General features: G+C 60.9%; 48 protein-coding genes and 3 tRNA genes (1 of these 51 running past the window's edge). 23 read left to right on the top strand and 28 right to left on the bottom strand.

Annotated features, from left to right (window positions below):
• The 3 genes in view from H4V95_RS00255 to H4V95_RS00245 are tightly spaced (each overlapping or abutting the next) and all read right to left on the bottom strand, a layout consistent with a single transcriptional unit that may run on beyond the window.
• On the bottom strand, positions 1–734 hold the 5' end (the start) of the coding sequence (locus H4V95_RS00255) for an NAD(P)/FAD-dependent oxidoreductase (protein WP_209728076.1). The gene continues 736 nt to the left of window position 1, outside the view; only the first 734 of its 1,470 coding nucleotides appear in the window; it begins with the start codon at positions 732–734; the stop codon falls past the left edge of the window.
• Positions 727–1,815, bottom strand: a complete 1,089-nt coding sequence (locus tag H4V95_RS00250; RefSeq protein ID WP_209728074.1) for a lipid II:glycine glycyltransferase FemX — start codon at positions 1,813–1,815, stop codon at positions 727–729. The genes H4V95_RS00255 and H4V95_RS00250 overlap by 8 nt, the downstream gene beginning before the upstream one ends.
• Entirely contained in the window at positions 1,812–3,257 is a 1,446-nt protein-coding gene (locus H4V95_RS00245) for a glycosyltransferase family 87 protein (protein WP_209728072.1), read from the bottom strand. The genes H4V95_RS00250 and H4V95_RS00245 overlap by 4 nt, the downstream gene beginning before the upstream one ends.
• Before the next feature lie 177 nt (positions 3,258–3,434).
• On the opposite strand from H4V95_RS00245, the gene H4V95_RS00240 reads away from it, so the two are divergent.
• Positions 3,435–4,520 carry an inositol-3-phosphate synthase gene (locus H4V95_RS00240; protein ID WP_209728070.1) on the top strand — a complete coding sequence of 362 codons (1,086 nt, stop codon included), beginning with the start codon at positions 3,435–3,437 and terminating at the stop codon, positions 4,518–4,520.
• Positions 4,521–4,684: 164 nt separating this feature from the next.
• Here the strand turns inward: H4V95_RS00240 and H4V95_RS00235 are convergent, their stop codons facing one another.
• The 4 genes from H4V95_RS00235 to H4V95_RS00220 form a co-directional block, all read right to left on the bottom strand.
• Entirely contained in the window at positions 4,685–6,376 is a 1,692-nt protein-coding gene (locus H4V95_RS00235) for a formate--tetrahydrofolate ligase (protein WP_209728068.1), read from the bottom strand.
• Between the two features lie 100 nt (positions 6,377–6,476).
• Positions 6,477–7,241 carry a phosphatase gene (locus H4V95_RS00230; RefSeq protein ID WP_196867374.1) on the bottom strand — a complete coding sequence of 255 codons (765 nt, stop codon included), beginning with the start codon at positions 7,239–7,241 and terminating at the stop codon, positions 6,477–6,479.
• Between the two features lie 29 nt (positions 7,242–7,270).
• On the bottom strand, positions 7,271–8,530 hold the full coding sequence (gene mshA, locus H4V95_RS00225; RefSeq protein WP_196867373.1) for a D-inositol-3-phosphate glycosyltransferase: 1,260 nt from the start codon (positions 8,528–8,530) through the stop codon (positions 7,271–7,273).
• Between the two features lie 273 nt (positions 8,531–8,803).
• Positions 8,804–9,118 carry a hypothetical protein gene (locus H4V95_RS00220; protein ID WP_209728066.1) on the bottom strand — a complete coding sequence of 105 codons (315 nt, stop codon included), beginning with the start codon at positions 9,116–9,118 and terminating at the stop codon, positions 8,804–8,806.
• Positions 9,119–9,624: 506 nt separating this feature from the next.
• Between H4V95_RS00220 and H4V95_RS18695 the strand changes: the two genes are divergently transcribed.
• On the top strand, positions 9,625–10,779 hold the full coding sequence (locus H4V95_RS18695; protein WP_209728064.1) for a DUF418 domain-containing protein: 1,155 nt from the start codon (positions 9,625–9,627) through the stop codon (positions 10,777–10,779).
• Positions 10,780–10,792: 13 nt separating this feature from the next.
• Here the strand turns inward: H4V95_RS18695 and H4V95_RS00210 are convergent, their stop codons facing one another.
• A complete protein-coding gene (locus H4V95_RS00210) occupies positions 10,793–11,440 on the bottom strand; it encodes a histidine phosphatase family protein (protein WP_196867370.1) in 648 nt (215 codons plus the stop codon).
• Complete coding sequence (locus H4V95_RS00205) at positions 11,437–12,876, bottom strand: CCA tRNA nucleotidyltransferase (RefSeq protein ID WP_209728062.1); 1,440 nt, start codon at positions 12,874–12,876, stop codon at positions 11,437–11,439. The genes H4V95_RS00210 and H4V95_RS00205 overlap by 4 nt, the downstream gene beginning before the upstream one ends.
• 149 nt (positions 12,877–13,025) lie before the next feature.
• On the opposite strand from H4V95_RS00205, the gene H4V95_RS00200 reads away from it, so the two are divergent.
• The 5 genes from H4V95_RS00200 (at position 13,026) to trxA (ending at position 18,663) form a co-directional block, all read left to right on the top strand.
• Positions 13,026–13,556: an NUDIX hydrolase gene (locus tag H4V95_RS00200; RefSeq protein ID WP_171584857.1), complete on the top strand. Its 531-nt coding sequence runs from the start codon at positions 13,026–13,028 to the stop codon at positions 13,554–13,556.
• A 169-nt stretch (positions 13,557–13,725) separates the two neighbouring features.
• Positions 13,726–15,456, top strand: a complete 1,731-nt coding sequence (gene murJ, locus H4V95_RS00195; protein WP_245345506.1) for a murein biosynthesis integral membrane protein MurJ — start codon at positions 13,726–13,728, stop codon at positions 15,454–15,456.
• A gap of 145 nt (positions 15,457–15,601) precedes the next feature.
• A complete protein-coding gene (locus tag H4V95_RS00190) occupies positions 15,602–17,140 on the top strand; it encodes an ABC transporter substrate-binding protein (protein WP_209728058.1) in 1,539 nt (512 codons plus the stop codon).
• 133 nt (positions 17,141–17,273) lie between these two features.
• Positions 17,274–18,314 carry a thioredoxin-disulfide reductase gene (gene trxB / locus H4V95_RS00185; protein WP_209728056.1) on the top strand — a complete coding sequence of 347 codons (1,041 nt, stop codon included), beginning with the start codon at positions 17,274–17,276 and terminating at the stop codon, positions 18,312–18,314.
• 25 nt (positions 18,315–18,339) lie between these two features.
• On the top strand, positions 18,340–18,663 hold the full coding sequence (trxA, locus tag H4V95_RS00180; protein ID WP_196867365.1) for a thioredoxin: 324 nt from the start codon (positions 18,340–18,342) through the stop codon (positions 18,661–18,663).
• A 1,858-nt stretch (positions 18,664–20,521) separates the two neighbouring features.
• On the opposite strand, the gene H4V95_RS00175 is transcribed toward trxA, so the two are convergent.
• The 8 genes from H4V95_RS00175 to rpmH all read right to left on the bottom strand — a co-directional run bounded on the left by H4V95_RS00175 (position 20,522) and on the right by rpmH (position 26,326).
• Positions 20,522–21,895 (bottom strand): ParB/RepB/Spo0J family partition protein, encoded by a 1,374-nt coding sequence (locus H4V95_RS00175; RefSeq protein WP_209728055.1) that lies wholly within the window; start codon positions 21,893–21,895, stop codon positions 20,522–20,524.
• A gap of 93 nt (positions 21,896–21,988) precedes the next feature.
• Positions 21,989–23,086 carry a ParA family protein gene (locus H4V95_RS00170; RefSeq protein WP_312883889.1) on the bottom strand — a complete coding sequence of 366 codons (1,098 nt, stop codon included), beginning with the start codon at positions 23,084–23,086 and terminating at the stop codon, positions 21,989–21,991.
• A gap of 122 nt (positions 23,087–23,208) precedes the next feature.
• Positions 23,209–23,841, bottom strand: a complete 633-nt coding sequence (rsmG, locus tag H4V95_RS00165; protein WP_209728054.1) for a 16S rRNA (guanine(527)-N(7))-methyltransferase RsmG — start codon at positions 23,839–23,841, stop codon at positions 23,209–23,211.
• 23 nt (positions 23,842–23,864) lie between these two features.
• Positions 23,865–24,434 (bottom strand): R3H domain-containing nucleic acid-binding protein, encoded by a 570-nt coding sequence (locus H4V95_RS00160; RefSeq protein WP_209728053.1) that lies wholly within the window; start codon positions 24,432–24,434, stop codon positions 23,865–23,867.
• Entirely contained in the window at positions 24,431–25,393 is a 963-nt protein-coding gene (gene yidC / locus H4V95_RS00155) for a membrane protein insertase YidC (protein WP_171584865.1), read from the bottom strand. Before yidC ends, H4V95_RS00160 begins: the two co-directional genes overlap by 4 nt.
• 13 nt (positions 25,394–25,406) lie before the next feature.
• On the bottom strand, positions 25,407–25,754 hold the full coding sequence (gene yidD, locus H4V95_RS00150; RefSeq protein ID WP_196867360.1) for a membrane protein insertion efficiency factor YidD: 348 nt from the start codon (positions 25,752–25,754) through the stop codon (positions 25,407–25,409).
• A complete protein-coding gene (rnpA, locus tag H4V95_RS00145; protein WP_196867359.1) occupies positions 25,751–26,104 on the bottom strand; it encodes a ribonuclease P protein component in 354 nt (117 codons plus the stop codon). Before rnpA ends, yidD begins: the two co-directional genes overlap by 4 nt.
• 84 nt (positions 26,105–26,188) lie before the next feature.
• Positions 26,189–26,326 carry a 50S ribosomal protein L34 gene (gene rpmH, locus H4V95_RS00140; protein WP_022892375.1) on the bottom strand — a complete coding sequence of 46 codons (138 nt, stop codon included), beginning with the start codon at positions 26,324–26,326 and terminating at the stop codon, positions 26,189–26,191.
• A gap of 446 nt (positions 26,327–26,772) precedes the next feature.
• On the opposite strand from rpmH, the gene dnaA reads away from it, so the two are divergent.
• From dnaA to H4V95_RS00080, 12 genes are all read left to right on the top strand, one after another.
• A complete protein-coding gene (gene dnaA / locus H4V95_RS00135; RefSeq protein WP_196867358.1) occupies positions 26,773–28,179 on the top strand; it encodes a chromosomal replication initiator protein DnaA in 1,407 nt (468 codons plus the stop codon).
• A 452-nt stretch (positions 28,180–28,631) separates the two neighbouring features.
• Entirely contained in the window at positions 28,632–29,756 is a 1,125-nt protein-coding gene (dnaN, locus tag H4V95_RS00130; protein ID WP_209728052.1) for a DNA polymerase III subunit beta, read from the top strand.
• A 57-nt stretch (positions 29,757–29,813) separates the two neighbouring features.
• Positions 29,814–30,707, top strand: coding sequence for a phosphogluconate dehydrogenase (NAD(+)-dependent, decarboxylating) (gene gnd, locus H4V95_RS00125; RefSeq protein WP_196867356.1), 894 nt, complete (start codon positions 29,814–29,816; stop codon positions 30,705–30,707).
• 10 nt (positions 30,708–30,717) lie between these two features.
• Positions 30,718–31,893, top strand: coding sequence for a DNA replication/repair protein RecF (recF, locus tag H4V95_RS00120; RefSeq protein ID WP_196867355.1), 1,176 nt, complete (start codon positions 30,718–30,720; stop codon positions 31,891–31,893).
• Positions 31,877–32,512, top strand: a complete 636-nt coding sequence (locus H4V95_RS00115) for a DUF721 domain-containing protein (RefSeq protein WP_245345505.1) — start codon at positions 31,877–31,879, stop codon at positions 32,510–32,512. Before recF ends, H4V95_RS00115 begins: the two co-directional genes overlap by 17 nt.
• A gap of 295 nt (positions 32,513–32,807) precedes the next feature.
• Positions 32,808–34,877 carry a DNA topoisomerase (ATP-hydrolyzing) subunit B gene (gyrB, locus tag H4V95_RS00110; protein ID WP_209728051.1) on the top strand — a complete coding sequence of 690 codons (2,070 nt, stop codon included), beginning with the start codon at positions 32,808–32,810 and terminating at the stop codon, positions 34,875–34,877.
• A gap of 77 nt (positions 34,878–34,954) precedes the next feature.
• Positions 34,955–37,576 (top strand): DNA gyrase subunit A, encoded by a 2,622-nt coding sequence (gene gyrA, locus H4V95_RS00105; protein ID WP_209728050.1) that lies wholly within the window; start codon positions 34,955–34,957, stop codon positions 37,574–37,576.
• On the top strand, positions 37,573–38,112 hold the full coding sequence (locus H4V95_RS00100; RefSeq protein WP_209728049.1) for a DUF3566 domain-containing protein: 540 nt from the start codon (positions 37,573–37,575) through the stop codon (positions 38,110–38,112). The genes gyrA and H4V95_RS00100 overlap by 4 nt, the downstream gene beginning before the upstream one ends.
• Positions 38,113–38,198: 86 nt before the next feature.
• A tRNA-Ile gene (locus tag H4V95_RS00095) sits at positions 38,199–38,272 on the top strand.
• 41 nt (positions 38,273–38,313) lie between these two features.
• Complete coding sequence (locus H4V95_RS00090; RefSeq protein ID WP_209728048.1) at positions 38,314–38,430, top strand: DLW-39 family protein; 117 nt, start codon at positions 38,314–38,316, stop codon at positions 38,428–38,430.
• A gap of 36 nt (positions 38,431–38,466) precedes the next feature.
• A tRNA-Ala gene (locus H4V95_RS00085) sits at positions 38,467–38,539 on the top strand.
• Between the two features lie 80 nt (positions 38,540–38,619).
• Entirely contained in the window at positions 38,620–39,522 is a 903-nt protein-coding gene (locus tag H4V95_RS00080; RefSeq protein ID WP_196867351.1) for a DMT family transporter, read from the top strand.
• Here H4V95_RS00080 and H4V95_RS00075 read toward each other — a convergent pair.
• Complete coding sequence (locus H4V95_RS00075) at positions 39,519–40,394, bottom strand: glycosyltransferase family 2 protein (protein WP_196867350.1); 876 nt, start codon at positions 40,392–40,394, stop codon at positions 39,519–39,521. The two genes, H4V95_RS00080 and H4V95_RS00075, sit on opposite strands and share 4 nt — an antisense overlap.
• Positions 40,395–40,498: 104 nt before the next feature.
• Entirely contained in the window at positions 40,499–41,347 is an 849-nt protein-coding gene (locus H4V95_RS00070) for a hypothetical protein (RefSeq protein WP_196867349.1), read from the bottom strand.
• Between the two features lie 171 nt (positions 41,348–41,518).
• On the opposite strand from H4V95_RS00070, the gene H4V95_RS00065 reads away from it, so the two are divergent.
• Positions 41,519–42,061, top strand: a complete 543-nt coding sequence (locus tag H4V95_RS00065; RefSeq protein WP_196867348.1) for a peptidylprolyl isomerase — start codon at positions 41,519–41,521, stop codon at positions 42,059–42,061.
• Between the two features lie 7 nt (positions 42,062–42,068).
• Positions 42,069–42,938, top strand: coding sequence for a rhomboid family intramembrane serine protease (locus H4V95_RS00060; protein ID WP_209728047.1), 870 nt, complete (start codon positions 42,069–42,071; stop codon positions 42,936–42,938).
• Positions 42,939–43,213: 275 nt separating this feature from the next.
• On the opposite strand, the gene H4V95_RS00055 is transcribed toward H4V95_RS00060, so the two are convergent.
• Positions 43,214–43,459 carry a cell division protein CrgA gene (locus H4V95_RS00055; RefSeq protein WP_196867346.1) on the bottom strand — a complete coding sequence of 82 codons (246 nt, stop codon included), beginning with the start codon at positions 43,457–43,459 and terminating at the stop codon, positions 43,214–43,216.
• Positions 43,460–43,729: 270 nt separating this feature from the next.
• Here H4V95_RS00055 and H4V95_RS00050 point away from each other — a divergent pair, with 270 nt between their 5' ends.
• Positions 43,730–44,374, top strand: a complete 645-nt coding sequence (locus H4V95_RS00050; protein WP_196867345.1) for an aminodeoxychorismate/anthranilate synthase component II — start codon at positions 43,730–43,732, stop codon at positions 44,372–44,374.
• A gap of 10 nt (positions 44,375–44,384) precedes the next feature.
• Here H4V95_RS00050 and pknB read toward each other — a convergent pair whose 3' ends face one another.
• The 7 genes from pknB to H4V95_RS00015 are packed head-to-tail and all read right to left on the bottom strand — an operon-like array spanning position 44,385 to position 53,674.
• Positions 44,385–46,256 carry a Stk1 family PASTA domain-containing Ser/Thr kinase gene (pknB, locus tag H4V95_RS00045; RefSeq protein ID WP_281064504.1) on the bottom strand — a complete coding sequence of 624 codons (1,872 nt, stop codon included), beginning with the start codon at positions 46,254–46,256 and terminating at the stop codon, positions 44,385–44,387.
• Positions 46,257–46,274: 18 nt separating this feature from the next.
• Complete coding sequence (locus H4V95_RS00040) at positions 46,275–48,062, bottom strand: protein kinase domain-containing protein (protein WP_209728045.1); 1,788 nt, start codon at positions 48,060–48,062, stop codon at positions 46,275–46,277.
• On the bottom strand, positions 48,059–49,501 hold the full coding sequence (locus H4V95_RS00035; protein WP_196867342.1) for a penicillin-binding protein 2: 1,443 nt from the start codon (positions 49,499–49,501) through the stop codon (positions 48,059–48,061). Before H4V95_RS00035 ends, H4V95_RS00040 begins: the two co-directional genes overlap by 4 nt.
• On the bottom strand, positions 49,498–50,901 hold the full coding sequence (locus tag H4V95_RS00030) for an FtsW/RodA/SpoVE family cell cycle protein (protein WP_196867341.1): 1,404 nt from the start codon (positions 50,899–50,901) through the stop codon (positions 49,498–49,500). The genes H4V95_RS00035 and H4V95_RS00030 overlap by 4 nt, the downstream gene beginning before the upstream one ends.
• The gene (locus tag H4V95_RS00025; protein ID WP_245345503.1) at positions 50,898–52,445 is read right to left on the bottom strand and encodes a PP2C family serine/threonine-protein phosphatase; all 1,548 of its coding nucleotides are present in this window, start codon (positions 52,443–52,445) and stop codon (positions 50,898–50,900) included. Before H4V95_RS00025 ends, H4V95_RS00030 begins: the two co-directional genes overlap by 4 nt.
• A 15-nt stretch (positions 52,446–52,460) precedes the next feature.
• Entirely contained in the window at positions 52,461–52,946 is a 486-nt protein-coding gene (locus H4V95_RS00020; protein WP_281064503.1) for an FHA domain-containing protein, read from the bottom strand.
• A 2-nt stretch (positions 52,947–52,948) separates the two neighbouring features.
• Positions 52,949–53,674, bottom strand: a complete 726-nt coding sequence (locus H4V95_RS00015; RefSeq protein ID WP_209728044.1) for a DUF3662 and FHA domain-containing protein — start codon at positions 53,672–53,674, stop codon at positions 52,949–52,951.
• Between the two features lie 322 nt (positions 53,675–53,996).
• Between H4V95_RS00015 and H4V95_RS00010 the strand changes: the two genes are divergently transcribed.
• Positions 53,997–54,079: transfer RNA gene (locus H4V95_RS00010), tRNA-Leu, on the top strand.
• Positions 54,080–54,165: 86 nt separating this feature from the next.
• Here the strand turns inward: H4V95_RS00010 and H4V95_RS00005 are convergent.
• Positions 54,166–57,585 (bottom strand): error-prone DNA polymerase, encoded by a 3,420-nt coding sequence (locus tag H4V95_RS00005; RefSeq protein ID WP_209728043.1) that lies wholly within the window; start codon positions 57,583–57,585, stop codon positions 54,166–54,168.
• Between the last annotated feature and the right edge of the window lie 86 nt (positions 57,586–57,671).

The following is a 57,671-nucleotide window of genomic DNA, read 5'->3' as shown; positions in this document are numbered from 1 at the left end:
CTGAGCTCGGAGAGCGAATCAATCGTGTGGTCGGTGACAATTTTCCCGCCGTGGGCCAGAAGGTCCTGGGCCATCGAATCGGCGATCGACTGCGACCCGCCGAGCGGGATGGGCCAGCCCCCCGCGTGCGCCAGCGCGCCCAGAGCCAGGCCGGCGCCGGCCGAGGGCAGGGAGGGCAGGGTACCCACCGGGTGGGCTGCCACTCCGGTGAAGAGTGCGGCAGCCACATCGGTGCTGAACCGCCGGTTCCACAGGTGGGTGCCCTGATCAAGGGCCGCCAGGCCGAACCGGGCTGTTGCGGCCGGGTGCCGTGGGATCCGGAGCAGGTGGTTGAGGGCGACGTCGAGGGTCCCCTCGATGTTGCGTACGAGCGGCTCCATCAGCCGGCGGTAGGCGCGACCGTCCTGGCCCAGTCCCTCGACGGTCCGGGTCAGGTCACGGAACGCCACCCCCGCCCTGCCGCCGTCGAGCGGGTGGGCGTAGGAGATTTCCGGGACAGCAAACTCGATGCGGCGCTGTAGCTGGAACTCCCTGAAGAAAGGGGAGGCGACCGCCATGGGGTGAACGGCGGAGCACAGGTCATGCAGATGGTCAGGGGCGAGCTCCTCGGTGCGGGCTCCGCCTCCGATGGTGGACGCGGCTTCATACAGCGTGACGCTTAGTCCTGCCCGGGCCAGGACCACGGCTGCCGCCAGCCCGTTGGGTCCTGAGCCAACGACCGCGGCGTCAGTCACTGCCGGTCCGACGGTGCAGCAGTGAGCCGGCCCGGGTCTTCACCGCAGCGAGGACGGAGCGTCCCTTGGCGGGGAGGGTGCGCCGCGCTTTGAAGGCGGTGGCGATGGCCCGGTATCGGACCGGGTTCAGCGGCACGTCGTAGGTGGTGGGAACCTCGACCACGTTCCGGGAGAAGTTCCGCTTGAAGGTGGTGACGTTGATGAGCTGCGGGTAGTTCTCGCTCACGATCCCGGTCAGGCCGCAACTGTGGTTTCCGGCCGCCTTCAGTTCCTTGAAAGCGTGCCAGAGCAGCAGATAGGGAGCGAAGATCTTCCGCGCCGCCTGCGTGCTTGCGGCGAAGTAGTACACCGAGTACCCCCGGTACTCGGTGGTGATGAGCCAGCTGATGGCCTCGCCGTCGAGATAGGCCACCATCAGGCGAAGGTGGTCACCGAGCTGATCGAGAAGTTCCTCGTAGTAGGCCGATTCGAAACTGGCAAAGCCGTCCCGCGCCGCCGTCTCCTCCAGGATGGGGAACAAGTCGTTACGGAAGACGGTGGACCAGTCGGCACGGTCAATGCTGCGCACATCCACGCCGGACCGTTCTGCACGGCGGATGCTGTTACGGGCGTTGGGCCGGAACGCCTTGTAGATATCCGCTTCGCTGGGTGTCAGGTCGACGACGATCTCCCGCTCGTACCAGCCGTGTTCCAGGGGACCGGTCGCTGGATCCTGCAGGTGTTGCACCTGCAGACGGACGTAGAGCGGAGCCGCTTCAGGGTCGGCGCGGAACTGCTCCTGGACCGTTCGCAAGAGTCGTGCCTCAGCCTGCGGGGTGCGTTCGGTGAACCAGACGGGACCATTGACAGCCACCAGAGAGTCCCTGAGCCGTCTGGTGCTCTTCAGGAAACTGGCGACGGCCACCAGGGCACCGTCGTCGTAATAGGCCCAGAGGCCGTGCGGCGCGCGGCCACGGCTGGCTTCGAAGGCTGCCCACTGCGGAGTCTGCTCAAGGGGGATCACCGCCGTGGGGTGCGCTGCCGCCAGGGCCCCGAATCCTTCCGTGGAGAGTTTCTCAAAGCGTAGGGCAGCTGCTGTCACGGGTGATCTTTCGGTTCTGGGGAGGGACGGGTCAAGCGTACCTGAGTGCCGTTGGGCGCAGCGTGGCGACGGTCAGGCTTTCGATAGTCGGCTGCGTGGTCGAATGGCCCACCCTGGGGGTCGTCGATGTCGAGCCGGCGCACCGGGTCCCGTGCGGGATCGATCATGCCTTCCATCACGCGGTACATGATATATGCCGTCGAAAGCATATGAGCGAAGGTGAAGAGCAAATAGTAGGGCAGGTCGATGTTGTTTTGGGCGTCACCTCCGCTGCTCTCCTTTCCGAGGTACATCATGAGGGTCCACCAGTGCGCTACTTCGAGGAACTGCCACACGAGGAAGGTCCGCCATTTGGGGTAGGCAAGTGCGACCAGAGGCACCAGCCAGATCGCATGCTGTGGGGAGTATCCTTTCCCCGCCAGGATGAGAACACCCACCAACAGGAACGCCACCTGCGCCAGCCGTGGACGGCGCTGCACCCGAAGGGTGAGGACAGCGATTCCTGCACACAAGAGCACAGTCAGCAGCCCGGACGCCACTGTCGTGAAAGTGGCCTCCAGTTCCCTCCCATCGGCACGGGCGGCCAGCGAGGTATAGGCAAACCAGACGGAGGAATAGTCAGCGTCGCGCGATAGCAGGCTGGTGAAGTGAGCCGACCAGGCGCGGGGGTCCAGGAGCCCGAAGGGAAGGTTGACTGCCAGCCAGGTCGCGGCCAGAACCGCCCCGGTCATGGCGGGCCCCCCAGCCAAGCGGGTGCGCCACGCAAGGAGTGCCACGGCACCGAAAATCAGCACCGGGTATCCAGCCACCGCCGTCCCCAGCCCCAGAAAAATTCCAGCCTCAGCGAAACGGCTCCGCGCGAAGGCAAGCATTCCCAGTGCGGCGAACATGGCAGCCCACAGATCCCAGCCCAGGAATCCGGTCACGATGATCACTGGTGCAACTGCCACCATCGCCGCATCCCACGGACGCCGGTTGGTCATGCGCACCGTCGCGTAGACAGTCAGCAGCCATGCTGCCACTGCCAGGATTGAGTGAAGGTCGTAATAGCGAAGGGTGCTACCCAGCGGCACCACTTGAGCCGTCACACCAGCGAACGCGCCAGTGAGGGCCGAATGCCCCAATTGCAGGAAGGAAGTCCCGCCTTCCAGACTGCCGAACGCTTCGGGCCATTGCGACTGACACGCCATGTAGTACTGACCTGGGCTGGACCATCCCTCGATCCGGCAGGGGTTCTTCAACAGGACGGCAATGACGGCCGCCCCTGTGGTGAGCAGGACCAGGACCCGCTCCACGCTGAACACTCCGGGATTAATTACTCCCGGACTGGTTCTCCGGCCAAGCGGTCCGCCGATCAGCGCCGTGAACTTCCGCAGCAGCGAGTCGGCGCGCGACGGCACCGAAATGCGTACCGGCCGACGCCGGGACCGACCGGTTCCCATGCCTGAAGCCTACCCAGCGGCCTGGACTTTTAACACCGAACTGGCGGATATATCAGGATGCTGGAATGCTTCGGGAAAAATCTGTGTTGAGAATAAGAAGTAGACTGGATTAGCTGTTCGGTCCGCTACGGGAAAAATCCGGCGGGCCGGCAAAGAAGTGATTTCAAGAGGAGAACAGTGGGAACTAACCCCATTAGGGTGGCAATCGTTGGTGTCGGCAACTGTGCGGCGTCACTGGTGCAAGGCGTTCATTACTACCGGGATGCTGACGCGACAGCGTCGATTCCCGGGCTGATGCACGTGGAGTTCGGCAAGTACCACGTCAATGACGTGGAGTTTGTTGCCGCCTTCGACGTCGATGGCAAGAAGGTGGGGCTGGACCTCGCCGACGCCATTGGCGCCAGTGAGAACAACACCATCAAGATCGCCGAGGTACCCTCAACCGGCATCAAGGTGCAGCGTGGTCACACCCTGGACGGCCTGGGCAAGTACTACCGCGAAACCATCGTCGAATCAGATGCCGAGCCCGTTGACGTCGTCGCGGAGCTCAAGGCCAGCCAGGTGGACGTCATGGTCTGCTACCTGCCCGTCGGGTCGGAAGACGCTGCACGGTTCTACGCCCAGTGCGCGATCGACGCGAACGTGGCATTCGTCAACGCACTCCCCGTCTTCATCGCCGGAACCAAGGAGTGGGCAGACAAGTTCACTGCCGCCGGGGTGCCGATTGTCGGAGACGACATCAAGAGCCAGATCGGGGCGACCATCACGCACCGTGTGATGGCGAAGCTGTTCGAAGACCGCGGGGTCACCCTGGACCGCACCTACCAGCTGAACGTCGGCGGCAACATGGACTTCAAGAACATGTTGGAGCGCGACCGGTTGGAGTCCAAGAAGGTGTCAAAGACACAGGCAGTGACATCCAATGTGCAGGCCGACCTCGGTGAGCGCAACGTGCATATCGGCCCGTCCGACTACGTCGCCTGGCTTGATGACCGGAAATGGGCCTTCGTGCGCCTGGAAGGCCGCAACTTCGGTGACGCGCCTGTCTCCCTCGAGTACAAGCTCGAGGTGTGGGACTCACCGAACTCGGCTGGCGTCATCATCGATGCGATCCGCGCGGCGAAGATCGCCCTGGACCGTGGAATCGGTGGACCGCTGCTCTCAGCGTCCAGCTACTTCATGAAGTCCCCGCCGGAGCAGTTCGCCGACGATATCGCCCACGAGAAGGTTGAAGCCTTCATCCGCGGGGAGCTCGACCGCTAGACCGGCAGCACACCACCGCAGCTTTGCAGCGGGACGCGTCTGCGGTAGTGCTTGAAACCGCCCTCACCGGGCGCCTTTCCAGCACCGCCGCGGACGCTTCCGTCATTTAACGGGGGCGCTATCCACAGGTTCATCCACACCGGGGGAAACGCCGTGGACCGCTGCTAGAACAGCCCCACAGCGCCGCCGTCGTCGTCCACGTCCATGCGCATCGCCGCGGGATCCTTGGGGAGTCCCGGCATGGTCATTACCGTGCCGGTCAGCGCGACGATGAAACCGGCCCCGGTCTTGGTGATGAGGTCGCGGACATGCACGGTGAACCCCTTGGGCGCTCCGAGGACCGTGGGGTCATCGGAGAAGGAGTATTGGGTCTTCGCCATGCAGACCGGTAGGTGTCCCCAGCCGTTGGCTTCGATCTCGGCGAGCCGGCGGAGCGCCGGGACGGAGAAATCGACGCCGTCTGCACCGTAGATCTCCTGGACGATCGTGCGGATCTTGTCCTCGACCGGGAGCTCCAGAGGGTACAGATGATGGAAGTCCTGGGGTCGGTCCAATGCGGTGAGGACCTTTGCTGCCAGCTCGTCCCCACCTGACCCGCCGCCACCGGCTCCCCAGACGTCGGCGACGGCCGCTTCGATCCCCTCGCCCGCGCACCAGGACAGCAGCCACTGAAGCTCATCCTCGGTGTCGGTGGTGAACCGGTTGATCGCCACCACCGGTGTGATGCCAAACTTTTCCACGTTGTGTACATGGCGTCGCAGGTTCGCGACCCCCGATTCAAGGGCCGCGGCGTCCGGTTCCCGCAGGTCGGCCTTCGCTACGCCACCGTGCATTTTCAGGGCCCGGATGGTGGCGACGATAACGACGGCGGCGGGCGCGACGTCGGCGTAGCGCGCCTTGATATCCATGAACTTCTCGGCGCCAAGGTCGGCGCCGAAGCCAGCCTCGGTGACCACGATGTCCGCCAACTGCCGGGCCGTGGTGGTAGCGATCACCGAGTTGCAGCCGTGCGCGATGTTGGCGAAGGGGCCTCCGTGCACCAGGGCCGGGGTCCCGGCGATGCTCTGCACCAGGTTGGGCTTGATCGCGTCGCGGAGCAGCAGGGTGAGCGCTCCCTCCACACCGAGGTCTCCCACGGTGACGGGCTGACGGTCGAAGGTGTACCCGAAGGTGATCCGCGCCAGCCGTTTCTTCAGGTCCGCCAGATCCGAGGCCAGACAGAAGACAGCCATAATTTCGGAGGCAACGGTGATGTCGAACCCATCCTGGCGGGGGGTGCCCTGGGTCGGCCCACCCAGCCCGATCACCACCTCCCGCAGCGCCCGGTCATTCATGTCCAGGACACGTTTGAAAGTGATCCGGCGGGGGTCAATGTTCAGCTGGTTGCCCTGGTAGATGTGATTGTCCACCAACGCCATGAGGGCGTTGTTCGCTGAGGTCACCGCATGGAAATCGCCGGTGAAGTGCAGGTTGATGTCCTCCATCGGCAGTACCTGGGAGTACCCGCCGCCCGTCGCACCACCCTTCATCCCAAGAATCGGTCCGAGCGATGGCTCTCGCAGGGCAATCATCACGCTGCGTCCGGATCGCGCCAGGGAATCCGCCAGACCTACGGTGCAGGTCGATTTTCCCTCACCGGCCGGGGTAGGGCTCATGGCACTGACCAACACGACCTTGCCCGGTTCCTTCCCCGGGATAGCTCGCAATTTGTGGGTGTCGATCTTGGCCTTGTACCGCCCGTAGTGGACAAGTGCTTCCGCTGGGATACCTGCTCCGGCGGCAATGTCGTCGATGGGTTGGATGGCAGCATTGCGGGCGATGTCCAGGTCACTCGCTGGGGTGGGCAAAGACTTCATTGTCGACGTATCCTCTGGGCTCGTGGCGCGGGGATGGGGGTCCGGCGTGTACCCGGGGGGTCGGGGTACAGCGTCAAATCTACCAGCGGTCCACCCGTGCTCAGCGGAGCCCGGCCCGCTCCAACAGGTACTGGATCATCGGTTCATAGAGTCCGGGACACACGTTGTCGTCGAGGGGGACGGCAACGGCCAGCTGACCCTCCGCCTCCGAAACGAACAGGCCGGGGTCGTTGCAGTCGGCGAAGCCCAGGGCAGGGACGCCGGCGCTGGCAGCGAATCCCGCCCAGCCGTGGTCGGCCACCACCAGGTCGGGGGCAGGCTCCCCTGTCGCTGCCAGCAACTCGAAGCTGAGCTGCATGGGATCCGGGGAGTGGGTGTGCATCAGCGAACCGTGCTGGTGCCAGACCAGCACCCCGAAGAGCTGTCGGATGTCGCCTGCCTTGAAGTGTTGTCCCTCGGGCACCTCAACGACTGTGGCGCCCGCCGCGCGCGCCGCGGCGGCCAGGGCAGCGTGGACCGGAAGGAGGCCCGCGGGGTGGCCGGTGGCGAAGAGGATCCGCTGTCCCGCCGCGACCGCCGCACCGAAGACCGCGGCAAATCGATCCAGGGCGGCGACACACTTGGCCGAGTCGATCGTGTCCTGCCCCGACAGGTGGGAACGGTCAGGGTTGATGCCCACCCGTTCGTGCATCAGGTCGAACACCTCATCAACGGTCCACTCGCGCGTGGTGCGGACCCCGAACCCCAGGTGCTCGCTGCCCTCAAGAAACAGCTGCATGTGGCGGAGGTTATCCCGGCGGTCGGTGGTGACCGCTCCGGTGATCAGGACAGAGTCGAGGTAGGCGGCCAGTTCGGTGGAGTTCACGCTTCCATCCTAGGTGAGGCCTGCGGGCGTCACCGGGTAGGTCGGCGGGCTGCGGCTTCCTGGAAGCGTTCGACGGCGGTGCGGTAGCTTTGCGCGGTTAGGAGGGCCGTGCGCTGCCAACCAAAGGCCAGCGCGTGGATGGCCGCGCCCCGGCCCAGCGACGCGCGGGTGCCGGCGTCGTCGTACATGGACTCCAATGCTGCCGACCAGAGCTCCGGCGTATGCCCGTTCACCAGGATACCGGTGCGTCCGTCGCTGATGGCCTGGGGTAGCCCACCGACATTTGCGGCGAGTACCGGGGTGCCGCATGCCTGAGCCTCGAGCGCCACCAGACCGAAGGACTCGCTGAAGGACGGCATGGCCACGAGGTCTGCTGCGCGGAACCAGTGCGCCAGCTGGTTGGCCTGCACCGGCGGGTAGAGCTGGACCCGGCCCTGCAGGCCGGCGTCGTCGATGAGAGGCTGCAACCGCAATGCCTCCGCGCCGCTACCGGAGCCAAGAATGCTCAGCTGCAGGGGGATGTCCGGGCGGCGGGCTGCCAGGTCGGCGGCCGCGGCGACCAACACCTGGGGACCCTTCAATTTCTGGATCCGTCCGGCGAAAACCACATGGAACGCCTCGGGTGGGAAGTTCAGGCTGGCCCGGGACTCTTGCCGGGAATCGGGATTGAAGGTTTCCAGGTCCACGCCGGGGGCGACGATGTCCACCCTTTCGGGGACGGCGCCGTACAGGGACTCGAGTTCGGCGGCCTCGGTGGTGGTATTGGCAATGAGCCGGGATGCGCCGTCGACGATTGCCTGTTCCCCGAGCACCCGAACGTCCGGCTCGGGTGTACCACCGGAGTGCAGCCGAATATTCTTGACCCGCGCCATGGTGTGCATTGAATGGACCAGCGGAAGGTTCAGGCTGGCTCCGACTTTCAGGCCTACGCTCCCGGACACCCAGTAGTGGGAGTGGATTACATCGAAGTGACCGTCAGCCAGGAGATCGGTGACCTCAGCGATAGCGTCGGTGAACGATTCAGAGAGGCCCGGCAACTGTTCCTTGGGCACTTTGCGCTGGGGGCCAGCCCGAAGGTGCCTGACCATGACTCCGGGAGCCAATTCCTCGGAGTGTGGCTGGCCTTCGGCGGCCGCGCGGGTGAAAATCTCGACGTCAATGCCGACGCGGGCGAGTTCAAGGGCCAGGGACCTGACGTACACGTTCATCCCACCGGCGTCACCTGCCCCTGGTTGATCCAGCGGGGAGGTGTGCAGAGACAGCATTGCGACGCGTTTCACTGGCGGCATGAGGTCTCCTCTCGCCTGGTTGCCCCCTGGAGCTGCAGGGCGCTTGCATCGGCGGACAGGTAGCCGCCGCTATTGACCATATAACGCGCCGTACTGGCTGCACATTCCGGGTACGGCCCGCTGTCCCGAATTGTCATTCTCCGGTTAAAGGCGCGAAGCCCGCGCTGGGAAGCGCGGGCTTCACTCTCGGTGGGACTAATGACGTGCATCAGGTCCTCCTTCGCGGTCGTTGAAAAGCCAGGAAACCATCCTTCAGCAGCGTGGATGAACCAGTTACTTGATGTGCATGGTGTGCTGCGGTAGGACAAAACGGGAAATTGATTCCCTGGCCGAGTCGGGAGGCGCGGTGGGTATTCGCTTCCACAGGGAAACACTGTCCCTGAGCTTCTTCAACATGATCTGCACCTCCTCCCGGTGGGCATAGTTGGGCATCACGGTTGCTGGCGTGGCGAGCGCCTCCTGCTCCGGATCATCAGTGGAGGTAAGGCTGCCGGCCATGATGAATTCGCCATGTCGACGGGTGTCGACGGTCTGGGGGCTTCCAGGGCCCGGCAAGACGGGTGAGGTGATGGGCAACAAGGTAGGCACAGGGATCTCCTGGGTTTGAGGGGTCACGGAAGAGTCCTTTGACGAGGACGGCACGCAAAAGGGCGCACGCTTGGAGGCGGAAGTCGCCTGAGCAAAGGGTGGCGCCAGAAGAAACGCCCCGAAAAATTCGGGGGCGGGAAGTCGGCAGCTAGTTAGTGCGCAGCAACGACGGAGGCCGGACTGGTGTACGCGGTAAATGTTCGGCGTAGTTTGTTATTCACAGTTCCCACCTCCCTTTCGTGTAGTGCGCCAATAGAAACAGTGCCCGAATTCATCAAACGACCAGCAAATCTGCTGATCGGATTGAGAACTCCCAATGGCACATCCCAAAGCTACCCCACGCTGCGCACTACCGGCTAGCCTTTTCGGCCACGAATAATAAAAAATTTGCCTGGTGCCGAACTTCCCGTCGGTCTTTCCCACTTCAGCGGCTCCCCAACACAACGGGTTACGCTGAGTAAACCTGCGACTGCAGGCAACGGGAACTGTGGAATGGGGAAGCGGTCGTGGAGCGGCTTCGTGAGCTTGATGGGCTTCGTGCGTTTGCCCTTCTCGGCATCCTTGCCGTAAATATCTGGTTCTTCGCTGACCCGTGGACCTTCTCCGGCAGGATCAGTCCCGATCACTCCTCGGCGACGGATGTCGGAGTACGCTTCGTTGCGACGACGTTGTTCGAGGGGAAGTTCTACATCCTGTTTTCGTTCCTCTTCGGCTACAGCTTCCACCTCCAGGAGCGGGCCGCTTACCGGGCGAACGTATCTCCGGTACCCCGCACGCTGCGTCGGCTGACCGGCCTCGCGATCCTCGGCCTCGCGCACGGGATGCTGCTGTACTTCGGCGACATACTGCTCACCTACGCTGTCATCGGGCTGATCCTGCTCGGACTCCGGAGCATTGGCCAGCGTGCCGCAGTCCTCGCCGCGGTGGGTATCACCGCGGCCATGGGGACCCTGCTCATCGTGGTCGGAGTTATTGTTGCCGCCGTCAATGCCCCGTTTGAGGAGGGCGTGCTACCCGCACCTGACGTGGCAGCCTTGACCGCTGGGCCAGGCGCGGCGGTGGCAGCGAACCTTGAGAGCTACCTGGTGGTCCTGCCGTCGGTGCTCTTCTTCCAGGGCCCGCTTGCCCTCTCGATGTTCCTGCTGGGCATGGCCGCCGCACGCGGCGGTGTGCTGGAGCGGCGCGTGGAGAGCTCAGTGCTCCGCCGCACCGCGATCATCTGCCTCCCCATTGGCTTGCTCGCGGCGGGAAGCCAGGCCTACCTGCTGTACTACGCGGACCGGGACCGCTTCTCAGTGCTTGCAACCGGGCTGACCACCCTCACTGCTCCTCTACAAACCGCCGGCTATGTATGCCTGGTCCTGCTGTTGTTCCGCTCACGGCTTGGCGGGACTGTCCTCAAAATGCTCGCTCCCACGGGTCGCATGGCGCTGACAAACTATGTCGGGCAGTCGCTCGTCCTGGCGTTGCTCTTCACCGGGCTCGGACTGGGCCTGACCAACGCCCTCCCGCCCGCATCGGTGCTGGGGGTCGTCGTCGCCCTGTTCGCTGCCCAGCTGGTCCTGAGTAGGCTCTGGCTGTCGAGGTTCAACGCTGGCCCTCTGGAGGCGCTGCTGCGCAGTGTCACCTATGGACGGCGGCACCGGAAGCCCGCCGGGTAACTGATTTGGGTCGTCAAAGATTCCAGTGCACGATCGCGGGCGTCCGTTTGTCCCAGCCGAGCGCGCAGACCGCTGCGGTGCCCAGCACAAACCTGCGCCCTTCGGCTGGACTCATCTCCAGCCAGCGCGCGGCGACCACCCGCAGGAAGTGCCCGTGGGCAACCAGCAACACGTTACGTGCCGGTGACGCCGAAGGGTCCTGATCGGCGGGCGTGCCGCAGCCGGCCTGCACCAGGGAGACCACCCGGTCGGCTCGACCGGCTACCTGGGCAAGGCTTTCACCGTTGGGCACCCCGTCGTTCCAGATCAGGTATCCGGGGTTCTCAGCGCGGACCAGGGAGCTGCTGCGGCCCTCGTTGTCGCCGTAATCCCATTCGTGCGCATAGGGCAGGATCTGGGGATTGTTGTAGCCCGCCAGGTGCGCGGTCCGCACCGCCCGCTGCAACGGGGATGAAAACACGGCGTCAAACTGAATTCCTGCGAGGTGCCGGGCCGACTCCACGGCCTGTCGTTCCCCGTTGGCAGTCAACGGGAGGTCGGTGAGTCCGGTGTAGTTTCCGTCCCTCGACCACTCGGTCTCGCCGTGCCGGAGTAACCACAGGTGCGGCAGCGGAGTGCCGGCTGGCGTCAGGTCGGGTGAGGCAGCGCCGGACAGGCTCATGGGGTCACCGACTCGGGTTGCGTTTCCCACCAGGCGCGAAGCTTCATCTCCGCTTCGTGAGGCGACTGCGGGCCGTGTTCCATTCGTTCTTCTAGAAGGAACCGGTAGGCCCTGCCCACCACGGGCCCAGGTGTGATTTCCAGCAGCTCCATAATCTGCGCCCCGTCCAGGTCAGGCCGGATAGATTCCAGCTCTTCCTGTTCGGCAAGAGCTGCGATCCGGGCCTCAAGATCATCGTAGGCGAAGGCCAGGCGTTCCGCCTTGCGCTGGTTGCGGGTGGTGACGTCAGAACGGGTCAACCGATGTAGGCGCTCCAGCAGGCCTCCCGCGTCGTTGACGTATCGGCGGACCGCGGAGTCCGACCACCCGGCTTCCCCATAGCCGTAGAACCGCATATGCAACTCCACCAGCCGTGAAACCGCCTTGATTGAATCATTGTCGAACCGCAGTGCCTTCATCCGCTTCGCGGTGAGCTTCGATCCGACCATGTCGTGGTGCCGAAAACTCACCGCCCCGGACGGCTCAAATTTGCGGGTGGCGGGCTTGCCGACGTCGTGCATGAGCGCTGCGAAGCGCAGCACGAAGTCCGGGCCGGGGACTGGCCCTTCCGCCCCGGTTTCGAGCCGGCAGGCCTGCTCCAGCACGGTCAGGGAATGTTGATAGACATCCTTGTGCCGGTGGTGCTCATCGATTTCCAGCCGCAACGCCGACACCTCCGGCAGCACAAAGTCCGCCAGGCCGGTCTCCACCATCAGGTCGATGCCTCGCTGCGGCGCGTCACCAATAATGAGCTTCGTCAGCTCGTCCCGTACCCGTTCAGCAGAAATAATGGTGATCCGGCTGGCCATTGCCGCCATGGCGTCGGAGACCTCGCTGGAAACGGTGATACCCAGCTGGGATGCGAAGCGTGCGGCCCGCATCATCCGAAGCGGGTCATCCGAGAACGACGACGACGGCGCCCCGGGGGTGCGCAACACCCCCGCCCGTAGGTCCCTGACACCGCCATACGGATCGACGAGTTCCAGCGAAGGCAAGCGCAGCGCCATGGCGTTGATCGTGAAATCCCGGCGGAGCAGGTCATCCTCAAGGGTGTCGCCGAAGGCCACTACCGGCTTGCGTGAGGCAGGGTCGTAGGCCTCCGCCCGGTACGTGGTCACCTCGATCATGAAGCCGCCCTTGCGGAGCCCGATGGTGCCGAAGTCCCGGCCAATCTCCCAGTACGAATCCGCCCACCGACGAATCACGTCCAGCGTCTGGTCCGGGGTGGCATTGGAAGTGAAATCGAGGTCCGGGGAAGTCCTGCCCAGGAAGAGGTCGCGTACCGGGCCGCCGACCAGCGACAGTTCATGTCCCGCGGCGGCAAACAGCTGTCCCAATTCGGTAACGACCGGTGGGAGGGGGGCGGTAAGGGTTGAGTTGTCCAGCAGGTGCACCATAGTGCTTTAAGGGTGCCAGATGACACGGAAAATTCCACTATGGGGATCTGGGGTGACCAGCAGTGACGACACGCGGGAACGGGCCCAAAAGGAGGGCAGTGGCCGTGGATCGTCATCGGCCGGAGGGAAAGATCGTTAGAGTGGACTGCATGGACCGTCCTGTTCCGAGCGCACCAAAGCGGACCCCGTTGACAGTGTCAATGGGCAGTGCTGGCGCGCCACAGGTCCACCAGTCTCTCCCCACCGTCGAGGAGGTTTCTGCGGGCGGAATCGTGGTTGACACCTCCGACGAGCACCTGAACGTCGCGATCATCGCCCGGCTGAACCGAGGGGGTCGCCTTGAATGGTGCCTCCCCAAGGGACATCCCGAGGGCAGGGAGAACAACTCGGAGGCAGCGGTTCGGGAAATCGAAGAGGAAACCGGCATCCAGGGCCGGATCCTCAAGGCCCTCGGAAGCATCGACTACTGGTTTACGGTCAGCGGCCATCGCGTCCACAAGACCGTCCACCATTACCTCCTCGTTGCCACGGGTGGCAGGCTGACCATCGAGAACGACCCCGATCATGAGGCAGTAGACGTTGCCTGGGTACCGCTGGCCGACCTGGGCAAGAAGCTTTCCTTCCCCAATGAGCGCCGTATCGCTGACCTCGCCCGGGAAGTCCTGCCGGACTACCTCTGACCGAAGCCTCAACGGTCACCGCAGCCGGGGTGACTACGGTTGGCAACAACGGGAATTCGCCACGGCGGTGAGTGACGCCGCAATTATCTACACCGTCTCAGTGGTGAGACTATAGACAACGATGTCGGACTCAAATACAGCCTCCCTTCCCGTCCAGGATTCTGGGATCTTGCCCAGCCGCACGGATCAACCCGCCGACCCTGCAACACGGACCTCAGACACCGCTGACCGTCCCGCACCCGTCGGCGCCCCGGACACCACGGCGCGCTCCAGCGCGATCATGGCTGCGGGCACCCTGGTATCGCGGGTGCTCGGCCTTGTCCGGGTGGCTTTGCTCGCGACGGCGCTCGGGGCCTCCGGTGGGGTGGTTGACGCGTTTTCGATCGCCAACGGCCTCCCGAACTTTATCTATCTGATGGTGGCTGGCGGCGTCTTCAACGCCGTCCTGGTGCCGCAGATCATCAGGGCCACCAGCAACCCGGATCGGGGAGCCGACTTCATCAGTCGTCTGATCACCCTCGCGTTCATTGTGCTGTTGGTCCTGACGGTGTTGGTGACGCTGGCGGCGCCACTGATCGCCAACCTGGTCACTGACTTTTCCGGTGAGCGACTCGCGCTGACAACCGTCTTTGCCTACTGGTGTCTCCCCCAGATCTTCTTTTACGGACTGTACGCAATCATCGGTCAGGTCCTAAACGCCAACGGGTCCTTCGGCCCGTACATGTGGGCCCCGGTCGCAAATAACATCGTCTCGATTGCCGCCTTGGTGGCGTTTATCGTGCTGATGGGCTCCCAGCTGGAAAGCACCCACACCCCTGAGTCGTGGACGTCCTCCCAGACGCTGCTGCTGGCGGGTGGAACCACCCTGGGCATCGTCATCCAGGCGCTAGTCCTGTTCTGGCCCCTGAAGAAACTTGGCCTCGGCCTGAAACCTACCTTCGGCTGGCGTGGAGTGGGGCTGGGCCGTACCGGCAAGCTGGCCTCCATCACCATCATCACCATGCTGGTGGGCAACGGACTGTACCTGGTCAACATCCGGGTGGCATCGATCGCTGCCGAGGCCCGCCCGGACTACCTGGCCCGCGTTCCACCCCAGCAGATCGCCGGCCCGTTCAACCTGGACATAGGCACCCTCGTCTACGTCCTGCCGCACTCGGTGATCGCCCTGTCGATCGCCACCGTCATGTTCAACCAGCTGGCAGCCGCCCACAGCAACAACGACCTCGCCCTGATCAAGGAAACCCTCTCCCGCGGTCTGCGCATCATGGGGGTGGCAACCGTCTTCGGTGCCTCAGTGCTCCTGGCTCTGGCGATACCCCTGGGCATGCTGTTCTCGGGCGGGATCCGCCCGGACGGTGCCCTGAATGCGCTGCTGATCTCCCTACTCGCGATTGGCGCACCGTTCCTGAGCGCCAATTTCTTCCTGAACCGCGTGTTCTATGCAGCCGAGGACGCGGTCACGCCGCTGCGCATCCAGCTCATTCTCTCCGTCGTCGGCGTCGGGCTGGCCCTCCTTTCCGGAACGTTGTCACCCGAGTACATCGTTCCCGCCCTGGCTGCGAGCTTCACCCTGGGCAACGTGATTGCCGTCGTCGTCAGTCACATGTTCCTCGTCCGCAAGATCGGCTCCTACGGTGCCGGGCACGTCTATGACATCCACGTGCGGCTGACTCTTGCCGGAATCGTCGCTGCCGCCGGGGGGTCGGCTGGGTTGTGGCTCTTTGGCGGCTACGAGCTGGACGGGTTCGTCTGGCAGTCAGCGCCAGCCGCGTTGATCGTTCTCGCCGTCTGCGGGACCCTCATGGCCGCAATCTACCTGCTCATGCTCAAGGTGCTTCACATCGAGGAATTGAAGGACTTCCTGGGTCCACTGCTGGCCAGGTTTCGCCGTACCCAATGAACCCAGCCCCGGCGTACCCGCGGATTACCGGGGTATCAACGGTGCTGACCGGTAGCATTGGGAGGAATCATCAGCACTTCATCGTCGTGCCGGCCGGGAGATCCTGACCAGCGCCTATAATCCAGCCATTCCGCGGGAGGAACACGTGCCACAACCAGTAGACGTCGGTTCAGTATTGGGAGGCCGCTACAAGGTCACCGCCTACGTACTGGCTTCTGCTGACCGGGATCTGGTGCTGGACGGCATGGACCAGGTCCTGAACCGGCCCGTCAGCATCCTGGTGGCTTCGCCTTCCAACGCGGACCAGATCGCCGCCACAGCGCGGGAAGTGGCCACCGGTGAACGCGCGGGCAACATCCAGGTCCTGGACCTCGGCGTTACGGACGAGAGCACCTACCTTGTAACCAACCGGGCGGCAGCAGCCGACCTCCTGGATCTGGTGGTGCCGCAGGACGAGGCCGTACCCAGTGAGGACGAACCATTCATTGAACCGTTCTTCACTGACACTCTCGGGTCCGAGATTTTCGGGGGTCCCCGGTCCACCGAGCCTGAAACGTACGACGACGACGACGATTACCTGTACGACGACGAAGAACCCCGTGCCCCCCGTAAATCCCGCCTTCCGAAAGCCCGTCTCCCCAAGTTCGGCAGGAATTCGGCAGCCACAGACGCTACGGCTGTAGCAGGGGGCGCAGCGGTTGCAGGCGCAAGCGATGCGGGACAGCCGCAATCCACCCCGCCCTCTTCCGGGCCTAAGGTGCCACCTCCTCCCTCGTCGGCGCCCCAGGTTACCGATCCGGGCAGGGCGACAGGTCAGGGTCAGCCAAAGGTTTCACTGTGGGAAGACGGCGACTACGAGTCCGATGATGACGTGGCAAGCGAAGCCCCGGGCCGTTCTGCATCCCACTTCCCGGCAGCGGCGGCCACGGCCGGCGCGGGCTCGGGCTCCGGAGACAACAACGACGACCTTGACGATGACGACGACGATCGCGGGAACAATCCCAAGTACACCCGGGTACTGGTGGGTGTGGTGTTGGCCATCATTCTGGTTACGGTGGTGGCTCTGGCTGCCAACCAGCTAACCGGCAACTTTGGCACTGATCCGGCGGCAGGTCCTGGGACCAGCACCACGCAGGCAGAGGAAGAGCCAACCGAAGAGGGAACTGCGACCCCCACCGAGGAAAGTGAGGAGACCGCCGAACCAACTGTTGAACCGGTCGCCCCAGTACCCACGGCTGTGACCCGTCTGGTCCCCGATAACGCAGAGCTGAACGCGGAAAGCGATGCGGACCTCCCGCAGATCATTGACGGCAACCCCGGAAGTTTCTGGGGCAGTCTTGTCTTCGCTAACGAGACATTCGGTGGCCTGGCGCAGAACATGGCGCTGGTTGTCGAACTCGAAGAGGAATCCACGATCAATCAGATCCAAATTGAACAGCTGAACGGGTCTGGCGGTAGTTTCACCGTGCTTTTGAATGACGAACCAACGCTCGAGGGCGCTGACCAGATTGCCCAAAGCTCATTCACTGGACCCACCATTAACATACCGGTTCCTCCCGGAGCCGATGGCGAACCAGCCACAGCCCAGTACATCATCGTCAACCTCACCCAGTTGCCGCGCCTGACGAATGTGCAGGCGGTCTTCCCCTGGGGCGTACGCATCGCTGAGATCAGCGCTTCCTGACCCTTCCTCCTGAGTTGACCGAAGCGGACCCGTAACGGAATAAGCTGGTCCTTGAGGCGGTTCTTATCAATAACCGCCTCGTCGAGCCCCCGGCTTCCGTGGTGGTGTCAACAAAGGAAGGTTCATTTAACCCGTGAGTACTCATACCGGCGTGTCCGGAACTACCAGCAGCGACACACAGAAGATTCACGACGTCATCATCGTCGGCTCTGGCCCAGCAGGCTATACCGCTGCGGTCTACACCGCCAGGGCCAATCTGGCCCCATTGATGATTGCCAGTTCGGTGAAGGCCGGCGGTGAATTGATGAACACCACCGATGTAGAGAATTATCCAGGGTTCCCTGAGGGGGTCATGGGTCCTGACCTGATGGAGCAGTTCGAAAAACAGGCTGTTCGTTTTGGTACGGAAATTCTTTTTGAGGACGTGACTAAACTCGACTTATCCGGCAACGTCAAGCAGGTCACGATCGGCACCGGAGAGACCTATCTCGCCCGTTCCATCATCGTCTCAACCGGTTCCGAGTACCGCGAGTTGGGCCTGGAAGATGAAAAGCGGCTATCCGGCCATGGCGTAAGTTGGTGCGCCACGTGCGACGGGTTCTTCTTCAAGGACCAGGATATTGCGGTGATCGGCGGTGGGGACTCAGCGATGGAGGAAGCTCTCTTCCTCACCAAGTTTGCCCGCTCGGTGACTGTTGTTCACCGTCGCGATACCCTCCGGGCTTCCAAGATCATGCAGGACCGTGCCCTGACCCACGAGAAGATCCGGTTCATCTGGAACTCCGAGGTAGTAGGGATTGACGGAGACTCTAAGGTCACAGGGCTCCGGCTCGCCAGCACCGTTGACGACTCCAGCCAACAGCTGCCTGTCACCGGAGTATTTGTTGCCATTGGCAACGACCCTCGGGTGGATCTGGTCAAGGACCTTTTGGACCTCACGTCGGAAGGCACCATTGCCGTTCAGGGACGTACGTCGAAGACATCCATCCCAGGCGTATTCGCGGCCGGAGATGTCATCGACCCGACCTACCGTCAGGCAATAACCGCGTCAGGGTCCGGCTGCGTGGCCGCCATCGATGTGGAGCATTACCTTGCTGATCTTGGTGACTCGGTCGACACCGCTGCCGAAGTGCCCACCCCACCTGCTGAGCACGTATCCGAAAACCCCGCCTGACCGGCAACACCCAAGGAGAAGAACTATGACCGCCAGAGAAGTAACTGATGCATCGTTTGAAGCCGACGTCCTGAAGTCAACCAAGCCCGTGTTGGTGGATTTCTGGGCTGAATGGTGTGGTCCCTGCCGCAAACTTTCGCCTATTCTCGACGAAATTGCTGGAGAACACGCGGAAAAGGTTGACGTTGTGAAACTGAACGTTGATGACAACCCGGCAACCGCTGCCAAATATGGAATCACCTCCATTCCGGCGGTCTATGTCTTCAAGGATGGCGTGGTAGCCGCGCAATCAATCGGCGCCAAGCCCAAGGCTGTTCTCGAGCAAGAATTCGAAGCCTTTATCAAATAGGGCACCTTCTGGGCCAGATTCAAAGGAGCCGTCACACCGCGAGGGGTGGCGGCTCCTTTCGCTTAAAGCGGGCGCCGTAGAGCAGGACGCCGTTACCAGGAATGGTCAACCTTCGTGCAGCGCGGGCAAGAAGCCCCCCCATATCCCGTGGCCACCCAACCCCTGGACTCCCGACAAGCCACGGCCCAACTCTGGATTCATCCCACCACCACCGAGCTCCGGTCCAGACTCCTGGCGGGCGCTAACCGGGTACGAGCTCGCAGACGCAGACATCGTCACCCACACCATCGATCGAAACTCCCAATCCACAGGTCTACATCGGTTTCACGTGAAACACGCGTGGCGAAGCCATGTAGGCCAGCAATTTCACACACCGGGATTGTTCCTATGGCGTCCATCGATAATCACGGGCATATTGGACAGGATCAGATCAAGTCCCAGGATCAGAGTTGCTTCTAGTACACGGATACCTTTGTATGCTTCAGAATGGTGGCTCCAAGAGCTATCGGACAGCAGCACCTTAGTCGGTCATGAAACTAACCCTGAATCTTGTAGGTCCGAATGCGACCTATGAAAAAGACCGTGAATAGTGACTCGGACGGAGCGGCGGGTATCCCTTATTGAGGCTCGAGGCTGTCCGAACGCATGGGGACCACAGCGGAGCCCGGTGTCACCGGTAGGGTAGTAATCGGAGGCAGGGCGATGTGTCTTCATAGATTGCGTCATCTGCCGTTCCCCGGCCTTCATTCCTCACTCAATGTATCAACGATGGGCGATCAGACGGGTCCGTTTCACGTGACACAGGACCATCCCACAGCTGGCTAAGGGGGACGGTCCCTAGTCGAAACTTCCGAAGGCTCCCGCGGGAGACCGGATACCGAAAGGAATCATCAAGCATGATGGTCCACCCAGGTGATAAGAATGCTGGCTCAAGCACGTTCCATTTGTCCGGTAAGGCGAGGGTACCTAACTAATGTCGCTGGTGATCTAGCCGCAGGGGACGCTAGATTCACAGTAGGTCTCATTAGCCATACAAGCGGCGCCTCCAGTGCACTATGGTTCCACGTGAAACCATAGCTTCGATCTTGAAGGGGTTCCGGCCCGCCCGTCGCGGCCCTCACGACAGGTTCTACGGCGGCAACGCCTCGAGCTTCGAAACAGTTGATGCTACCCTCAACCCAATATTCCCATTTCTGCAAATCAGGCTGACTAGGACCTGCTCATCTTAAGTGAGCTGGTGCCGCTCCGTTTCACGTGAAACACAGCTAGATGGGATCCGGGTCGGTCCGGGCCGCTTTCCAGACATTCTGGAAGTTTTGGCCTCGAGAACTTGCCCGCGTGTCACGTGAGACAAATCCGCAGGGGGCAACATATAGAAACGAAAAATGTCATTACGGCAGATGAAGCTACGTGCGAACTAGGACTCTTTGTTTCACGTGAAACGCACCGATATAGGACCACTACGCTGGAACGACAGGCGTCACCTCGTCCCGCCAGACGACGTACCGGACTCGGGCTCGATCTTCTCACGTCTACACGCCAATCTTGGGCCAGTACGCTGAGATATCGCCTGAAGCACTTCTCATGAACGACCTATCGGACTGATAACCTCTAGAATCGCGAGAATCGGGCCGCCTTAGAGCCGGCTATCACTCTGTCAGCAGACCAAGGGAACCGCCTAGGCAACGGGATCGGGATGGACGAGCAAAATGCGCCTGGTACTGCTGGTCGAGATACCGCGCACGCGAGTCGCTTCAGCCGTTCGACCTAGTGAACATATCTCCTATGCCTGGAGGTGACGAGCGGATTCCAGCTGAAACCCATAATGAGACTGTTTCACGTGAAACGTCGCCAACTACTATGGAGTCTGGTTGGTTCCCAGGACGCCCATGATTCGGTTCAGATCATCGACACTGGCGAACTCAATGCTGACCTTACCCTTGCGTGCCCCAAGGGTGATCTTCACATTGGTGTCCAATCGGTCGGACAGGCTGGTTGCGAGGTAGTCCAGGCGTTCATGCCGAGCGCCAGCGCGTGGACTGGATGGCTTAACTGGTCTCCTGAGGCCATCATTCATCGACACCAATTCCTCGGTGGTGCGTACCGAAAGCCCTTCCGCCACGATCTTCTGTGCCAGCTTCTCCATCTCCACCTGATCACTTAGGCCCAGCAAGGCCCTGGCGTGACCCGCCGAGATAATGCCAGCCGCGAGTCGACGCTGGACGAGAGGCGGAAGTTTCATCAGCCGCAAGGTGTTAGAAATCTGAGGTCGAGATCTTCCTATACGTTCTGCCAACTCGTCATGAGAACAGCCGAAGTCATCCAGCAACTGTTGATAGGCCGCCGCTTCCTCAAGCGGATTCAGTTGACTTCGATGTAAGTTCTCCAGGAGGGCATCCCTCAGAAGATCATCGTCCGTGGTCGATCGGATGATCGCGGGGACAGCCGCCAATCCAGCTTCTCGAGTCGCTCGCCACCGCCTTTCGCCCATCACCAATTCGTATGGCTGGTCCCCACCTTCAGTGGAAGGACGGACAACAATGGGCTGCAGGACGCCGATTTCACGGATGGAGTTAACCAACTCGGCCATCTCGTCTTCGTCGAAGACGCTTCGAGGCTGCTTCCGGTTTGCATGGATGAGATCGATCTGGATCTCGGCGAAGGTCGCCCCCGGCACAGTCATCAGATCCGGGGCGCTTACCGATGCCGCTGTTTCACGTGAAACCTCGTTCTCGGTAGGGCTCACATCTGCAGCAGGTTCGGTATCTGCCGTCTCGTCTCCGACGGTATTCGCAGCCGCAGCCGCATTCTCGTCGGGGAGACGGGAATCGGAGACCGGCGCGACTTCATCGTTCTTGAAATTGTGCTCAGGCTCCTGGCGCTCTGCTGTAGCTGAAGCGCCCCCGTCCTTGCTTGCGGTCAGAGGCTTCCCGGCCATCTTGTCACGGCCCGCGGTGGCGCCGGTCCTCTTTGAAGAGCCGCGTTTCGTCTCACGTGTGGGGGCTCTCAGCGCTTCTTTGTTGATCCCGGAGCCTGTCCGGGCTGTGGTTCCACCGGAGGTATCGCGATCCTCGGCCCTGGCACCTCGTTCGGGCGCCGCAGGAAAGAACATGTCGGCTGGTCGCCCACTCCGGGGAGTGGGGGATTCCGATGTCTCAACGGGTTCACTTGCAGGAGCGCTAGGAATGAGCGCCCCGAGGCCTCGGCCTAATCCGCGTCGCTTCTCAACCATGAGCCGGTCCCTTCAGATGCGCAGAATCAATCTGCAAAGTATGTTTATTGATCTGATGATACTGCCGTTAATCGCTGTTATGGGCGAGGAGTACTAGCCGCGTTCAGCGATTTCAGACGCAGCTTCAAGATAGGAAAGTGCTCCGCTGGACGAGGGGTCATAGGTCATGACTGTCTGTTGGTAGCTGGGCGCTTCCGAGATCCTCACCGAACGTGGGACTACCGCTTTGAGGACCTGTTTAGGGAAGTGTTCCCGAACCTCTGATGCTACCTGAGCGGCAAGATTTGTTCTGCCGTCATACATAGTCAGAAGAATGGTCGAGACCACAAGCTCCGCATTGAGGTGCTTCTGGATCATTTCGATATTCTTCAACAGCTGACTCAGCCCTTCCAGCGCGTAATACTCGCACTGAATTGGGATGAGAACCTCTTGAGCGGCAACAAACGCATTGACGGTGAGTAGGCCCAGACTGGGTGGACAATCGATAAAGATGTAGTCGAGACGTTCCTCGCCCTGCTCCGCACGCTCCCGCGCATAGACGTCAATTGCCCGACGGAGTCTCTGTTCCCTGGCTACCAGTGACACCAGCTCGATCTCTGCGCCGGCCAGGTGGATCGTGGCGGGGGCACACAGGAGGTTCGAAACGTCGGGACACTGGGCCACCACTTGTCCCAGCGGAAGGTCATCTATCAATACGTCGTAGATGCTATCAACTTCAGCATGGTGCGGGACGCCGAGGGCGGTGGATGCGTTGCCTTGCGGGTCAATGTCAATGACCAGCACGTTCAGCCCTGCAGCGGCTAGGGCAGCAGCAATATTGACCGTCGTCGTCGTCTTTCCGACTCCACCCTTTTGGTTGCTGACCGTAAATACCCTGGTGGCCCGTGGTCGCGGCAGGTTCCTTCCACTCAACTTTTCCCGGCGTCGGTTCTCGTTGGCCAGTTCCCTGGCCAACGGTGTGCTGTCGTCTATCGCATCCATGATGTTCCTTTGTGGTGCATTTGACGAACCTGAGCGTTCGGTCCCATTCTTCTGAACGGCCGCGGTCTCTGCATCTGTTTCACGTGAAACATCATGGGCTTTCAACGGATCAACAACCGCTTCCGGTTGAATATTGCTCTGGCCTTCAGCAAGAGCAAATCCGTCAGCAATGAGCGGTTGCGGCCGCTTGGTAGCGTCTTTCGGGGTCACGCGGGATAACTCACTTTCACCATGCCGGGGTCCGGTCCTACTTCTAGAGTAGCCGGTGGGTGACGGCTAACCAGCCCTCGGATAGCCTGTGCTTCGGAAGATTCGCGGGAGGGAGCGCAGGACTACCCGACCAGGATCCGTACAACAGTGGTCGGCTGTTCAAGAAGTTCGGCTCCAACCTGTTGCACGGAGACTTCCCTGCCCCCAAGTTTACGGATGAGCTTGCGTGACTTAGCCACTTCATCGGGCGCACTTTGACCTTTGATGGCCAGGAGCTCGCCCTTCCCCTCGAGAATCGGAATGGTCATCGCTGCCAGCCCACCGAGTGCGGACACCGCCCGTGCGGTGACCACTGTTGCCTTCACCGTACCGACAGCCTCCTCCGCGCGCCCCCTAAACACCTCCACGTTGGGCAACTCCAGGTCAGTGATTACCTCACGAAGCCAAATCACGCGGCGTTCAAGCGGCTCAATAAGAGTCAACGATAAGTCCGGGCGCGCGATCGCAAGGGCGATGCCCGGCAGTCCGGCGCCACTGCCGACGTCGGCAACCGTAGCTTCAGAGGGGAACAACTCTGCTGTAACCGCGCAGTTGAGCACATGCCGGCTCCACAATCGTGGTACTTCCCTGGGACCCAGGAGTCCCCGTTCAATTCCACTTGTTGCAAGGTGCTCAACATAGCGTTCCGCCAAGTCGAATCGGGTCCCGAAGAGTGTGTGGGCGGCCCTGAGGTCGGACTCGCTAATCTCAGCCATAACTAGATATCCACTCCAAACCGTCAGGAGTCCGCAGGCGAGACGACGATGTGCCGGCCGGAGCCCTCACCCTCCGACTCACTGATGGACCCGAGTTCGGCCACCACATCATGCACAATTTTCCGCTCGTAAGCTGACATGGGCTCGAGCGCGACCTCGTCGCCGGTTTCCTTGGTCTTCTTCACCGCATCGGCAGCGATATCTCGGAGTTCCTTACCCCGAACCTCACGGAAGCCATCGATGTCCAATACGAGGCGGGACCGGTTGTCAGTCGAGGTGAGGACGGACAGCCGGGCTAGCTCCTGCAGCGCCTCAAGCACTTCACCATCCTGACCCACCAACCCATTCAAAGACCCGCTCGAAGGGTCCTCGGACACAATCGAAATGTAGGTGCGTCCGTTCCTGACCTCAATATCGATGTCCCCATCGATATCAGCGATGTCGAGGAGCTCCTCCAGGTAGTCGGCTGCGACATCGCCCTCATCCTCGAGACGACTCACTGTCGCCGAGGACTCGCCGTCCTGTGCCGGGTCCTGTGCTGCACTATCGATCGATTCCTCGGCGCCAGCTGCGGGAACATTCTCTGCTGTCATTTTTTCTTCCTGTTCTTACGCTGCGGCTGGGTGCGCTGACCTTTGGTCTCGATAACCTCTTCGACGACTGGCTCGGATTTCTTCTCGCCGAGTAGGGGCATCATTGGGAGACCCTTCTTCGCGCGACGCTCGGCCAGCGCCTTTGCTGCTGGCGAACCAGGAGTAGGCATGCGGCGAATCACGTAGAACTGCTGGGCCATCGTCCAGATGTTCGTCGTGGTCCAGTAGATCAGAACGCCAATGGGGAAGTTGATGCCGCCGATACCGAAGACCAGCGGGAGGATATAGAGCATCAGCTTCTGCTGCCGCATGAAGGGGCTCTGCATAGCCTCCTCCGACATGTTCTTGGCCATGATCTGCTTCTGAGTGATGAACTGAGACGCCGTCATCGCCAGAATCATGATCACAGACAGAATAATCACGCTGACGTTCGCGTTCTCGCCGAAGCTCCCCAGGAAGGTAGAGGACAGCGGCGCCCCAAAAATGGTCGCGTCGTCGAACTGACGGACCTCCTGCGTGGTCATTGCACCGATAGTCTCACCGGTCTCGGATGCCCGGGAAACACCATTGAGCACAGTGAAGAGGGCAAAGAAGAACGGCATCTGAATCAGGATCGGCAGGCAGGCCGCGAACGGGTTGGTGCCGTGCTTCTTGTACAGCGCCATCTGCTCCTGGGTCATAGCCTGGCGCGAAAGCTGATCGGTTTTGCCCTTGTACTTTTTCTGCAGCTTCCGCAGGTCAGGCTGCAGCGCCTGCATCCCTCGCTGGGCTTTGATCTGCTTGACAAATACCGGGATCAAGGCCGCACGGATCACCACCACGAGGCCGACGATCGAGAGAGTCCAGGTCCAGCCGGACGCCCCGTCCATCCCCAGGAAGGTGAACCCGTCGTGGAAGAACGTCATGATCCATGACACCAGCCACTGGAACGGGAAAAGGATGGTACCGAAGAAATCCATAGCTATTTGCTCCTCAGGCCGCCGAGCGGCTTTCGTCATCAGCGGGAATCACAGGATGATTCAGCACAACAATTTGGGGTACTTTGCCCGCGGGAAACGTCCGTCCGCCAGCGGGAACATGATCCACGCCGCCGTCATTCCAGGGGTGGCATCGGCAAATCCGTCGCACAGCCAGACCGCTGCCCTTGATGGCACCATGCACAGTGACAGCTTCCAGGGCATAGGCCGAGCAGGAAGGGAAGAATCTGCAGACAGGTCCATACAAAGGGGAGATGACCGTTCGATACAGCTTCAGAAGTCCGATCACGGAGTTGGCCGGGAGGTCACGAAACTGGGAAACAGGAGAGTCGGCAGTGCTCATGTGCTGCCTCTCTTCCTGCTGGACGCTGAGTTGAATGCCCGGTCGAAGTCGCTGGCGAGCTGACTCCAGGTTGCATCAGCGGCAGGCGGCAACGCGCGGACCACTACGGCCAGTCCACTGGGATGCCGAGAGATGGCTGACGCCGCCATTTGTCTTAGTCTCCTCTTAACGAGGTTTCGTGTCACTGCGTTCCCCACGGCCTTTGAGACGATGAACCCGAACCTACTGGGATCCGTCTCAGGCGTGGTTACCGCGTATAACACCAAGTTCCGGCGCCCAGATCGGGAGCCGGAACGTACGGTATGGGTGAAGTCGGTTGCTGTCCGGACCCTGTTGATACGAGCCAACATTTAGAGACTCCGGAACAACTGGGTTGCTAGGACGTGTTGCGCCGCTGAACAGACCCGCGTCTTCGTCAAACTAGCTATGGCAGCTTATGCCGACAGCTCGGTGCGGCCTTTGCCACGGCGTGCTGAAAGGATGGCTCGGCCAGCGCGGGTGCGCATCCGAAGGCGAAAGCCGTGCTTCTTAGCCCGGCGGCGGTTATTCGGCTGAAAGGTCCGCTTGCTCACTGTATTTACTCCAAGACAATCTGAGGATGCGTCCAGTCCATTGCTACAAGGGGGAAGAACAGACTGGCGTTTCGATGTGTGTTGTCTGCGGGTGGAGCAGGGGCCGCGCATGTCGGCTCAGGGAACCGGTGTGCAGGCATGCAAAATGCAGACATATAGGACTACATAACGTTAGGCGACCGCGACCACACCAGTCAAACTGGGTGGCTCGGCTCCCGCAAGGTGACCCTGTGGTGTTTCTTTATGCACAATCTGTGGACAACTCTACCTACAAGGGCCCGAAACCCCCACCGGGGGCTCACGTGAAGGCCGCTCTGAAGGCCCGGAGACCAGCTATCTTCTGCACTACCCATCCTCTAGTCTTGCCCAAGAGCCATTTATCCACTATCTGTGCATAACCCTGTGGATGATGGCCATTTTTTCGATGGACATGGTGAGAGGTATTTGTGGGCCCGGACGAGATAAATGACGTAGGGAGTTCTTGGCGCAAGGTCATCCGCACCCTGGAACACGATGAACGGGTAACCCCGCGACAGCGCGGCTTCGTGGTGTTAGCCCAGGCGCAAGGGCTAATCGGGACCACCCTGTTAGTTGCTGTTCCCAATGAGCTGACGCGTGAGGTTCTGCAGACCCACCTTAAGGCTGCACTCGACGAGGCTCTCCGGGCAGTGTTTCGGGAAGACCTGCAATGTGCTTTCGTCATCGATCCCGAGCTGACCCCCGTCGAGGTGGAGGATTCCGAGCCGGCAATGGTGAGCGAACCTATTCGGGAAGAAACCAAGCCAGCACCCACCCTTCCAAGCAATTCCCACGAATTCGGGCGCCTCAATCCGAAGTACATCTTCGACACCTTCGTCATCGGTTCCTCGAACCGTTTCGCCCATGCTGCCGCGGTCGCCGTAGCCGAGGCACCAGCCAAGGCCTACAACCCACTGTTTATCTATGGGGATTCCGGGCTGGGAAAGACCCACCTGCTCCATGCAATTGGTCATTATGCCCGGCACCTATACACCGGCATTCGTGTCCGGTACGTGAATTCCGAAGAGTTCACCAACGATTTCATCAACTCCATCCGTGACGATGAAGGAACAAGTTTCAAGCAGACCTACCGCAACGTCGACATCCTGCTCATTGATGACATCCAGTTCCTGTCCGGAAAGGACCGTACACAGGAGGAGTTCTTCCATACCTTCAATGCGCTCCACAACCACAACAAGCAGGTGGTCATCACTTCCGACCTTCCACCCAAGCAACTCTCCGGGTTCGAGGACCGAATGCGATCACGGTTCGAGTGGGGCCTACTCACAGACATCCAGCCCCCCGAACTCGAAACCAGGATCGCCATCCTGAGGAAAAAGGCGATCAGTGAGGGGATGAGTGCCCCTGACGATGTCCTCGAGTACATCGCTTCCAAGATCTCCACCAATATCCGCGAACTCGAGGGCGCACTGATCCGGGTTACTGCCTTCGCCAGCCTGAACCGTCAACCAGTGGATGTCACCCTGGCCGAGGTGGTTTTGAAAGATCTAATCACCGACGACGGCGCCCAGGAAATTACTTCGGCAGTCATCATGGCGCAGACGGCTGACTACTTCCAGATCAGCATGGAGGAGCTGTGCAGTAAATCGAGAACACGCACACTCGTCACGGCACGGCAGATTGCCATGTATCTCTGCAGGGAACTGACCGATATGTCTCTTCCCAAGATCGGACAAGAGCTCGGCGGCCGCGACCACACCACCGTCATCCACGCCGACCGGAAGATTCGAGAGCTCATGGCAGAGCGTCGCGCCATCTTCAACCAGGTCACGGAACTCACCAACCGGATCAAACATCGCCGGAAAGACGCATAACTACAGCGCTGGTATTAACAGGTGTGGATAGAACTGTGGATAACCGGTCGAACAACCCGCTTAAAAATGAGGACAACTTCCTCAGAGCTGTGGATCCGCGGAAATTCAAGGAATTTGCCCACACCCCACACCAAGCGCCCGTAACTTATATGCACAGGTTCTCAACAGGCTCCCATCAACGCCTGGCCGCTCAGCGGAGGTTATCCACAGTTTCAACAGGGGTTACTACCACTACGAACCTTAAATCCAAGAGTTCTTCCAAATAACATTTTCCCTGCTGCTCCACGGTCCATGCCCCACGCCGAACCCCAAAAACAGGTCGCGGAGCGGTTCGCGCAGTCAGGCTAAGCTTTCTGTAACTAATGTTGTTCCTTGCCCTGCGGCAAATTCCTTCACACCCGCTGGCTCAGCAACTTCGCAATGACCACGAAAGAGAAAGGCGGCACCCTTCAGTGAAATTCAGAGTTGAACGGGATGTACTGGCTGAGGCCGTGACCTGGACAGCGCGCTCCCTGTCCCCTCGCCCGCCCGTTCCGGTACTTTCTGGACTGCTGATTAAGGCCTCTAACGGTTCACTCAGCCTTGCCAGCTTCGACTATGAGATCTCTGCTCGTCTTGAAATTCCTGCAGATATTGCCGAGGAGGGGACCATTCTGGTCTCAGGCCGTCTCCTGGCCGACATCTGCCGAAGCCTGCCTTCTGCACCGGTTGAAGTGGAAACCGAAGGCACCAAGGTCACGTTGACTTGCCGCAACAGCAGGTTCAATCTCGCGACAATGCCCGAAGGCGAGTATCCGGAATTGCCAACACCACCCGAGATCAGTGGCGTGGTCGACGGAGATGCTTTCGCACAAGCCGTCTCCCAGGTGATTATCGCTGCAAGCCGCGACGATACCCTTCCTACCCTGACCGGAGTAAGGATGGAGATCGAGGACGATCTCATCACCTTGCTGGCTACCGACCGGTACCGCCTCGCCCTCCGCGAAGTAACCTGGAAGCCCAGAAATCCGGGCATTTCCACCAGCGCACTTGTCAAAGCAAAAACACTCAACGAGGTGGCCAAGACTCTCGGCAGCTCAGGAGACCTCAGCATCGCGTTATCTAACGACCGGGAACTGATCGGCTTCGAAAGTGGTGGTCGGAGGACAACTTCGCTGCTTGTCGACGGCGATTATCCAAAGATCCGTGCTCTTTTTCCGGAGAACACCCCGATTCACGCGACGGTTGAAACGAGTGTGCTTGTCGAAGCGGTTCGCCGTGTTTCCTTGGTGGCCGAGCGGAATACCGCCGTTCGAATGGCCTTCAGCGCGGGTCAGGTAACCCTCGATGCTGGTACCGGCGAAGACGCGCAGGCCTCTGAAGCGATCGAGGCGACTCTGGACGGGGATGACATCACTGTGGCGTTCAACCCGCACTATCTGAGTGAGGGTCTTGGCGCTTTCAACAGCAAGTTCGTACGTTTTTCCTTTACCACGCCACCAAAACCGGTAGTTATTTCGGCCCAGGAAGATGCCACCGGTGAGGACCGTACTGACTACAGGTACCTGCTGATGCCCGTACGTATGGCTAACCAGTAAGCACCCTCGGGGGTCATTCCCCCGGATTCCCTCACCGCCCCAGGAAACGAAGCAGCAATGCACATTGGCCTCATCGGACTCGGCAAAATGGGTTTCAACATGCGCGAAAGGCTCCGCCGTAAGGGCCTGACCGTAACCGGGTACGACCGGAACCCGGAAGTAACCGACGTGGTGTCACTCGAGGCGTTGGTTTCCAGCCTCCCGGCGCCGCGTGTGGTCTGGGTGATGGTGCCGTCTGGTGCACCGACCCGCTCGGTCATTGCAGAACTTGGCAACCTCCTGGACGCCGGCGATCTGGTGATAGACGGTGGAAACTCACGATTTACGGAAGATCAGGCAAATGCTGGCGTGCTTGAGAACCGGGACGTCGCTTTCATTGATTGCGGAGTTTCCGGAGGAATCTGGGGTCTGGACAACGGCTATGGCCTGATGGTGGGGGGCTCACAGGCTGACGTCGAGCGGGTACTTCCCGTCTTTGATGCACTACGTCCCGATGGCCAGCGAGAAGAGAGTTTTGTCCATGTCGGAGACGTGGGGGCAGGGCACTACGCCAAGATGGTCCACAACGGTATCGAATACGGATTGATGCAGTCCTACGCTGAGGGGTATGAACTTCTGGCAGCCAAAGACATCATCAAGGACGTTCATGGTACTTTCCAGGCCTGGCAGCACGGCACCGTGGTTAGATCCTGGCTACTGGACCTCCTGGTGAAGTCGCTCGAGGAAGACCCGGCGCTAAGCAAAGTCGCCGGATACGTTGAGGATTCAGGCGAAGGCAGATGGACTGTTGAGGAAGCAATAGCAAGTGAGGTCCCGGTACCAGCAATCACGGCTGCCCTGTTCGCCCGGTTCTCTTCGCGCCAGGACGATGCACCAGCTATGAAAATGGTCGCGGCATTGCGTAATCAGTTCGGTGGGCACCCGGTTCGGGCACCCAGCGAATCCGCGTGAGTGGAGCATTGTGTACGTTCAGCACCTGTCCCTGACGGATTTTCGCAGCTATAGCCAGGTAGAGGTCCCCCTTGAAACCGGAACAACAGTTTTCGTGGGCCCAAACGGGGTGGGCAAGACCAACATCGTCGAAGCGATCGGTTACCTTGCTTCCCTCTCCTCCCACCGTGTCAGCACCGACAAGCCGCTGATCGCTTTCGACGCGGAGCGGGCCCTGATTCGCGGCAGGCTCGTCAGAGGAACCCAGACCACCAGTGTCGAGGTGGAAATCAATGCCGAGCGGGCCAACCGTGCCCGGATAAACCGGGCGAACCCAGTCAGGGCCAGCAACGCGGCCGGGATTCTGCGCACTGTGCTCTTTGCGCCGGAGGATTTGGCCCTGGTCAAGGGGGACCCTTCCAATCGCCGTCGTTTCCTGGATGACCTGATGGTGACGCTGCTTCCGCATCGGGCTGGCCTCGGCGCCGACTACGAGAGGGTTCTCAAACAGCGAAATGCGCTCCTCAAATCCGCGCGCACCACCGGTAGATTTACCACCTCCCATGAAACAACCCTCGATGTCTGGGATCAGCATCTCGCCGATACCGGTGCCAAATTGCTGCACGCCAGACTCGAGGTCCTCAGGCAGTTGCAGCCCCATCTGCAACATGCCTATCAGCAGCTCACCGATGGGTCCAAGGCGGCAATGGCGACTTATCGTTCGACCCTGGCGGGTCCAGCCGGTGAGGAACAACCCGCCGAGGACGACTCCCTCAACCGGATGAGCGTGAGTGAGCTGACAGTGAAATTTATCGCTGAACTCCTGGCCCACCGAAAGAAGGAACTGGACCGGGGTATCTCGCTGGTCGGCCCGCATCGCGATGACATCGAGCTGATCCTCGGCGGCACCATTGCAAAAGGCTATGCCTCCCACGGGGAGACCTGGTCGATGGCGTTGTCTTTACGGCTGGGATCCTATTACCTGCTGATCGAAGATGATCACACTCCCGGAGGGACACCTGTACTCATTCTCGACGACGTCTTTGCTGAACTGGATGCAAGCCGCAGGAAGAAACTTGCGACGATCGTTGGCGGGGCAGAACAAGTGTTGGTCACCGCAGCGGTGGGGGACGACATCCCGGATTCGCTGGCAGGACAGCAGTTCCGGGTAGTCCCGGGAGGGTTGGCCGATGATGGAAAAGACTAACCCAACTCCCGATAACCCAGCGGGCAACTCCCCGCCTCTGAGTACCCCGGTTTCAGATGCTCCAGCTGCCGGCGCCGCAACGGGCGTCCACGATCACACCAAGTCTCCACCCCTGGCCGAGGAATCCTCGTTCGATGCTCCGCAGTCCCTGCTGAATCGGGTGCGTGACGCGTCGAAAGGACGCGGAAATACCCGGGTGCCGGAGGGACGCCGTGATTCGGCGCCGCCCAAGCGCCGGCATACCGGGTCGGTAACCTACACGGGGCGCGATCCGGAGGGCCTGGGAAATGTCTTCAATAGATTGTTGAGTGAGCGGGGCTGGAAATCTCCGGTGGCGGTTGGCTCGGTGCTTGCCCGCTGGGATGAGCTGGTGGGACAGGAAATAGCGCTCCATTGCCGCCCCGAAAGCTTTGATGGAAATACCGTACTGGTTCGCTGCGACTCGACGGCCTGGGCAACCCAGCTACGGTTGATCAGCCCCATGTTGATTCAGCGGTTTGACGCGGAGCTGGGAAGCGGCGTCGTGACGCGCATCTCGGTGTTGGGTCCAGCCTCTCCCAATTGGCGAAAAGGTGGACGAACAGTCAAGGGACGGGGCCCCCGGGACACCTACGGGTAAGACCGGGCCAGAATGCCCAACACTCCCGCTCTTGCCAGTTCGATAAACGCCGTGTAGGGCCTTGAATTGCCCTCGGGAGGTATCCGGCCTTGGTAGGCGCCCTCCTGATGGCTCCTAACCGGCTTTATTCGCCAGTAGGAGCCTGTTTAGTGCGGTATTGTCGCGCCCGGCAAGGTAGAATGGGGGTAGTGGGCATTCCCAAGGGGATGCCTTCGAACTGTTGCCTGTCCATCAGGTTTAGACAGTGCAGCTATTCACTTACTTGATTCCTACCTTTGAGGAGCCGACAGCGCCTGTGGCTAATGACAACGAGCTGGACGCCAAGACCCAGGGCACTGAGCAGCATACTGCTGGCGCCCAAAATGGGACCACCGGATATGACGCAAGTGATATCAGCGTCCTGGAGGGCCTTGAGGCGGTCCGCAAACGCCCCGGCATGTATATCGGTTCCACCGGTCCCCGGGGCCTGCATCACCTGGTGAATGAGGTGGTGGATAACTCGGTCGATGAGGCGCTTGCCGGGTATTGCGACACGATCAAGGTGACACTCCTGGCGGATGGGGGCGTCCGGGTGATCGACAACGGCCGCGGTATCCCCGTGGATATGCACCCCACCGAGGGACGCCCCACGGTTGAGGTGGTCATGACCATCCTGCACGCCGGGGGCAAGTTCGGCGGCGGAGGCTACGCTGTTTCCGGCGGGCTGCACGGAGTCGGTATTTCAGTGGTTAACGCGCTCTCGGCGCGGGTGGAAACCGAAGTCAAGCGGCAGGGATACGTCTGGAACCAATCATTCGCCGACGGTGGTAAGCCTGTGGGTGAGCTCCGCCGCGGTGCTGAAACTACCGAAACCGGCACCACCCAGACCTTCTACCCTGATGCCACGATCTTCGAAACGGTGGAATTCGATTTCGAGACCCTCCGGGCACGGTTTCAGCAGATGGCATTCCTCAATAAGGGACTGCGGATTGTCCTGGTGGATGAGCGCGTCATTGAGGTGGAAACCGAGGAAATTGCAGAGTCTTCCGAGGACGGTGGCGTCAGCGAGGACGCCCCGAAGCACCGCCAGGTTGACTACATGTATGAGAACGGCTTGCTTGACTACGTCAATCACCTGAACTCCTCAAAGCGCGTCGACGTCATTCACGAAGACGTCATCGGATTCGAGACAGAGGACACCGATCGCAAGATAGCTGTCGAGGTAGCGATGCAGTGGACCAGCGCCTACTCAGAAAGCGTTCACACCTACGCCAATACGATCAACACACACGAAGGCGGCACCCACGAAGAGGGTTTTCGCGCGGCCATGACCTCGTTGATCAACCGCTATGCGCGTGACAAGAACATCATCAAGGAAAAAGACGAGAACCTTACCGGGGACGACATCCGTGAGGGTCTGACAGCCGTCATTTCTGTCAAGCTTTCCGAACCGCAGTTTGAGGGCCAGACAAAGACCAAGCTGGGCAACTCCGAGGCGAAGGGCTTTGTTCAGCGGGTTGTCACCGATCAGCTCGGTGACTGGCTGGAACGAAATCCCGGCCCGGCCAGGGACGTGATCCGGAAGTCAATTCAGGCAGCACAGGCTCGGCTTGCCGCGCGCAAGGCTAGAGAGTCCACCCGCCGCAAGGGGCTCCTGGAATCCGGGGGCATGCCCGGCAAGTTGAAGGATTGCCAGTCAAAGGACCCCTCAAAGTCGGAGATCTACATCGTGGAGGGAGACTCCGCGGGCGGCTCGGCTGTGCGGGGCCGGAATCCTGTTACCCAGGCGATCCTCCCGCTGCGAGGGAAGATCCTGAACGTAGAGCGGGCGAGGCTTGATCGCGCGCTGGGTAACAGCGAGGTCCAGGCGATGATTACGGCCTTTGGTGCCGGCATTGGTGAGGACTTCGACGTCGCGAAAGCCAGGTATCACAAGATTGTGCTGATGGCCGACGCCGACGTCGATGGTCAGCACATCACCACGCTGCTCCTGACGCTCCTCTTCCGCTACATGCGCCCGCTGATCGAGAACGGCTACGTCTATCTGGCACAGCCGCCGCTTTATCGGATCAAGTGGTCCAACGCCACCCACTCCTACGTCTTCAGCGACCGTGAGCGGGATGAAGTGATCAAGATGGGGCTGGCAAACAACCAGCGGCTGCCTAAGGAAAACGGCGTCCAGCGCTACAAGGGCCTCGGTGAGATGAATTACACCGAGTTGTGGGAGACCACCATGGACCCGGACAACCGCACGTTGCTTCAGGTAACCGTTGATGATGCTGCGGCCGCTGATCAGATCTTCTCGGTTCTGATGGGTGAAGATGTGGAATCACGGCGAAACTTCATTCAGCAGAATGCGAAGGACGTTAGGTTCCTCGATATTTAGGGGGAATGGGGCGACGGTCGAGCGTCGTCATCATCTCCAACGGTCTTGATACTTAGAAAACTGAACGGAACTAACGTATGAGCGACGAAGAAACACCCGACCTTCCCCTCGAAGGGCGGGTCCTCGCCGATCGGGTTGAGCAAGTCGACCTGCAGACGGAAATGCAGCGGTCCTACCTGGATTACGCGATGGCAGTGATTGTCGGCCGTGCCCTTCCGGATGTGCGGGACGGGCTTAAGCCCGTTCACCGCAGGGTTCTTTACGCAATGTTCGATGGCGGCTACCGTCCGGACCGGTCCTTCAACAAGTGTGCCCGCGTGGTGGGTGAGGTCATGGGGCAGTATCACCCCCATGGCGACACAGCGATTTATGATGCCCTGGTGCGCCTGATCCAGGACTGGACCATGCGCTATCCCCTTGCCCTGGGGCAGGGAAACTTCGGCTCGCCCGGCAACGATGGCGCGGCTGCTCCCCGGTATACCGAAACCAAAATGGCCCCGCTGGCCATGGAAATGGTGCGGGATATCGACGAGGAAACAGTCGATTTTCAAGACAACTACGACGGGAAAAACCAGGAACCAACCATCCTCCCAGCCCGGTTCCCCAACCTGCTGGTCAATGGGTCATCCGGTATCGCCGTCGGTATGGCCACGAACATCCCGCCGCACAACCTGCGGGAGGTTGCCTCAGGTGTCCAGTGGTACCTCGAGAATCCCGACGCGACCAAGGAGGAGCTCCTCGAGGAGCTCCTGGTTCGGATCAAGGGACCGGACTTCCCCACCGGTGCGCAGATCCTGGGCCACAAGGGCATCGAGGACGCCTACCGGACCGGCCGTGGATCGATCACCATGCGGGCAGTGGTGAACGTTGAGGAGATTCAGGGCCGCACCTGCCTGGTGGTCACCGAACTGCCGTACCAGGCGAATCCCGACAACCTGGCCATCAAGATCGCCGACCTCGTCAAGGACGGCAAAATCAGCGGTATCGCCGACCTGCGTGATGAAACCTCGGGTCGCACCGGCCAGCGCCTGGTCGTTGTGCTCAAGCGCGACGCCGTCGCGAAGGTAGTCCTCAACAACCTCTACAAGCACACTCAGCTGCAGGACAACTTCAGTGCCAACATGCTGGCCATCGTTGACGATGTTCCCCGCACCCTGAGCCTGGACGCCTTCATCCGTCACTGGGTCACTCACCAACTCGAAGTGATCGTCCGCCGGACCCAGTATCGGTTGCGGAAAGCCGAAGAGGCCGCCCACATTCTGCGCGGCCTGCTGAAAGCACTCGACGCGCTCGATGATGTTATCGCCCTGATCAGAAGGTCATCGACTGTCGAGGATGCCCGGAACGGGTTGATCACGCTGCTGGAAATCGATGAAATTCAGGCTCAGGCCATCCTGGATATGCAGCTTCGCCGGCTTGCCGCCCTGGAACGACAGAAGATCCAGGATCAGCACGCCAAGCTCGAAGCGGAAATCACCGAGTACCAGAAGATCCTCGCCTCCAAAGAGCTGCAACGGGACATTGTGTCCACCGAGCTCCAGGAAATCGTCGACAAGCATGGTGATGACCGGCGCACGGAGATTCTCCTGGGCTACGACTCGGACATGAGCATGGAAGACCTGATCCCCGAAGAGGAAATGGTTGTCACCATCACCCGGGGAGGCTACGTCAAGCGGACCCGCAGCGACAATTATCGTCAGCAGGCCCGCGGCGGCAAGGGAATCAAGGGTGCCCAACTCCGTGGCGACGACGTGGTCGAGCACTTCTTCGTCACCACCACCCACCACTGGTTGCTCTTCTTCACGAACCTGGGACGGGTGTACCGGGCCAAGGCCTACGAACTGGTCGAGGCTGGGAGGGATGCGAAGGGTCAGCACGTCGCGAACCTTCTGGCGTTCCAGCCGGACGAGACGATCGCCCAGGTACTGGATCTGCGCGACTACCAGCAGTCCCCCTACCTGGTGCTGGCCACCAAGCGGGGCCTCGCCAAGAAGACCCGGTTGGAAGATTATGACACCAACCGCACGGCCGGGGTGATTGCCATCAACCTGCGCGACGGCGATGAACTGGTCTCCGCTCAGCTGGTCTCCGAAAGCGATGACATGATGCTGGTGTCTCGGAAGGGGCAGTCGCTCCGATTCACCGCTACCAACGAGGCACTACGACCCATGGGTCGGGCCACCTCGGGTGTCACCGGCATGAAGTTCCGCGAAGAGGACGAGCTGCTGGCCGCCAACGTGGTCACCGATGAGTCCTTCGTGTTCATCGTCACCGAGGGCGGCTTCGCAAAGCGGACCAAGGTCGAGGAGTACCGTGTGCAGGGTCGGGGTGGTCTCGGGATCAAGGTGGCCAAGCTGGCCGAGGAGCGCGGCGACCTGGTGGGAGCGCTCATTGTCCAGGAGGAGGATGAGGTACTCGTAGTCATGGGGGGAGGCAAGGTGGTCCGTTCAGCGGTCACCGGCGTCCCGGCCAAGGGGAGGGACACGATGGGTGTCATCTTTGCAAAGCCCGACAAGAAGGACCGGATCATCGCCGTCGCGCGGAACAGCGAACGGGGGCTGGCCATCGAGGAAGGCACCGTGGAACTAGTGAATGAAGGGGCCGAATCCGGTGGGCCCGCAATCGATGAAGTACCGTTGACGTCAGAGGAAGCGGCTGAGCCAGACGCACAGTCGCCGGATAATGGAGGTACCGAGTGAGTTCGCCTAACTCAAACCCGCGGGCAACCGGAAGCGGATCGGTCAAACAGACCGGCACCGGCCCCCGGGTGAACGCTCCCGCACGCCCCACCCAGAAGCCGTCGAATTCCGCGCCGGGCAACCGGCCGACCGGGAACCGTCCGGGTCTGGTCAAACCGGCGCCCAAGGCCAAGGCACGCAAGGCGAGGCTCCTGGTCAGCAAGGTGGACCCCTGGTCTGTCCTGAAGATGTCCTTCCTCCTGTCGGTGGCCTTGGGGATCGTGACAGTGGTTGCCGCGATTGTCATTTGGACGGTACTGGACCTCACCGGAATTTTTGACGGCGTGAATGACCTGCTACGCGAAATCGCGGGAACCGAGAGCGGAGGGTTTGACCTTCGCCAGTTCGCCTCACTTGGACAGGTAGTGTCCTTCGCGACCATCATTGCGGTGGTGAACGTGGTTTTGTTGACCGCTCTGGCGATGCTTTCAGCCGTCCTGTACGACATTTCCTCCACCCTGGTGGGTGGAATTGGCGTCACCCTCACCGACGACTAACCAGGCATATCCGAACCGGTTTCGGGTCGATTTGATGATTGCGGAGATACTCCTGTAAAGTCGTATTTCGGCCCGAACAGGCTTCGGGGCGTATAGCTCAGGCGGTTAGAGCGCTTCGCTGATAACGAAGAGGTCCCAGGTTCAAGTCCTGGTACGCCCACGGACCTACCACCCGCAGGTCACTGCGACAGAAGGAACACTGTGAAAAAGTTGTTGGTAGTTGCAGCAGCTCTGGTCAGTGCTTTCGCCTATAAAAGGTGGCAGGAATCCGAGAGGGAAAAGGCAGTATGGAGCAAGGCAACCGACACGGTTGACTAGGCTATACTGATGAGGTTGCCGTAACGGCAATCGTTCGGGGGCATGGCGCAATTGGTAGCGCACCTGCTTTGCAAGCAGGGGGTTCGGGGTTCGAGTCCCCGTGCCTCCACCGAAGGGGAAAGGTCCTGGTCTGCTGACCGGGGCCTTTTCCTTTTAACATATGCTTCTTAGGTGCTCTAGGGTTACTGGGTGATCATCTTCCTGTCGGTCCTGGGTGTCCTTGGCGTGGCTGCGTCAGGTCCCATTATGGCGGCGACAGTGGCGCCAGCTCTGGCCATCGCCTTCTGGCGGAACGCGATAGGCGCGATTGTGATGGGCGGCCCAGCGCTGCTCTCAAAACGTCACGAGTTCAGGGCCCTCCGCCGAACCGATTTCGTTCGTCTGTCCGTGGCGGCAACCGCTCTGGCCCTTCACTTTGCCTGTTTCATCACGGCCTTGAAGCTCACCTCGGTGGCCGCTGCAACGGCGCTGGTGTGTCTGCAGGTGGCCTGGATTGCCCTGTTCAACGCGATCCAGGGGTCGCGCCCCACAACCAAGGTGATGGTAGGGCTCGGTGTCGCGCTGGCCGGCGTCGTCGTGATTACGGGTTTTGACCTCACCCTGTCCCAGGACGCGATAATCGGGGACCTTCTGGCTCTGGCCGGAGGAGCCCTGGCCGGTATCTACCAGATGGCCGGGGCGGGCGCGCGGAGGACCATGTCGACCGGAACGTACACCACCCTGTGCTACGGAGGGTGCGCAGTGATCCTGCTGGCGCTATGCCTGATCTTCAGGCAACCCCTCACAGGATTCTCCCCGGCGGCGTGGGCCGGAATTCTCGCCGTCACCCTGGTGGCACAGCTCATGGGGCACACGGTCTTCAACCACCTGCTTGCGGTGATGAGCCCCCTGACGGTCTCGATGATCATCCTGCTGGAGATTCCCGGGGCGGCCCTGCTCGCCGCGGTCTTCCTGGGGGAACAGTTGCCAGCAGGGACCTACGGGGGGCTGCTTCTGATCCTTGTCGGCCTGGCAATCGTGGTTCGGGGCCAGACCAACCGCAACGCCCGCGTGACCGCAGAGGTGCCGCCACCGGCAATGGGCGGATCTTAGGGGCTCTCCGCCGACCCGCTGGCGAGGACCTGTGGAGTGCCGCCGCGTTTCGCGGCCTGAGGACTGCGCGCCGAGTGCACGGCCCGAATCATTTTTGCCGGGTAGTAGATGGACATGAAGATCAGAGGTGGGATCTTCAGGATCCGTTTGTTGATCTGGTGAGCCTTGTAGGTGCGATCAAAGCGGGTGACGTAGTAGCGGTAGTCCTTGGGCGAGTCCTCAAGCCGTCGTGCTGACATGCCGCTGATCATTGTGGGTAGGTATCTGATCATCAAATCGTGCTCGGCGAGGTGGAGAGACAGATCGATATCTTCGTGCATCTCGTCGGCCTGGTCGCGGCAGGTTGAGTCGCGGATCTGTTCCCAGGCCGTGCGCCGAATGGCCATGTTTGATCCGAACAAAAAGTGGTACTGATTGCGCGCCAGTTTCAGGACCAGTTGGCGGAGTCTATCGTCAGCCTTCAGTCCCCAGCGACGCATTGGCATATCGTAATAGACCACGGGGCCGGTGGCTGCGGCCACGCCGGAGTCCAGGAAACCGGCAAGAACCTGTTCCACCCAGTCGGGTTCAGGTACCGAGTCCGCGTCAAGGCGACCGATGATGGTTCCCGCAGCATTGTCGAACCCAAAATTGCGGGTGGGAATCAGACCCTGCTCTGACGAATACTCAAGAAGTTTGATGCGGCTTTCCGGGTATTCCAGTTGCATCTGGCGGACGATACCGTTGGTGCCGTCGGTGGAGCGGTTATCGACCACCAGGATCTCATCAGCAGGTACGGATTGGTAGATCGCCGCAATCAGGCACTGCCTGATCACGCTTTCCTCGTTGTAGGCCGGAATGACTATCGAGACGGCGTTCTGGGGAGGGGACACGGCGGTAAATCTACCACTCGTGAGATTGTCCGGGGCGGAGGAGACAAAAAAGGGAAGGGCGGCTCCTGTGGAGACGCCCTTCCCTCGGGTGTTATACCAATGGACTACTTGGTGGCGTCCTTTGCGTCTTCAGCCGCGTCCCGGATCTTCCCGGTGGTGGACGTCCCCGCCGACTTGGCTGCGTCGGTGGTGCCATCCACAGTCTCTCCTGCCTTGGCGGCTGCGCGATCGGCGGCTTCCTTGATGTCTGATACAACATCCTTGGCCTCCTTGGCACGCTCTGCTTCGCCGGTGGGCTTGGTGTCAACCTTGACGGGAGTCTTCCAAGGGTCCTCGACTGGCTTGGATGCACGCCAGATTGCTACGCCGGCAGTGACGGCCGCGGCAATGATGCCGAAGATCAACCAACCCTTGCTGCCACTCTTCTGACGCTTCTTCAGGTCGCGGGACGCCTTCATCGCTGCCGCTGCGGCAGCTTTCTGGGCCTTCTTGACAGCCTTTTTGTCGCCGGTCACCCGGGTGACCGCACGATTTACTGGGTCCGGGATGGTTGCACCGGACAGTGAGCGGGAGACGGAATCCGCCGCGTCACCCAGTTTGTGGGACAGGGTCGGCAGGTAATCGCCAACAACCTTGTCCCGAGCATTGTTGATGGCTGGAGCCGCCCGGTCCAGAGTCTTCTGGATGTGCGGCGTGGTGCTGTCGACCACGTGCGAGATGCGTGGGGCAACCTTGTCCAGTCCGTCCTGGATACGGGGGGTGACGGTCGAGATGCCATCGGAAATTCCGTGAGCGGCCCGCTGCACTCCATGCTGGATTGCAGGCGACGCCGATCCGTAGCCTTTTTCGATACGCGGCGCCACCCAGTTGTAGGCTGCGTCCACTCGTGGTGCTGCCCAGTCCCGTGCGGCTTCGGCACTCGTTGCGACGGTCTTTTCGATGTCGCGTGTCATACGTTTGTTCTTCTTCACATCTGCCTCCCGGGGATAGTGACTGTTGACTGTCAGCCTACGTGTTATCGCTATGCCGTGCTATTCGCTGCCCGGTTTCCTGCTCATTTTTCACTGTGCGCGGAACACTTCATTCTCAGCTCATTACCAGGGGGTGCATGAAAGAATGTGGATATGACAGCTATTGCAACAGCACAGGCAACTATCCATACCAACATCGGCGATATCAAGGTAAACCTTTTTGGGAATCACGCGCCGAAGACCGTGCAGAACTTCACTGGTCTCGCCACGGGAGACAAATCCTGGACTCATCCCAAAACCGGGGAGGAATCTACCAAGCCGATGTACGACGGCACCATTTTCCACCGTGTCATCAAGGACTTCATGATCCAGGGCGGCGACCCTCTGGGACAGGGAATCGGCGGACCGGGCTACCAGTTCGACGATGAAATCAACCCCGACCTCGACTTCACGGCACCGTACAAGCTGGCCATGGCCAACGCGGGGATCCAGGGTGGCCGTGGCACCAACGGATCGCAGTTCTTCATCACCTCGGTGCCCACCACGTGGCTGCAGGGCAAGCACACCATCTTCGGCGACGTCACCGATGAAGCCTCCCGGGCTCTCGTTGAGCAGCTCAATGCGATCCCTACCGACTCCAGGGACAAGCCACTCGAGGATGTTGTGATCAATTCGATCACGGTAGAGCAGCTCTAAAGCCCACATGACATACGGAATCCCGGCGGATCAGCCGCAACAGGAAGTCCCCGTGTGCCCCCGACACGCAGACCGCGTCAGCTACGTCCGCTGCCAGCGGTGTGGCAGGCCAACGTGTCCGGAGTGCCAGCGGCCGGCGGCCGTCGGGATTCAGTGTGTAGATTGCGTGAAGGAAAGCGCACGCAACGCCCCCACCCCACTTACCATCTTCGGAGGGGTGGCCCGGCAGGGAAAACCGATCCTCACCTTCTCGATCATCGGCGTCTGCGCAGTGTTGTTCCTGTTGCAGAATCTCATTCCCGGTTTGACCGGGGCGCTGGCGTACGCGCCTGCCTATACCTCTGAGTTCATTCCCCCTGAACCCTGGCGGATGCTGACGGCCGCATTCCTCCACTCCACAGGATTCCTCCTCCACATTGCCTTCAACATGTACGCGCTGTGGATTATGGGTCAAGCCCTTGAGCCCCTGCTGGGACGCGCCCGGTTCCTGGTGCTGTATCTCCTGGCAGCCTTCGGCGGCTCAGTCGCCGTCCTGCTGCTATCGAACCCCCTCCAGTCGGTGGTGGGAGCCTCCGGAGCAGTGTTTGGCCTGTTCGGCGCAATGTTGGTGGTACAGCGCCGGAGGGGCGGTGATGTGCGCCAGCTGGTGGTCCTGATTGCCATCAACGGCGTTCTGGGCTTCGTGGTACCGGGTATCTCCTGGCAGGCCCACCTCGGGGGGCTCCTGACCGGTGCTGCCGCCGCGGCGATCATCGCCTACGCCCCCAAGGGGAGCAACCGTGCCCTGATCCACTGGGGCGGTCTGGCAGGTCTGGCCCTCATCTTGGTGGCCCTGACGTTGCTCGGCGCCACCCTGGTTCAACTTCCCCTCCGCTGAACGTTGTCCACAGGGTTTATCAACAGCGGGGATAACTTACACACATGTAATTCCACAGGTGTGGATAAGCATGGGCCCGGATCTTAAGGGAATGAGCCCCCAAATCCCCAAAGTTACCCACACCTGTGGATAACTTAGTGCACAACATGTGTACGGAGCATGGAGCCCGGCTTCTCCGGGGTGGACCAGCCACGAAAAAGCGCCCGCGGTAATCCCGGAGAGTGGCCCAAGGGGCCCCTCCCACGGTAACCGCGGGCGCTTCGTGAAAGAAGGGGTCAGCGCCACCGGGTGGTCATCAGGAATCCAACAATGGCCAGACCGAAGCCAATCAGGATATTCCACGAGTCGATCGAGGGGATGGGGAACCGAGCCTCGGACACGTAGTAGACAATGATCCAGAGGAGGCCCAAAATCATCAGGCCAAACATTACTGGCTTGTACCAAACCGGGTTGGGCTTCGGTTCGGTGGAGGCGGGGGTGTTGGACTGGGTCGGCTTTTTACGGGACTTCGACTCGGGCACTGGTCCTCCTAGATGGGTGAAGCCAAAGCAGCTTCGCCATGGTGTTTACCCTCACAAGGGCTCGGCAGTCGGTGATTACACAAGCTATCCTGAAAAAAAGGATCAATGTCATCAGCACGGTGGAACCCTAATTCTAACCAATGAACCGGTCGCAGGGTGCCTCACCCTCCACGCTTGTCGGTGGTAGGTACCCGTCACGAACACGGTCAGTGCTGACAACCCCGGTCTTTACCGCTTTGATAGTTCAATGATTGGCAGTCCACGAGCACTATGTCCAAGACCACCCGCATTTTGGTTATCGACAACTACGACAGTTTTGTCTACACCCTGGTCGGCTACCTTCAGGAACTGGGTGCCGAGACGACCGTGGTGAGGAACGACGACGTCACGCTGGCTGAGGCGATAGCTCTCGCCGAGGTGCGCGATGGTGTACTGATCTCCCCCGGCCCCGGAACGCCGGCTGATGCTGGGATCTGCGTCGACATGATCAGGTGGTGTGGGGCGAATTCCCTGCCCATGCTCGGAGTCTGCCTGGGTCACCAAGCCCTCGCTGAAGCCTTCGGCGGGACAGTCACCCACGCTCCAGAGCTGATGCACGGCAAGACCTCGCTGGTGGAGCATGATTCCGGCAGCATCTTCACCGGTCTCCCGTCGCCATTGACGGCCACCCGGTACCATTCGCTGGCAGCGGTGAGCGAGGTGGTGCCGCCGGACCTGGTGGTTACCGCCCGGACGGCCAGCGGTATCATCATGGGCCTGGAACACAGGACAGCCCCGCTGTGCGGGGTGCAGTTCCATCCCGAGTCAGTCCTCACCGAGGGCGGCTACCGCATGCTGGGGAACTGGCTCGAGTCCCTGGGGCTGACAGGTGCAGCCGAAAAATCCTCCACCCTGAGCCCACTCATCACCAAGTAGGAAATACCCGTCAGGGCTCCTCCGGTGCTTCCGACGGAGTCTCACCGGCTGATGGGGTGGTTTCAGGATCGCTGGAGGGCTCCTCTTCCGGGACGGGTTCAATCGCCACGGTCAGAACGATTTCAGTACCCGGGGGGACGGTCGATTCAGGGTCGACACTCTGGTCGGTCACGACGTTGGGGTCGACGACGGCGTTCTCGACTTCCTCCACCCTGACGGTCAGGCCGCGGACCGGATCTTCAAGCAGTGCGGTGGCCTCATCGATGGGCAGCTCGATCACCCGCGGTACTTCCACCAGTCCCGTCGAGAGCACCAGATCCACCTCCGAGCCGACCGGTACTGATTCCCCCGCTGCGGGGCTGGCGGAAATTACCCGGCCAGCGGGAACCGTTGCGCTGTTCTCCTCGGTGACTTCTCCCCCGCTCAGATCTGCTGACGAGAGAGCGTCGCGGGCAGATGACTCTGTCATTCCCATGATGGCTTCGGGGATTACCGCCTCGGAGGGACCTTCGGAGATGGTCACATTGACTGTGGACCCCGGTTCGATGTCGGCTCCGGCCCCCGGATCGGAATCAATCACCAATCCCGGGTCGATGGTGTCACTGAAATCCTCTTCGAACTGCGGGCGCAGATCTGCTGCAAAAATGGCATTTGCTGCCTCATCCTGGGTCATTCCTGCGACGGACGGAACCTCTTGCAGCACCGGGCCCTCGGGCTGGGTATTCAAAAGGTTGAACAGCACAAACGTTCCACCAGCGAGGACCAGGGCCACGATGATGAAGAACGTGGTGGTCCAGGCGCGGCGGGTGGCACGACGGCGATCGTCGTTTTCATCGTCCGAGGTTCGCTGCGTGGGCAGCAGAGGCTGCTCGTCGGTGACGGGCCCCGAGCTCATTGAGCCGCCGGCTAGTACCTTCGCCATGGCGCGGGTCTGGGGTCCCTCGTCGACCGTAGCCGCGGGCACGGTTGAAAAGGCCTCGGTCGCTCGCTCCTGGGAAGATGAAAGAATAACTCCCCGTCGCGCGTCCTGCAGTGCGGTGCGAAAGGCGACGGCATCCTGGAAACGGTCCTGGCGGTCCTTCTCCAGGGCTCGCTTCAACACTGCGTCCAGCGCGGGTGACACCTCAGGATTGAACTGGCTCGCGGGTTTTGGTTCCTCCCGGACATGCTGATAAGCCACCGAGACGGGGCTGTCGCCGATGAAGGGTGGGCGGGCGGTGAACAGTTCGTACATCAGACAACCGGCGGAGTACAGGTCACTGCGCGCGTCGACTGTCTCCCCCCTTGCCTGCTCGGGTGAAAGGTACTGGGCGGTCCCGATCACAGCCTGGGTTTGGGTCATGGTGGCGGCGGAGTCGGCGATGGCTCGGGCGATACCGAAATCCATCACCTTGACGTTGCCCTCGGGGGTGATCATTACGTTGGCGGGCTTGATGTCGCGGTGCACAATTCCGGCTTTGTGGCTGTACTCCAGCGCAGACAGGACCCCCACCATGTGTTCGGCCGACTCATCGAGGGAGAGCTCATCCGCTCGGATCAGGTCGCGAAGGGTCCGCCCGGCCACGTATTCCATCACGATGAACGGCACCCGGACATCGTCGATCGAACGCCCTGCAATCTCTTCTTCGCCGGTGTCGTAGACCGAAACAATCGTGGGATGGTTCAGAGCGGCAACGGCCTGCGCCTCCCGGCGGAACCGCGACTGGAACAGGGGGTCCCTGGCCAGGTCCCGGCGCAGCACCTTGATGGCGACCGACCGGCCCAACCGGATGTCACGGCCGAGGTGGACATCGGCCATGCCGCCACGGCCGATGAGCTCACCTACTTCGTAACGTCCGTTGAGGACCCTGTCAGTGGTCACGTGGTTGCCTTCCGCCTGCATCTGATCGTATGGGAAGCGCTATGGCGCTTCAGTGGTGGGTGGGGGACTGGTGGCGGTGGGTTCCTCCGTCGGCGGTGGTGTGGTCACCACGGGAGGACCGGATGACACCACATAATTGACAGTGCTCCCCGGTTCAACTTCCGAACCTTCGCCGGGGTCCACACTGAGGACAGTTCCCGCTGGCTCCCCGGACTCCTGTTCGCCCGCGCGCGCGCCGCTGAGTCCAGCTTCAGTTAGAGCATCGATCACCTGTTGCTCAGTCGCCCCAACCAGCCGCGGAGGTACGGCCACGGTTTCGGGTGTTTCGGGACCGATTGAAGCAGTGACAGTAACGCTATCGCCGGGCCTCAAAGATCCAACGGGCGCCACGGTGATAACAATGCCTTCCTGCACAGTGTCAGAATTCTCTTCCTCGACGACTGGCTCCAGACCTCGGGACCGAAGATCGGCGACCACTACATCAACGGGACGTCCCACAAACTCGACAGCACTGATGACGATCTCCGGGGCTTCAGTGGTTTCAACAGGTTCGGTGGTCGGCTCTTCCGAAGGGGTCTCCGACTCGGTCTCCGTTTCTGTTGCCGTTTCCGTTTCCGTCGCAGAGGCGCTGGTGGAGGGACTGGCGGAAGTTGATGTTACCGGCGGGACGGTCGGATCGTCGTCGGCCCCGGAGAGAACCGGCCACAGGAAGAACAGTCCGACGGCCAGACCCACCAACAGGAACAGTAGAACCAGGGGTATCAGCCACGGACTGCGTCCACGGGATTGCTCGACTGGATCGCCGCGGTCGATTTCTTCTTCCTGCCATTCGCGGGATGCACCTACGGCCCCCGCTCCGGCCGCAGCACCGACCACCGGCATTGACGATGTCGACGTCGGCACGACGCGCGTGGCCGACGTCGTAGCCGCGGGGACGGGTGCGGTGATCGGGCCAGTGTTGCCACCGAAGAGCAGCATCCCGGGGACGGCGGCCTCGGCCGCGCGGATGTCATTCCGGCGGATGGCAGCGACTGCCTGGGCCAGGAGCTCGGCATCCGCTGGACGGTCGGCCGGGTCTTTGGCGAGCATAGAGGCAATGAGGGCGCGGACCGGCCGCGGAATGGTTTCCGGAAGGGGCGGTGGGGCGTCATTGACCTGCGCCAGCGCGATCGCGATCTGCGATTCGCCTGAGAAGGGCCGTCGACCGGCCAGAAGCTCGTACCCGATCACGCCCAGCGCGTAGATGTCACTTGACCCGGTGGCAGCCTGGCCGGTTGCCTGCTCAGGCGCCAGGTACTGGGCGGTACCCATGACCTGCCCGGTCGCGGTCAGCGGCACCTGGTCTGCCAGCCGCGCGATACCGAAGTCGGTGATTTTGACTCGTCCATCGGGAAGGATCAGCAGGTTGCCCGGCTTCACATCCCGGTGCACCAGTCCCTGACGGTGGGCAACCGACAGAGCCGTTGCTGTCTGACCGACGATGGACAGGGTGCGGTCGGGTGAAAGGATCTGTTCGCGCTCGATAATGGTGGACAAGGGCTGGCCAGGAACCAACTCCATGACGAGGTAGGCAGATCCGCCCTCCTCGCCGTAGTCGAAGACATTGGCGATTCCGTCGTGGTTGAGCAGAGCGGTGTGGCGGGCTTCGGCGCGGAAGCGGTCAAGGAAATTGGGGTCACCCGTATATTCCTCTTTGAGAATCTTTATGGCAACCTCGCGGCCCAGGACCTGGTCCATCGCCTTCCAGACCTCACCCATTCCGCCAATGGCGATCCTGTCGGTCAGCTTAAACCGACCGCCTAAGGTGATACCCGATGTAGGTCTCACTTATTCAACACCGCCTCAATCAATTGCTTAGCGCTTGGACTTGTTAGTTGGCCACCCGTCGCGATGTCCACGTTCTGCATCACGATCGACACCACCACCTCCGGGTCGTCAGCCGGAGCGAATCCGGTGAACCAGGCGTTGTCACCCTGCCCTGATACCTCCGCCGTTCCGGTTTTACCCGCCACCTCAACACCGGGAATGGCAGCTGATCGAGCAGTGCCGTTGTTGACGACATTGACCATCCAGTCAGTGAGCTGGTTGGAAGTATCGACGCTGATCGACTCGCTCAACACCTCAGGCTCGGGTGCACTGATGCGTTCGAGGTCGGGGGCACGCAGGGCCTTCACCAGGTTCGGTTTCATCAGGACTCCGTCGTTGGCGATTGCTGCATTCACCATGGCCATCTGGAGTGGGGTGACCCGGACGTCGAACTGCCCGATAGCCGACTGGGCGAGCTCAGGCTCGGAGGGTGCTTCCGGGAACTGGCTGGCCTCGACCCGAACAGGGATGCCGAAGGTTTCACCGAAACCGAAATCCTGTGCCTGCGCCAGGACTGCTTCGGCGCCAAGGTCCCAGGCGATCTGTGCAAACGGGGTGTTGCACGACTGTTCCAGTGCGAACTCGAGCGTCGCGGTTGTCTGGGACGCGCAGCCGCCGTTGACGAAGTTCGGAAGGCCCACATCAGTGCCGGGCAGGTCCAGGACTGCAGGGTTGGGGATGACAGACTCGTCGTCGAAGTCTCCCGATTCCAGCGCGGCAGCGGCGACCACTAGCTTGAAGACTGACCCCGGCGCCACCAGGGATTCGGTGGCCGGGTTGAAGTACGGGGAAAGCCCGGGCACGGTCGATAGTTCCTCAAGGTTCTGCAACACAATTGAGGTGTCGTGTCCGGCCAGGAGGTTCGGGTCATAGGAAGGCTTGGACACCATGGCGATGATGTTGCCGGTTCCGGGTTCCATCACCACGATCGATCCCTGCTGGCCATCCGGGATCAGATCCCAGGCGAGTTGCTGAATCTCCGGGTCAATGGTGAGTTCCACCGAGGCGCCCTGGACCTGGGCGCCCGAGAAGAGCTGGACGATGCGGTCGTAGAACAACTCGTCGCTTGTGCCGGACAGTTCGTCGGCCATCACACTTTCCAGGTGTGTGGCGCCGTTGGCTAGCGAGTAGAAGCCGGTGAGGTGCGCGTAGAGGTTCGGCTCGTTGTAGACCCGCTGGAAGTTGAACTCGTCGTCTGAAGGGACGGATTCGGCGACCGCTCGTCCGTCGACCAGGATCGAGCCGCGGTTCTTCCCGAAGTCCTGCAGCAGCGACCGGTTGTTCCAATCGTTGTCGCTCAACGCTTCGGCTTCAAAAAACTGGACAAAGGTGAGGGATCCAAGGACCAGGGTGAACATTGCCAGCGCCACCAGCCACGCGCTTCTTATTGCCTGGTTCACGGGGTAACCTCCCTGGATTGGCCGGTGAGCGATCCGGTGCGGAAATCCTGAGGGTCAGGGAAAGAGTCTTTCATCGGCCCGGTGACCGCCGGACGGCGAGCCGACTCGGAGATGAGAAGCAGGATGGCGACGATGATCCAGTTGGCGAGCAGCGACGATCCGCCGGCGGACATGAAGGGTGTTGTGAGACCGGTCAGGGGTATCAGTCGGGTCACTCCGCCCATCACCACGAAGCACTGCAGGGCGATGGTGAAGGATAGGCCGCACGCCAGCAGCTTCCCGAAGCCATCCCGGGTACCCAGTGCGGTGCGGATACCTCGGGAGACCAGGAGGACGAAGAGCATGATGATCCCGAAGAGTCCGATCAGGCCTAGCTCCTCACCGAGGGCGGCGATGATCATGTCGCTGTTGGCGTAGATCACCAGATCCGGTCGTCCTTCACCGAGACCTGTCCCAAAGAGGCCGCCGTTGGCCAGCCCGAAGAGTCCCTGGACCACCTGGAAGCTACTTCCTGCCTCCCGGTTAAAAACTTCCGGGTCGAAGGCGTTAATCCAGCTGTCGATGCGTAGCGAAACATGGCTGAACAATTGGATCGCGGCGAACCCGCCGGCAATGATCATCAGCAACCCGATGAGGATCCAACTGAACCGGCTGGTGGCGACATAGATCATCACCATGAACAGGCCGAAGAACAGCATGGACGACCCCAGATCGCGCTGGAAGATCAGGACGCCGATGCTGACCATCCACGCGGCCACCATCGGGGCCAGGTCCCTGAACCGTGGCAACTGGACCGGGCCAACCTTCTTGCCCGCAAGCAGGATCAGGTCCCTGTTGGTGGATAGATAACCGGCGAAGAATATTGCGAGGGTGATCTTGGCGATTTCGCCTGGTTGGAACGTTCCGAAACCAACGTTGATCCAGATGCGGGCGCCGTTGATCTCCAGGCCCAGGGGGGTCAGGGGCAGCAGGAGGAGGACGGCGCTTGCGATCAGGGAGATATAGGTAAACCGGCGGAGAACCCGGTGATTCTTGAAGACCAGCAGGACCGCAATGGATGCTGCCATGGCAACGGAGGTCCAGAGGAACTGGCTTTCAGCGACAGTGGTGTCGTTCGCCAGGTCGATCCGGTAGATCATGGCGAGCCCAATACCGTTCAGAGCAATCACGATTGGAAGTATTACTGGATCGGCATATTTTGCCCTGACCCGCAGCACCAGGTGGAAGACCAGGGCAAGCCCTGCGAGGACGCCGCTCTGGGTCCAGAATGCGGAGTCCAACGGGTTGTCCTTGTCGAGGCCCACAATGAGGTTCGCGCTGATCGCGACTCCCAGGGCAACCACAAGAAGGAGGGCTTCGATGTTGCGTCGGGACTTGGGAGCTGTCAGGACGTCGCTCATGATGTCTCATCTCGGCAGTCTTGTGTACCACGCGGGGCCGCTTCTGCACTGCTCTCCGGGCTGGGTCTGCTGCGGGTTGGCTCGGCGGAGGGGTCCGCGGAACCGGTGGGGGAAGCGGAGGGGGACTCTGACGGCTCATTGGAGGGCGACTCTGACGGGCCATCGGACGGTGAGGGCGAGGCCGATGGCGACGAAGATTCGGGTGGGCACGCCACGGCACGCAGATCACCACGGAGATCCTCCACAATGCGTTGGGCGTGCTCGAGGTCCGTGGCTGGTAGCGAACTCGCCACCCGGGCGCGCTGATACTCGGGGAGGTTGGAGACGGGGATGTCTGTCTCCTGATCGAGGTGGCTGAGGCGGACCGGGCCGATGGTCTGTGACACTCCATTGAAGATGGCGACGTTGTCCTCGTATTCGGCGACGTAGTACCGGGTCTGGGTCCAGGCGTAACCGAACCAGAGCACTGCAACAAGAATGAGCGACATCAGGCTCAGGAAGGCGGGAATGAGCCAGCGCTTGCGCATCCCGGACGGCTCATCGGCGTCGTCCTCCAGAAATTCGCTGTCGGCGGCACGATGGGTCAGCATCATGGCGGCACGGCGTTCAGTGGTGCGTTGGGTGACGATTGGGATCTGACCGGTTTCGGTGGCCAGGGCCGCTGACCCTACGAGCAGGTGCGGCCTGGTAGAAAGGTCCTGGCGGATTACGTCGGCGCGGAATGCGGTGCCAGCGGCGGGTTGCACGGGCGAGGGTTCGTCCTTCTCACCCGCTGCTTCCTTGGCCGGTGGGATCGCAGTAAGCGCGGCGGTGCGGAGGTCCTCCGGGGTGGTTTCGGCGATCTCGACGACGGCGATCGTGACGTTGTCGGGTGACCCGCCGGCGAGGGTCAACTCGACGAGAGTATTGACGCAGTCTCGAAGGTCAGTGGTTTCACGAACGATCCGTTCGATCAGGTTGTCGCTGAGCACCGCGTTCAAACCGTCCGAGCACAGCAACCACCGCTCACCCGCTGTGACCTCGAAGGACTGCAGGTCGAGTTCAGGACTGGCGTCAACGTCCCCCAGAACCCGCATCAGCACATTCTTGTGGGGGTGCACGTCGGCTTCTTCAGGCCGGAGACGTCCTTCATTGATGAGGCGCTGCACAAATGTGTGATCGACGCTGATCTGCTCAAACACATCATTTTTGAGCCGGTAGGCACGGGAATCTCCGATGTGCGCGAACTCAAGATGGTTACCGCTGAGCAGGAGGGCGGTGACAGTGGTTCCCATTCCGGCCAGCTGCGGATTGGTACTGACCAACTCGGAAAGGAGGGAATTGGCGGTCTGGATCTCGTCGGCAAGCTGATTGGCGGCTTCGCCCTCGTCGAAGCCTTTCCGGTCCAGGTGAACCAGGTCCAGGACCGTCGAGGCGGAAGCGATGTTCCCGCCTGCGTGCCCGCCCATGCCGTCAGCCACAACCGCCAGGTATCGCCCCACATAGGCGGAATCATCATTCTTGGCGCGGACCATACCGACGTCAGAGCGTGCAGCGAAACGCATGATGTAGGCCAACGCTTATGACCTCAATTCGATGACCGTCTTACCGATCCGGACAGGAACGCCCAGATCAACAGGCAACGCGCGGGTCAGCTGGCTGCCCGCGAGGAAGGTGCCGTTGGTGGACCCGAGGTCCTCAATGAACCAGCGGCTGCCCTGGGGAAAGAGGCGTGCGTGGCGGCCGGAGGCATAGTCGTCCTCAAGGACGAGGGTGGCTTCCTGTGCTCGGCCAAGCAGGATGGGGCTCGATGCCAGTTGAAGGGTGGTTCCCTGCAACGGACCCTCGGTGACCACAAGCGTTCTTGCGGTGACCCGGGGCGGTGCTTCCTCGACCAGTTCCGGGTGCTTTCGCACCTGCCGGGCCGAGGGGGTGCCCAGGCGGTTACGACTACCAACGACGAGATCCTGTCGAAGCGCGCTCACGACGCTGATCACCAGGATCCAGATCAGCACCAGGAAGCCGTACCGCAGCACCGTGAGGGTCAGTTCACTCAGGTCGCTCATTTCTAGCGGCCACCATTCGGTACCGGGATGAGCCGGAAGGTCATCCGGGTGCGGCCCATAGTGATGATCGATCCATCCGACAGGTCAGTCTCTCCCTGGACTCGCTGCCCATTCACATAGCTGCCGTTGGTTGACCCGAGATCGACGGCCCGGGTGCTTCCACCCTGGGTGCGGATCTCGAGGTGCTTCCTGGACACGCCGGTGTCGTCAACCAGGATGTCGGCCTCTGACGAGCGTCCCAAGATGATCGATCCGGCATTCAGCGAGTAGCGCTGGCCGTCGAGGTCGAGCACTGGCTGTAGCCGCGTCGGTTGCCGGGTGGGAGCATTGGGGGTGGTCGGTCTGCGGGGACCCGCCTGCTTTTCCGTCGCCGAATCCACTTCAAACACGCCGGCCTTCAGCTCCGCATCGCGGGTAAAGGACACTTTGAGAGGTCCACGCAGGGTGTAACCCTGGCTGTTGACGTGTTTGATCACGACGTCGCACAGTTCTTCAGCGAGCGTTGAGCCCCATTCCTGGGCCAGGGCAAAGTCCGAGTCGGAGAGGCGGGCGGTGAACACATTGGGGGCAAGGGTGCGACCCTCAGTGAGGGTAATGGATTTGTTGTCCAGCTCCCGACGCAGGGCGCTGGCAATCTCGACAGGCTGTACCTGGGACCGTGATCCGGTGGAGAAGGCGCCGCGGACCATCTTTTCCAATCCGCGTTCCACGTTGTCCAAAATACCCATCTGCTGCCTCCTCACCGTTCGCCTGGGTGGTTGGTCGGTACACCAACCACAGCCCAAGTTTGTGTGCGAAGGCATGGTCAACGTACCGACATGATCAGTTCGATACTACTGGGGACCTCTGGAAAAGGCCTTAACCACCGATTTCTGCCGGGCACTAAGTGATAACGATTCCTCGACTCGCGGCACCGTCCGCGACCACAAGAGCCGGAATCTTCAGGGTGCGGGCCGGACGTTTAGGTGTTTGCCGTGATGCTCCGTTATGCTTATTTCTGCTGTTCGTGGAGCTCTTCAAAGGTAGTTTTGAAAGATCCAGAGTGGTTGCGCGCGAGTGGCGGAACGGCAGACGCGCTGGCTTCAGGTGCCAGTATCCGAAAGGGTGTGGGGGTTCAAATCCCCCCTCGCGCACGACAAGACCCCCGGTTATCCGGGGGTCTTTTTCGTTAAGACGCAACCTGGCCGCGGGTCCTCGCCATCCCGTGGGAATACATCCTCTACTGGAAATCCCGAGACCTGGTGGTCGCTTTCATGGTGAGGATCTCAAATTTGTCAGCCACAACATTCACCACACCCTCCGAGGACCTTTCCAGCATGCCCCGGACCAGTACCCCACTGGACTCCCTGGCAATACGCCGATACCTCTGCCATACCCCGACGGAACAGATAACATTCACCAGCCCCGTCTCATCCTCAAGATTCATGAAGGTAATACCGCTTGCAGTAGCGGGCCGTTGCCGGTGTGTGACCACTCCTCCCACCTCCACTCTTCGCCCCGATTCAGCCTGAATGAGATCTTCCGCTGTGAGGACACCACGCTTGGTTAGGGTCGATCTGAGATGGCGTACTGGATGGTCATCCGGGGTGATACCGGTAGACCAAAGGTCGGATGCGACCCTGTCCGCGGCTGTCAGATCAGGGAATAGCGGGGGCTGGATGTAGACGGTTGTTCCCTTCAACTGTCCAGCCCGCTCTGTCGCCGCAGGGCCAGCGTTCCAGAGTGCCTCCCGTTCCGACAAACCCATTGATTCAAAGGCCCCGGCAGCGGCCAACGCCTCAAGTTGGGAGGCGTTGAGTTCGGTACGTCGTGCCAGGTCGGCCATGTCACTGAACATGCCATTGGTCTCTCTTTCCGTGACAATCAGTTCTGCGATTCTGGTACCGATTGACTGGACGCTATCAAGCCCCAACCGCACGGCGAAGTTGCCATCCCGGCGATGGAGTGTCGAGTCGAAGGCTACCTTTTTGTCAAATGGACCGACCGCGGGTTGCTTCTGCTGGAGGCAGGAGCCCATTCCTGTAGGGGATGCGGTGCCGCGTTGAACCAGACCAGATAGTGGCTCAAGGTCAGCGTGTACCCCCGAGTGCAGCAGATCCGGTCGGAGGACTGTCACTCCGTGACGACGGGCATCAGCCACCAGTGTCTGCGGTGAGTAGAAGCCCATGGGTTGTGCACGCAGTAGTGAGGCGAGAAACGCACCTGGATAGTGCAAACGCAACCAGGCGCTGGCATATACCAGGAGAGCGAAACTAATTGAATGGCTTTCAGCAAAACCAAAATTGGCGAAGGCCTGGATCTTCAGGTAGATCGAATCGGCTGTCTCACCGGTGATCCCATTGGCTGCCATCCCGGCATACAGTTTGTCCCGCAGCGTATCGATGCGCTCCAGTCCGCGTTTGGACCCCATCGCCCTGCGCAACTGGTCGGCGTCAGCTCCTGAACAGTTTCCTACCACCATCGCCATCTGCATCAGTTGTTCCTGGAACAACGGCACACCAAGTGTCCGTTCCAGTACCGGCTCCAACTTGGGATGGAGATACGTGACCTTTTCCTCACCGAGTTTTCGCTTGATATAGGGGTGCACAGCGCCGCCCTGGATGGGTCCAGGCCGTACCAATGCCACCTCAATGACCAGGTCGTAAAACTCCCTGGGTTGAAGACGGGGAAGCATTCCCATTTGGGCGCGACTTTCCACCTGGAACACGCCGATGGAGTCAGCAAGGCAGAGCATGTCATAGACACCCTGCTCTTCCTTGGGGAGGCTGTGGAGGTCCCACTTTTCGCCGAAGTGTTTCTCAGCCAGGTCAAAGTTGTACTGGATGGCGGCAAGGATTCCCAACCCCAGCAGATCAAACTTCACCAGACCCATCCAAGCGCAGTCATCCTTATCCCACTGAAGGACTGTTCGATCCTCCATCCGTCCATACTCGATGGGGCATACTTCACCGACAGGCCGGTCAGTCAGCACCATTCCCCCAGAATGGATACCCAGATGGCGCGGGAATTTAAGGACGCTTTGCGCCAGTTGAACCACGGCGTCGGGAATGTCATGGTCATCACTTGAGACCAGTGCTCCCCAGCGCTCCACCTGCTTGGACCAGGCGTCCTGCTGGCCTGGACTATGGCCGAGAGCTTTGGCCATGTCACGGACCGCAAATTTAGGACGGTACGTAATGACATTTGCCACCTGGGCCGCGTTGAACCGTCCGTACTTGTTATACACGTACTGGATTACCTCCTCGCGGCGGTCGGAATCGAAATCAACATCGATATCTGGCTCCTCATCGCGCATGCTGGAAAGGAAACGTTCAAACGGCAGGTTGTAAAGAATCGAATCAACCGCTGTGATCTCCAACAGGTAACAGACCGCCGAGTTTGCTGCCGATCCCCGTCCCTGGCACAAAATCCCTTTGTTCCGGGCAAAGTGGACCAGGTCATGAACGATCAGGAAGTAACCCGGAAAATTTTTGTCCTCAATGACGCGGAGTTCCTTCTCGATCCGTTCCACTACGTCCCGCCGCCCGGGATACAGCTTCTCGGCACCCTGCCACACCAGCTTCCTGAGGTAGCTCATCTGGGTGTGACCGTCCGGAAGGGCGAGGTTGGGTAGCCCGGGTTTGACGCTCCGCAGCCGGAAAGCCAGATCATCTGCCAGCTCAACGGTTCGTTCAACGGCTCCGGGATAGGCTGCGAACCTGGCTGCCATCTCTGCACCGCTCCGCAGATGGGCCGCCCCAGCAGCGGGGAGCCACCCGTCCATCGCATCGAGGCTTCTTCTGGCGCGCACTGCAGCCAGTGCCGTTGCGAGCCGGTGCTGGACGGGGGATGCGTAGTGCACATTGTTGGTGGCAATGACTGGAAGCTTCAGCCGCGCGGCAACGGCAGCCAACTCATCATTGAAGGCACTGTCCAACGGGTTTCCCTGGTCCATGAGTTCAACGGTTACGTTATCCTTCCCGAATAGATCAATCAGGTTTCCTGCCGCCGCCTCCGCGCCGCGCCTACCATCACGGACCAGGGCCTGACGGACGGCGCCCTTTCGGCATCCTGTGAGGATCATCCAACTGTTCGAGGCGTGGCCGGCCAATGAGTGATAACTGTAGGAAGGCTTTCCTTTCTCCGAGCCATCGGCCAATTGTGCAGCGGTGATTGCTCCGGCGAGGTTGCGGTACCCCTGCGCTCCACGGGCAAGAATGAGCAGGTGGCTACCTTCCGGATCGGGCACCCCGTTCTGTGGCTTCGACAGATCGATGGAAAGCTCAGCACCAAACACGGTGGACAAATTAGGGTACTTCTCGGCAGCTTCCGCGAAACGGACCACCCCATAGAATCCGTCATGGTCGGTCAAAGCCAGCCCCTGCAGCCGCAACCGGTGCGCCTCCTCGATCAGCTGCTCTGGGCTGGAGGCTCCGTCGAGGAAACTGAAGTTCGAATGAACATGCAGCTCTGCATACGGGACCACAGGACCCGTGGGTTCCGGCTCGGGCAGCTGAGGTGGCAGATAAGGCTGACGTTTATGGGACCAGGCAGGACTGTCACCACCGTCAGCTCCTGCAGGAGGCGCGCCGGGGCGGCTACGGTCGGAAAGAGTGCGTTCAAACTTTGACCACGAAATGGGGGGATTATTGAATCCCATGGCACACCCTCAATATTTCGGCAGGCATTTTTGCTCTAGTCATAGCTGGCTTCAGCCCACCACCGGTGATCCTCCAACAACAGCAA

The organism is Arthrobacter sp. CAN_C5, from assembly GCF_017875735.1.
GTDB lineage: Bacteria > Actinomycetota > Actinomycetes > Actinomycetales > Micrococcaceae > Arthrobacter_D.
This window is presented reverse-complemented; position numbering and strand designations above follow the sequence as displayed.

Bases quoted from the DNA above. Each gene is read 5' to 3' on its own strand.
- H4V95_RS00245 (WP_209728072.1), bottom strand. From the start codon at position 3,257: ATGGGAACCGGTCGGTCCCGGCGTCGGCCGGTACGCATTTCGGTGCCG.
- H4V95_RS00235 (WP_209728068.1), bottom strand. From the start codon at position 6,376: ATGAAGTCTTTGCCCACCCCAGCGAGTGACCTGGACATCGCCCGCAAT.
- mshA (WP_196867373.1), bottom strand. From the start codon at position 8,530: ATGCCGCCAGTGAAACGCGTCGCAATGCTGTCTCTGCACACCTCCCCG.
- H4V95_RS00210 (WP_196867370.1), bottom strand. From the start codon at position 11,440: ATGAGCCTGTCCGGCGCTGCCTCACCCGACCTGACGCCAGCCGGCACT.
- H4V95_RS00205 (WP_209728062.1), bottom strand. From the start codon at position 12,876: ATGGTGCACCTGCTGGACAACTCAACCCTTACCGCCCCCCTCCCACCG.
- H4V95_RS00200 (WP_171584857.1), top strand. From the start codon at position 13,026: ATGGACCGTCCTGTTCCGAGCGCACCAAAGCGGACCCCGTTGACAGTG.
- trxA (WP_196867365.1), top strand. From the start codon at position 18,340: ATGACCGCCAGAGAAGTAACTGATGCATCGTTTGAAGCCGACGTCCTG.
- H4V95_RS00175 (WP_209728055.1), bottom strand. From the start codon at position 21,895: ATGGTTGAGAAGCGACGCGGATTAGGCCGAGGCCTCGGGGCGCTCATT.
- rsmG (WP_209728054.1), bottom strand. From the start codon at position 23,841: ATGGCTGAGATTAGCGAGTCCGACCTCAGGGCCGCCCACACACTCTTC.
- H4V95_RS00160 (WP_209728053.1), bottom strand. From the start codon at position 24,434: ATGACAGCAGAGAATGTTCCCGCAGCTGGCGCCGAGGAATCGATCGAT.
- yidC (WP_171584865.1), bottom strand. From the start codon at position 25,393: ATGGATTTCTTCGGTACCATCCTTTTCCCGTTCCAGTGGCTGGTGTCA.
- yidD (WP_196867360.1), bottom strand. From the start codon at position 25,754: ATGAGCACTGCCGACTCTCCTGTTTCCCAGTTTCGTGACCTCCCGGCC.
- rnpA (WP_196867359.1), bottom strand. From the start codon at position 26,104: ATGTTGGCTCGTATCAACAGGGTCCGGACAGCAACCGACTTCACCCAT.
- gnd (WP_196867356.1), top strand. From the start codon at position 29,814: ATGCACATTGGCCTCATCGGACTCGGCAAAATGGGTTTCAACATGCGC.
- H4V95_RS00115 (WP_245345505.1), top strand. From the start codon at position 31,877: ATGATGGAAAAGACTAACCCAACTCCCGATAACCCAGCGGGCAACTCC.
- gyrA (WP_209728050.1), top strand. From the start codon at position 34,955: ATGAGCGACGAAGAAACACCCGACCTTCCCCTCGAAGGGCGGGTCCTC.
- H4V95_RS00070 (WP_196867349.1), bottom strand. From the start codon at position 41,347: ATGACACGCGACATCGAAAAGACCGTCGCAACGAGTGCCGAAGCCGCA.
- H4V95_RS00065 (WP_196867348.1), top strand. From the start codon at position 41,519: ATGACAGCTATTGCAACAGCACAGGCAACTATCCATACCAACATCGGC.
- H4V95_RS00060 (WP_209728047.1), top strand. From the start codon at position 42,069: ATGACATACGGAATCCCGGCGGATCAGCCGCAACAGGAAGTCCCCGTG.
- H4V95_RS00050 (WP_196867345.1), top strand. From the start codon at position 43,730: ATGTCCAAGACCACCCGCATTTTGGTTATCGACAACTACGACAGTTTT.
- pknB (WP_281064504.1), bottom strand. From the start codon at position 46,256: ATGCAGGCGGAAGGCAACCACGTGACCACTGACAGGGTCCTCAACGGA.
- H4V95_RS00030 (WP_196867341.1), bottom strand. From the start codon at position 50,901: ATGAGCGACGTCCTGACAGCTCCCAAGTCCCGACGCAACATCGAAGCC.
- H4V95_RS00025 (WP_245345503.1), bottom strand. From the start codon at position 52,445: ATGCGTTTCGCTGCACGCTCTGACGTCGGTATGGTCCGCGCCAAGAAT.
- H4V95_RS00020 (WP_281064503.1), bottom strand. From the start codon at position 52,946: ATGAGCGACCTGAGTGAACTGACCCTCACGGTGCTGCGGTACGGCTTC.
- H4V95_RS00015 (WP_209728044.1), bottom strand. From the start codon at position 53,674: ATGGGTATTTTGGACAACGTGGAACGCGGATTGGAAAAGATGGTCCGC.
- H4V95_RS00005 (WP_209728043.1), bottom strand. From the start codon at position 57,585: ATGGGATTCAATAATCCCCCCATTTCGTGGTCAAAGTTTGAACGCACT.